This is a genomic window from Nocardia sp. NPDC051750 (genome assembly GCF_044453135.1).
Classification (GTDB): domain Bacteria; phylum Actinomycetota; class Actinomycetes; order Mycobacteriales; family Mycobacteriaceae; genus Nocardia.
This window is the reverse complement of record NZ_JBITCK010000001.1, coordinates 877681-935025: the sequence shown is the minus strand read 5'-3', so window position 1 is coordinate 935025 and position 57345 is coordinate 877681. Positions and strand designations below refer to the sequence as shown.

Below are 57345 nucleotides of genomic sequence, written 5' to 3'. Positions count from 1 at the left end.
ATGGCGGATCAGCGGCCCTCGTCCGGCCGACACTGCCCCGCTCCTTCACCACCGACGCCGCCGGCAAAACCTCGGTGGACACCAACTACTTCACCAGCGTGGAGCTCACGAGCACCGAACCGCAACAGGTGACCTACACGATCAACCCGAAGGCCGTGTGGTCCGACGGCAGCCCGATCACCTGGGAGGACATCGCCTCCCAGGCGAACGCGCTCAGCGGCCGCGACGAGCGATTCCTGGTGGGTAACACCATGGGTTTCGATCGAGTCGAGAAGGTGGAACGCGGCGTCGACGATCGCCAGGCGATCATCACCTTCAACAAGCATTTCGCGGACTGGGCCGGGCAGTTCGCGGGCAACAGCATGCTCTTGCCCAAGGAAGCAACGGCCACACCTGAGGCCTTCAACGAAGGCTGGCGCAACGGCGTGACCAAGACCGCCGGGCCCTTCGTTGTCCAGTCCGCCGACCGCGCGCAGAGCCGAGTAGTGCTGGGCCGCAATCCCAAATGGTGGGGCGATACCCCCAAACTCGACACCATCACCTTCAGTGAGCTGGCCGCCGAGGCCATGGTCCCAGCCCTGGCAAACAATGAGATCGACGCGGTCGGGCTGGGCACACGTGACGATATGGAAACCGCCCGCAAGACCGCCGGCGTCGCGATCCGCCGGGCGCCCAGCAATTACTGGAACCACCTGACCTTCAACGGCGCTCCCGGCTCACTGCTGGAGGATCCCGGCGTCCGGGTTGCGATCATCAAGGCGATCGACCGCAACGGTATCGCCAAAGCAATCCAGAACGGTCTCGTACCGGATCCGAAGCCGCTGAACAACCACATCTTCGTCCAGGGGCAGGAGGGCTACCAGGACAACAGCCTGCCGTTCGACCCCGAGGCCGCGGCCCGCGAACTGGACGCCCTCGGCTGGAAACTGAACGGCGATGTCCGCGAGAAGAACGGGCGACGGCTCGAGATCCGCGATGTGATGTACAACCAGCAGTCCTGGGTCCAGATCGCGCAGATCATCCAGCAGAACCTCGCCAAGATCGGGGTCAAGCTGAACATCGAGACCAAACCGGGCGCCGGATTCTTCACCGACGTGATCCAGCCCGGCGATTTCGATGCGGGCCAGTGGAGCTGGCAGGGTGACGCCTTCCCGCTCAGCAGTATTCCGCAGATCTGGGGCTACTACCCCGACGACCTGCAGGGCAACTACGGCCGGATCGGTTCGCCCGAACTGAACCAGCTCATCGAAGAGACCCTCTCGGAACTGGACCCGAAGAAGGCCATCGAGCTCGCCAACCAGGTCGACCAGGCTGTCTGGGCGGAAGGTCACTCGATTCCGCTGGTGCAGTCCGCCGGGAACGTGGGTGTGCGCGATAACCTCGCCAACTACGGCGCCGCCGGCCTGGCCTCCCTGGACTACACGAAAATCGGTTTCCTGAAGTGAGTTCCGGGATGGGCCGCCCCCTGGCCTATCCGCTGGTAGTGACGATCGGCGCCCTCGCGGTACTCACCGCGTGGGCGCCGTTCGCCGATCCGGACCAGCTCAGCGCACTGCTCGTGGTGGGGTTGGGGATCGTCGGCTACACCGGATACCGGCTCGCGGTGGCGCTCGGAGCGGTAAGGCTCGGTGTCGAGACCGCGCAGCCCGTACCGGTGCGGCGCATACGGCAGGAGTTCCAGCTTCAGAGCAGGTCCTGGCTCGAACTACGCGATGCCGGGCGAATTCGCTGGATACCGGTTTATTTCACGCCGTCGTTGGTCGGCTTCACCGGTGGTACAGCCGAGTTCGACGGTCACCGGATCGTGCTGCGCACATCGGATCCGGCCGGAACCGCGGCCGCGGACGAACCGGCTGCGAATACCGCCCGGACACCTGCCACCGGCCCGGAGGTGTACGCGCTGCCGGCGGGGCGGATGCGGGTACACGAGCCCCGCGGTCGGCTGATCGACAATCCCTCGCGTCCGGACGCGGCCACCGGAGAACGAGCACGAGCGGCGGCGAAATTCCCGCGCAGGCTGCTACTCGACGCGCAGTCAGTGGTCGCTGCCCCGTTCATCGGCCTGCTGTGGGTCTATGTCGTGGGCGGCGGGCTCACCGCATTCGCCGGCGCCTGCTGTGCGGCGGCCGCGGCCGCGATCTGGCTCTCCGCGATCCGCGGCTCCGACCCGAGCTGAGCTGAGCTGAGCTGAGCTGAGCTGAGTCTCGCAGCACCACACCCCGCGGGACAATCTCCGGCTGCCCACCGCTTCCCGCTGCCGGACAACACACTCCGCGTGTAGGAGCGGAACCGGATGAACCTCCGTTGCGTCGAATCCCCGACAACGTAGCTACCGTTCCAGGTGGGTTCCGGGGGGAATCATGATGACAGAATCGGCGACGGCCAACGATGCCGGCGATAGTGTCGGTCGAATCTTCACAGCGATCTGGGGCGGTCAACTCCTGTCGCTGGCCGGATCGAGCGCCGCCTCGTTCGCCTTGGCCCTGGCCGTGTACTCAGCAACCAAGAGCGCGCTGGCCCTGGCATTGCTCACCGCCGCGGCGACGATGGGCACCATCTATCTCACGCCCTTGGCAGGCGCGGTCTCGGACCGTTATCCCCGGCGCCGGGTGTTGCTCCTGGCCAACCTCGCATCCGCGGGTATCGCCGGACTCTTGGCGGTCGTCGCTCCCTGGGAGTCGGACTCGCCGGCTCGCTTGGCCGCGATCGTCGCCCTGGTAGTCGTGCTGGGTGCACTCAACGCCGTCCTGTGGGTGACCATGGCCGCGACGGTCCGCTTGCTGCGTCCGGAGGCAAACCTGACCCGCGTCAACGGCATGACAGCCCTGATCGAGAGCGTCCCGACTGTCGTCGGCCCGATCCTGGGTGTGGTCGTGTACACCTTGGGTTCACCGGCAACGGTCTTCGTCGCCGACGCGGCGACCTTCCTCGTGCAGGCGATCGTGCTCTCGTCGGTCCGGTGGCACGACGAGCCCACCGTCGGACGCCGCGCCTTTCGCCCCTTTGCCGGGGCTCGCGCGGGGCTGGTATTCATCCTGCGAGACCCGGAGTTCAGGTATCTGCAGCTGTCGCTCGCCGGAATCAACTTCTGCAACGGCGCGGGGGTAGCCGTTGCGGTCGCCTTCATACTTTCCGCGTCGACACCGGCGGCCGCGTCGTGGAACCTTGCCCTGTACGCCACGGGCGGCGTCATCGGGCTCGCGCTGGGGTCGCTCGCAGTAGTGGCCGTCGGCTCGCGTTGGGATCGACGATGGCTGATCTGCGCCGCAATACTCCTCGGAGCGCTGGCGGGCCGCTTCGGACCGGTCCTGGCCGCGGTGCCGCTGCTCTGGATGCTGTGCGCGATCCTGCGCAATACGACAGCGCAACTGATGAACGCACCGCTGACCGCGATCTGGCAGGAGCGGATACCCCGCGAATCCCAGGCAACGGTATTCGGTGCCCGTCGACTGTTCGGCCAGGGCCTCTATCCGATAGCCGTCCTGCTCGGGGGTTTCCTCGCCGATCACGTCTTCACCGCCGAGGCCGGGTTCGGCAACGGCGACACCATCGTTCTGCTACTCACCGGCGCCGGCGAAATCGCGCTGGCGATCGGGTTATTGACAACCCCCGCTCTCCGAAAGCTCGCTGTGGCGCCCGAGCACAGGAGATACAGGCGTCGACCCGGGAATTACGCATAGGGGCCCCGCACCGGGGTTCGATCGCGCCGGAGCAGCGCCGGAGGCCGGAATCGACGCGCTGACCCGGCCCGGGCTTGTGCCGGGTTTCCGGGTCAGTGCGGGATCGAGTCGATGATCGCGCGCGCACCCTGCCGCAAGAGATCCGAACCCACGAAGAAGCCCAGGGCCTGCGGGTCTTCCGGGACACCCCAGTGATGCGAATCCAGCCACTGCGTACCGTCGAGGTCGAATACCTTGCCCCGCAACGAGAGCCGCCCGGTGGGTTCGATCACGCAAACCCCGGCGATCGGCGAATTGCAGTGCCCCTGCAGGGCATGCAGCATCGCCCGCTCGGCGTCGGCGACCCGGCGGGTTTCGGCATGGTCGAGACGGCCCGCCAGTTCCCGGACCTCATCGTCACCGGCACGGCACGCCAGTGTGAGCACACCCGCGCCGATCGGCGGGCACATGACCTCGATCGGCAGTATCTCGGTGATGCGGTCCTCGTGGCCGATCCGGTACATCCCGGAGACGGCGGCGATCAGCACATCGCAGTAGCCGTCCTCCAGCCGCTGCAGCCGGGTGTTCATATTCCCGCGCAGCGGCTTCATCACCAGCCCTGGATAGTGCAGCCGCAACTGCGCGGCCCGGCGCACCGAACTGGTCCCGACCACCGTCCCGGCCGGCTGTTCCGCGAGGGGCCGGCCGTCCTTGGTGATGATCGCGTCACGCACGTCGTCGCGCTCCGGGAATCCGGCGAACGCGATACCTTCCGGAATCGGGATATCGCCCGGAATATCCTTCAGGCAGTGCACGGCCAGATCGGCCTCGTCGTGCAGCAGAGCGTCGTCGATCTCCTTGACGAAAGCCCCCTTGCCACCGAGTTGCGCCAGGTCCCCCATCCAGCGGTCACCGGCAGAGGTCACCTTCACCAGTTCGGTGTCCACACCGAACCCGGCCAAACCAGCGGCGACCTGCTCGGCTTGGGCTACTGCCATAGGACTGGCCCGGGTCGCGACCCGGATAATGCGCGAGGCCATGGCGCGACTCTACCGCCGCCGGAAACCACGCCATCTGCCCGTCCGCATTCAGCGCACCGCGATATGAACTGGATCACTTATCATCCGGCTCCAGCCCGCCGCGCGAAATGGCCGACATATCGCGGGCACGTGTCACCGGCAACAGATTCATCCTCACGCCCATACGGCTGAGCAAATCACGGGCCCAGGTAATAGTGCAGGAACGCTTTTCGGCCATCGGGCGTCGTCCAATCCCCGGGGCCGCTGTGAACTCGCCTCCAGCCCGCCCGCTCATACAGCGAAATCGCGGCAACCCCGCCGTCTTCCACATCGAGCACCGCGCGTCGGCCGCGCTGCTCGGCAATCTCCACCGCCGCATCGAGCAGACGGCGACCGACACCGTGCCGACGCCTGGACGGCACGACGAACAGGCGGGTTACCGAAATCGACGCGATGTTGCCGATAGCGGCGTAAACCGGCTCCGGAAGCGTGCTTTCACGGATACCGACCTGGCCGACCACAGCACGGTCAGCCTCGGCGATCCGCGCATCGACCAGCTTCGCGGGGGTCAACCAGCGAGCGGGATCCTCAGGCCAGACCGCCGGATAAGCATCGGCTTCGTACACTTCGTGAAGTGCCGCCACGCACGACGGTAGATCCTCGACGGTCCTGGGCCGGATAGTGATCACGGGAACTCGCACGAATCCGATCATCTCCGAGCCGCGACGCTACCCCGCTGGCTCGGTGACCTTCCGGGAACGAAGCTCATGTCCCTTCGAGGTCTTACAGCGACCTGATGTCAGGTCCCACTGCCAGCCGTGGAGGTTACAGGTCAGAGTGTTACCTTCCACCACACCGAATTTCGACAGGTCCGCCTTCAGGTGCGGGCAGCGGCGCTGGATCTCCCAGCCGGCTACCTCCACCGAGGCGCTGTCGTCGTGCGCTTCGGAGAACCAGCCGTCGGCGTAGGCGATGCGTTCGTCGGTGAGACATTTGAAGAACGTGTACAGGTACTCGTTGTAGCCGCCGATACGCCACGCCTGGAAACGGGTGGACAGGAAAATGGTGTTCACCCAGTCCGGTTCTTGATCGCGCAGGACCGTGCGGACGAGTTCGGGGGCGATCCGGAAGCCGTAGCGGTATTTGCCCTCGCCCTCACGGGGGGCACGGACCTGGCGGGCCGGGAAGTCCAGGACCACGGTCTCGTCGCCCATGACCAGGCCGACCGGGTAGCCGATCCCGTCGCAGATCAGATCGCTCTGCGCCATGATCGGTTCGAACAGGTCGCGCAGCGGTGCAAGCAGTGGTTCCCCTTCGGGCTGCGCCCAGGTCTTCTTCTCGGCGACCAGCACCGGCGCCAGCCGCTGGGCCATCTTCTCGACGTAGGCGGCCTTATCGCTCCAGATGGTGGCCGGGTCGTAGGGATGGTTGAGTTCCAGCTCGGTGCCGTGCACCTGGACCGTCGACCCGGGCACCATCAGCAACCCGCGATCGTGGCCGTGCTCACGCATCTGCTCCAGGAACACCATCTGGTCGGGGAAGATATTTCCCTCGTCGCCGCGATCGTCGTTGAGATAGCGCAGTTCGTCGTCGAGGAAAACCGGCGGACCGGCCGAGGGAACCACCCAGGTGGCCCCCACCTGCTCGATATAGCTGCGGGCCCGATCCATTCCGCGTTGCCGCTTCTGTTTCCCGAAATTCGATTTCGTCCGGGCCGGGATGTCGTACACCATCGGATACCAGATGGCGCCGGAGTACTGCAGCAGGTGAATATCGATCTTGCCGAACGCGTCGTGCAGCACATCCATATCGACCGGCCGCGCGTCGTTCATATTGAAACAGGTGGTTTCCCGGTCGGAGACGATGAGCCCGGAATCACCGATCGGGCCGTCCGCGGGCGCACGCAGCGCAACGATCATGATGTCCAGTTCGGCGGTGGGATCGCCGCCGCCGGCGCCCATGGCGCCGGTGACCGTGTGCTTGACCGAATCCTCGGTTTCGAAGAATTTGTGGAAGCCGAGTTTCTCCAGTTCACGGCGCAAGTCCGGGACCGGGTAGTCGGGCAGCAGGACGGTGGCATCCTTGTTGACGTACTCCCGCAGATGTGCAGCGTCGAAATGGTCGCGATGCAAATGGGAAACGTAGAGGAAATCGCAGTTCCCGAGTTCCTCCCAATCGAGCTGGGTGTTGTCCGGGAAGGGAAACCAGGAACCGAAGTACGCGGGGTTCACCCAGGGATCGCATAGGATCGTCCCGGCCGCGGTCCGGATATGGAATCCCGCATGTCCGACGCTGGTGATCTGCACGTGCTCGCTCCTCTTGACCGATTGCAGGCTTCCAGGGTAGTGGCTCAGGCCGAGATTTCACCGATGCAGTAGCCGTTGTCACCCTCCGCGAGCACGAATGTCCGATTCTGCGTGGTGCCGGACGCGTTCGTCACGGGCACCCCCACGGACATATATCCGGGGGTCAGCTGCTGGGAACTGATCTGCTGGTCGGTGAAATCGATGGTCCCGGTGAGCGTGCCGGGATTGCTCGCCAGCGGCGCGGGTACGGGCGTGCCGCTGCCCTGCGGATCCCAGGTGGCCGGATTCGCCGCGCAGACCAACGGATATTCGGCTTCCTGATCACCGGGGTGCAGCGGGCGGCCGACGAATCGGGCGAGGTAGCGGCGCACGATGTGGCGGGCGTCGGCGGCGTCGTAGGCCGGTTCGACAGTGGCGGGGAACACCCTGCCGCAGGCGTACCCGGAGGCCACCCGATCCCGATCAGCGGTGACAGTGGTCACTCCGTCGGTCCAGGTGAGGGTTCCGTCGGCCGCGGTCCCCGGCTGGGCCAGGGCGCTGAGCACCGCGGCGGGGTCGGCGTACATGGTCTGGGTGGTCAGCGGCGGGATGGTCCAGCACGCCTCCTGGAGAACCATCGGGTCACCGGCTCGCAGATCGGCGGCGAACCGTTGCAGCGCGGGCGCGGCCTCCGGGACACCGGGCACCTCGCCGACGGGCGGGGCGTCCGCGGGGATCGGCGGCAGCGCGGGCTCAGGGGGGTGTACGGCTGTGGCGATGTAGGTCGGGGCCACGGTGTTATCGGCCTCGGCGGGAGCGGAAGCCGGATCGTCGACCGGTATACCGGAAACCGAATCGCATCCGGTGGCGAGCAGCAGTCCGGCCGCCGCCAGCCCTACCGCCACAGCGCGGCCCCGGCCGCGGCGCGGGCGCCGCATGGTCACCCCACCGACCTCACATCCGTGATGCGGTGCGGTCGCGGCGCGACCGGTGCGGCGCGACGGTTCGGGGCGGGCACGTTCCACTTCGACGATCACCTTTCCTGCGGTACATACCGGTTCGAACGGGGGCTGCGCGGCCTGGTTCCGCGGGCCGGGCGCTGCCGGTCATCATGGCAGCGACTACGCTAGCGGACTTGTGGATCCCGTCTACCGGACTGTCATCGGGCTGGCCCGGACCGTCTTCTTCCTCGAGGGCCTGAAATTCACCGTCACCGGCGACGAGAACATTCCCGCCACCGGCGGCGCGGTTCTCGCGGTCAATCACACCGGGTACATGGACTTCACCTATGCGGGGCTGCCGGTGCGCACCCCCAAGCGCTACATCCGGTTCATGGCCAAGCACGAGGTTTTCGAGAGCAAGATCTCCGGTCCGATCATGCGGGCCCTCAAACATATTCCGGTCGACCGCACCGCCGGAGCCGACTCCTACAAGGCAGCGGTGGACTACCTGCGCCGCGGCGAACTCGTCGGCGTCTATCCGGAAGCCACCATCAGCCGCAGTTTCGAGATCAAGGAGCTGAAATCGGGCGCGGCCCGCATGGCCCTCGAGGCCGAGGTGCCGATCATCCCGATCGTGATCTGGGGCGCTCAGCGCGTGTGGACCAAGGGGCATCCGAAACGCCTCGGCCGCACCAATACCCCGATCTCCATCGCCGTCGGCGAACCGATCCGGCCCTACGAACCCGCGGCCGAACTCACCGCCGAACTGAAAGCGACCATGCAGCGGCTGCTGCACGGGCTGCAGGAGAACTACGTCCACGAACCCGGCGCCTACTGGGTTCCGGCGCGGCTGGGCGGCGGGGCCCCTACTCTGGAAGAAGCCGACGCGATGGATGCCGCCGAGGCCACGGAACGTGCCGCCCGCAAACGGGCCGCCCAGGACGGGGCCGGCGGGTAGGCGCCACCGCACGGTACGGGGCGCGGAGGTATCCGCGGGTAGTGAGCAGGAGTCGCGATGACGCGGGAGCCGGTTTTCGATATTCTCGCCGGGCTGGTCCACACGGTGTTCTTCGCCCAGGGTCTACGGGTGGATATTCGCGGCCAGGAACATATCCCGCGCACCGGAGGCGCCGTCCTCGCGGTGAACCACACGTCCTACCTGGATTTCATGGAAGTCGGGCTCGTGGGCCGGCGGTCGGGCCGCAATGTGCGGTACATGATGAAGGCCGAACTGGAGCACGGGATCGTCGGTCTCCTGATGAAGCACTGCAAGGCGATCGGCGTGGACCGGACCGCGGGCGCGCAATCGTTCGACCGAGCGGTGCAGGCGCTGCGCGACGGGGAACTGGTCGTGGTCTACCCGGAGGCGACCATCAGCCGCAGCTTCGAACTGAAGGAATTCAAATCGGGTGCGGCACGAATGGCGCTGGAATCGGACCGGCCCATTATTCCGCTGACCATCTGGGGTGCACAGCGGATCTGGACCAAGGGTGTCCCCCGGCAGCTCGGCCGCCACAATTTCCCGATCCATATCCGCATCGGTGAACTGCTGGTCGCCGAAGGCGCGGCCGACGAGATCACCACGAAGCTGCGCGCCCGGATGAGTGATCTGCTCACCGCCGCACAAGAGGGTTATCCGATGCCCGCCGGCGCGCCGTGGGTGCCGGCTCGATTGGGTGGCAGTGCCCCGACTCTCGAACAGGCCGCTGTGCTGGAAGCCGAGGAGTACGCCCGGCGCCGGACCCCGCGCCCATAGGGAACCACCCTGGCTTCTCAGTGCCGCACCCGAGGGATCAGGGGCCGGGCTGTCTGCGTGCTGCCGGTGAGATAACCCCGCGTTCGGGAGGATGCGCTCGGCCTGCCGACGACTCGTACGCACCGGCTCGTCACCGTGCCGCCGATTCGGTGTCAGCCGGATCCGGCGAGTGCCGGGCGCACGTCACAGACGTGTCGATTCCGCATTCCCGCCGCGGCCGGAGAATCGGTGCCTGTGGCGACCCGTCGCCCGCACCCGCGCCGAGCTCACCGGCGGGGTTTCCGTAGCGCCTGATCGCCGGGGCGCCGTCCGGCAACGATCCACATCCATCCACAACCGTAATTTCTGCACCTCGCCGGGCTCCGGTCTCCGTGCCGGCGGCTCGGCTCGCCGCCGATATTCACAATCTTCGTTCCGTTGCGGCCGCTCTGCCTCCCCTGTTGACAAAATACCCTAGGGGGGTACCGTAATGATCGAGGGTGGCGCGGACGCCACCGATCGATGGATGGAGCAATCGATGAATACGCCGACGAAGTTCGCCGGGTTCGGACTCGGGCTGGTCGCACTGTTCGGAATCGCGCTGGGTGCCGGTGCACTGGCCGGCTCACCGGAGAGTGAGCCCGAGACGCACGACACCGCTCCCGAGCCCGCTGCACAGTCCGGACCCGGCGGCCTGACCGACAGCGCCGGCGGATACACGCTGGTGCTGGAAGACCCCATCGCGGACAGCCGGCGCGACGCCACTCTGCGATTCCGGATCGAGAACGGTTCGGGACAGCCGGTCACGCGGTACACCGCGAACCACGAGAAAGACCTCCATCTGATCGTGGTCCGCCGCGATACCACCGCGTACCAGCACCTGCACCCGGCCCTCGGCACGGACGGCACCTGGAGCACACCGGTGAACCTCGACCGCGCCGGCGACTACCGCGTCTTCGCGGACTTCGTCACCGCCGACGGACAGCCATTCACCCTGGGCACCGAGCTGCGAGTCGCGGGCCGGTACGCACCCCAGCCGCTGCCGGCCCCCGCCACCACCGCGACCGTGGGCGAGTACACGGTCGAGTTGGGTGGAACCCTCACCGCAGGTCAGTCGGCCGACCTCACCCCGACCGTGTCCCGCGGCGGGACACCGGTCACCGATCTGCAGCCCTACCTGGGGGCGTACGGTCATCTCGTGGCCCTGCGTGCCGCCGACCTCGGCTATCTCCACGTACACCCGGCCGGCCATCCCGGCGACGGAACCACCCCGGCCGGCCCGGGCGTGACCTTCGCCGTCACAGCCCCCGGCGCCGGGGACTACCGGCTGTACTTCGAATTCCGGCACGCGGGAGCGGTGCACCGGGCGGAGTTCACCGTGCCGGTAGCGCCCGCCGGCGCCGGGGCGGACAGCCCGCAGCCGGCCCCTGCACCCACCGAACCCGGCCACGGCCACTGATACCGGGCCGAGGGAGCGAAACCATGACCACACAGACACCCCGCGAAGCCGTCCCCACCACGCCGACCGAGCAGATCGAACTGGCGATCGGCGGCATGACCTGCGCCTCCTGCGCCAACCGCATCGAGAAGAAACTCAACCGGCTCGACGGTGTGACCGCGACGGTCAACTACGCGACCGAGAAGGCCCGCGTCCACTATCCGGAGACCCTCACACCCGCGGATCTGGTCGCCGTGGTCGAACAGACCGGGTACACCGCCGCGGTACCGCAGCCGCCGGCCGAGCAGCAGGCCGCGCCCGAACCCACCGACCCCACCGACTCCCTGCGCACCCGGCTGCTGATCTCGCTGGTGCTGACCGTCCCGGTGATCGCCATGGCGATGATTCCGGCACTGCAGTTCACCAACTGGCAGTGGCTGTCGCTCACTCTCGCCGCACCGGTCGTGGTGTGGGGTGCCTGGCCGTTCCACCGGGCCGCCTGGACGAATCTGCGGCATGCCACGGCGACCATGGACACGCTGGTCTCGCTGGGCACCCTGGCCGCCTTCGGCTGGTCGCTGTACGCGCTGTTCTGGGGTACCGCGGGCGCGCCCGGTATGACGCATCCGTTCGAGTTCACCATCGCCCGCATGGACGGCACCGGCAGTATCTATCTGGAGGCAGCGGCCGGGGTCACCACCTTCATCCTGGCCGGCCGGTACTTCGAGGCCCGGTCCAAGCGGCGGGCCGGTGCCGCGCTGCGGGCCTTACTGGAGCTCGGCGCGAAAGAGGTCTCGGTGCTGCGCGGCACCGAGGGCAGCTGGACCGAACAGCGAATACCCGTAGAGCAACTGTCCGCTGGCGATCGTTTCGTGGTGCGGCCGGGCGAGAAGATCGCCACCGACGGGGTGATCGTGGACGGCTCCACCGCGGTGGATCTCTCCATGCTGACCGGCGAATCCGTACCAGTGGAGGTCGGCCCGGACGATACGGTCGCCGGTGCCACCGTGAACGTGGGCGGCCGGATCACCGTGCGCGCCACCCGGGTCGGCGCGGATACGCAACTCGCGCAGATGGCCCGGATGGTGGAGGACGCGCAGTCCGGGAAGGCGCAGGCGCAGCGGCTGGCCGACCGGATCTCGGGCGTTTTCGTGCCGATCGTGATCGCGCTCGCCGTGGCCACCCTCGGATTCTGGCTCGGCACCGGCGGATCGGTGGCGGCGGCGTTCACCGCAGCCGTGGCGGTGCTGATCATCGCCTGCCCCTGCGCACTGGGCCTGGCAACACCCACCGCGCTCATGGTCGGCACCGGACGCGGCGCCCAGCTCGGCATCCTGATCAAGGGTCCCGAGGTACTGGAATCGACGCGGCAGGTGGACACCGTGGTGCTCGACAAGACCGGCACCGTGACCACCGGAAAAATGGCACTGCTCGATGTGGTGGCCGCGGCCGGAGAGGACGTCGACGAGGTGCTCCGGCTGGCCGGTTCGCTCGAGGATTCCTCCGAACACCCGATCGCGAAAGCCATCGCCGAGGGCGCTCGCGACCGGACCGGCACCTTGCTACCGGTCGAGAGCTTCCGCAACAACGCCGGGCTGGGTGTGGAAGGTGTCGTCGACGGGCACGCGGTGATCGTCGGCCGCATCGGGCTTCTCGCCGACTACGCGCTCCATCCGGACACCGCCCTGCTCGAGGCCATGCGGGCGGCGGAAGCCGAGGGCAGGACGGCGGTGGCGGTCGGCTGGGACGGCGCGGCCCGCGGCGTGCTCGTCGTCGCCGACACGGTGAAACCCACCTCCGCCGAGGCTGTTTCCCGGCTCCGGGCCCTGGGCCTCACCCCGATCATGCTTACCGGTGACAACGCCACCGCCGCGGATGCCATTGCCCGGCAGGTCGGGATCGACGAGGTGATCGCCGAGGTGCTGCCGCAGGACAAGGTCGCGGTGATCGAACGGCTGCAGACAGAAGGCAGAACCGTCGCGATGGTCGGCGACGGGGTGAACGACGCGGCGGCCCTCGCCCGCGCCGATCTGGGCCTGGCCATCGGCACCGGCACCGATATCGCCATCGAGGCTGCCGATCTGACCCTGGTCCGGGGTGATCTGACCGCCGCCCCCGACGCCATCCGGCTGGCCCGCCGCACCCTCGGCACCATCAAGGGCAACCTGTTCTGGGCGTTCGGGTACAACGTGGCGATGATCCCGCTGGCGATGGCCGGGCTGCTCAACCCGATGCTGGCAGGAGCCGCGATGGCGTTCTCCTCGGTCTTCGTGGTCAGCAACAGCCTGCGCCTGCGCAAGTTCCGCCCCACCCACTGACCCGGAGACGGGCTGGAGGTACCCCCGCCGCACCTCCAGCCCGTCCGGGTTCCCAGGGTGACCCGGCGACTACGAGGTTCCGAACCTGCCGGCGCAGATGCTCGACATTGTGTGCGCAGACCATCGCCGCAAGCTTCGTTTCCAACGCAACACCCATGCCTGGGCCCGGGGCGACGCTGTGGCGGTTTTGCCGGGACCTTCGGCCCGGATCGCGGTCTCCTCACGAGTCAGCGTGGGCTTCGAGACGTCCGGCCGGTTTCGTCGCGATCACGACGGCCGCGAGTGTGAGGGCGCAGCCGAGCACCTTCACCGGCGACAGTTCCGGCCCGGCCGGCAGCGCCCAGTCGAGAAGCACCGATGTCGTGAGCTGCCCGGCCACCGTGCTGAGGCCCATCAGTAATACCCCGATCCAGCGCACCACCAGTACCCCGGCCGCGATGAACAGAACCCCGATCGCGCCGCCCAGGTAGAGCCAGGGCTCGCTCGGGAACGCGGCAGGTGGACCGACCCGGACCAGCACCAGCGCTTCGACGGCCAGCAGCCCCAGCAGGCCGGCACCGAAGTTGATCACTGTGGCGGCGAACGGGGTCCCGGACGTGCCGATCCGTCCGTTCCACGCCTGCTGCCAGGCCAGCCCGATCCCCGCCGCCACGGGCAGGAACAGCAGAACCGGCCCGGCGGCACCGGTGAGCCAGGCCGCCGTGACCGGCGCACCCGACTCCGATCCGGCGGATCCGGCCAGCAGCACGGCACCCACCGCGAGCGCTGCGCCACCGAGCCGGGCCAGGGTGACCGGAGTGCGGCCGTGCGGACCGATCCCCAGCCGGTCCACGACCAAGCTGCTCAGCAGCTGCCCGGATACCGCGCCGACGGTGAAGGCGGTGACGCCCACCGCGGCCACGGTCAGCGACTGACTCGCCACGAACAGCGCCCCGCAGAAACCGCCGAGCAACTGCCAGGGCCGCAATTCGCCCGCGGCCAGCGCCGCACGCACATCGCGCAGTCCTGCCCGCAGCCGGGAACTCAGCACGACCACGATCAGCAGCAGCAGGAACCCACTGCCGAAGCTCACCACCGCCGCGGCGATACCGTCCTCCAGCCGCGCACCCAGTTCCCCGTTGATCCGCCCCTGTACAGCGACTCCGGCCCCGATCAGCAGTCCCAGCCCGAGACCCCACCGCCGCAACACCATGTCCCGAACCCTACCGATGGCGGGTCATGCGGCCGGGCTGCCGACGACTGTCCAGCGGGCGGGTATTCGGCAGGCCCACGCTTTCTCCACCCCGATGATTCTCCCGCGCGTAGCGGCTCGGCCGCCTGTCGAAGGACGAACTCGAAAATCGATCACGCCGGCAGTGAATCGCGGCTCGATATCCCCGCGTGACGGGTCCGGGCCCGGCTGTTCGATTCCCGCCGACACCGTTTCCCCTTGCGCTTGCCGTTTGCTCCCGAGAGTCGATCAGGATCCCGGGTCGTGATCAGCAGTTGATCGACCATCGTTCGCCTTCGGTTCCTTGATACCGCCGCCGGTGCCGGGCGCACGCGGCCGGGGTGGTAACCAGGCCGGCGTCAAGAGGGCGATCACGGCGAGCGAGATACCCAGTAGGGCGAGAGTCGACGATATCGACAACCACGCCGTCATCAGGGCGACGAACCCGAAAACCGCCAGCGACACCACTTCCTCACCGAGCCCGGTCACCGAGAGCACGGTGGCCCGCGCCGGACCGGTGATGGCGTCCTGTAAACGGGCTTCGGCGATGATTCCGGCGTTGTAGACGATGCCGTAGGCAGCGGCGAGTGCCGCAAAGCCCAGGCCGGTGAAAACATAGACTGCGCCCGGCCAGCGCAGCGCCAGACCGGAGATCAGCGCCCCTGCACCGAACAGCACAGCCGCGGCCCCCACCGCCAGGGCCATCGTGCGGGCGCTCATGTCTTCCGTCCGGCCTGCCAGCAGCGAACCGAGCAGGGAACCGATGACCGTCACGGCCACCAGAACGGGCACCACCTCGGTCGCGGCCCCGGCCTCACCGGCGAGCAGCCCGAAATATTCGTCGAATGCGGTGATTCCGTACAGCAGCGCACCGAGCACGACCCCGTACCGGACCATGCGCACCCGTACCGCTTCGCTGACACCGGTACGCAGCATGCGCAGGTACCGCCGGATCGAGCCCGAGCCGCTCGTTGCGGGGTCGGCGGTCGCGGGGCGCGGGCGCGGCGTGAGCCCCGCCGGACCGGCCGCATCCAGGCCCGGTTCCGTGCCCTCGGAGTCCTCGAGTTCAGCGACCTCGGCCGCGGATGCCGACCTCGGCGCCGCGGGCAGGCTCCGGGCCAGGGCGGTGTGCAGGACCGCACATCCGACACTGGCCCAGCCGACCAAAGCAAAGCCGCCCAGCAGATACAGCGGGGTCGCGGCGAGTATCGCGATCACGGCGCTCAACTCACTCGCCGACCGGGTATAACCGATTATCCGTGCGTATGCACGAGATTCACTCCGGGCGGTGAGTTCGTCGTAAAGCAGGGCCTCGAAGGTCCCCGAGCGGAGCGCACTCGCCATACCCCACAGCACGAATCCGAGCGCGAATCCAAGGTAAGAGGGTACGACCGTCCACAACAGGAACCCCGTGGCCAGCAGGATGCCGTTGAGGATCAGCAGACCTCGCCGCGACACGGTATCGGCCCACGCACCCGAGGGGATCTCGAAGACGAAGGCAGTGGCCGACCAGAGTGCGAGCAGGAGCGATATCTGCGCCGGACCGAAACCGTGGTCGGCGAAGAGCAGCGCGTAGAGCGCGTAATACGGGACCAGATCGCCGGTCGCCGCGAACAGCGTCGCACGCAGTGTCAGCGCACGTAGCCCGGCCCTCGGCCCGGAGTTCACCTGTCGGCGTCAACAGTGGTAGATGACCATACGCATAGCGATCAGCATCCGCGCCGCGCGTGTCCTGGTCAAGACTTTTTCCGTGGCACCGGCTACGTGTTGTCCCCACGCCGCGGCGCCGATCGATTCCCCGCCCCGGCCGACCGACCCAGCGCACCTCGACCGCACGGCCCCGCCCCCGGGAGAACCGGCAACGCCCGACGGGGGCGGTGCACAGCCGTCAGAGCGGTATCCAGCCGTTCGCCGACTCGTTGGTCTCGCCCAGCGCACGCGTGCCGCCGACGCCGAGGCCCCGGTTCATATCGCTGATGAGATCCGCCACCGGATGCGAGTGGCTGTAGTGATAGCCCTGGGCCAGCGCGAAACCCAGCTCGGTCAGTACCGCGGCCTGATGTTCGGTTTCCACGCCTTCCGCGATGACCTGGAGATCCAGCGATTTGCTCAGAGCCGCGATCACCCCGAGCAGCGGCGGGGCCGGCGAATCGGACCGGATGGCGGCCACGAACGATTGGTCGACCTTGATGATGTCGCTGGGCAGGGTGGCCAACCGGCTGAGCGAGGAGTAGCCGGTACCGAAATCGTCGATCGCGATCCGGACACCGCGGTCGCGCAGCACGTGCAGGTTCGCGATGGCCGTATCCGATTCGGCGGCCAGTTCGGTTTCGGTCACTTCGAGCACCAGCTGCCCGGCGGGCCAGCCGGTGCTCTCCAGAATTCCGGCGACCTTGTCCGCATAGCCCGTTTCGGCCAATTCCAGCCCGCTGACGTTCACGTTCAGGGTGAGTTCCAGCGCGGCGAAGGTGTCCTGGAGCTGGGCGGCGTCGGCGCAGGCCCGGCGCAGGACCAGTTCGTCCAGGTCGGCGATGAGGTCGTATTCCTCGGCGACCCGGATCAGCCCCTCGGTGGTCACATCCGGTTGCGCGCTCGACGACCAGCGCAGCAGCGCCTCCACCCCGACCGCTTTCTCGCCGCCGTCACTGAGGCTGACGATCGGCTGATAGTGCACATCCAGGCTGCCGTTGTCGATGGCTTCGCGTAGTTCCACCGCCAGCGGGGTGCGGTGTCCCGATTCCAGGACCGTCCGGTTGCGACCTGCCTGCTTGGCCCGGTAGAGACCCACATCGGCACGGCTCACCAGCAGCGACGCCGATTCACCCGGCTGCCAGGAGGTCACCCCGGCCGAACATCCCGTGGTGACCGCGGCGCGGAGCTGTTCGGTGAGCAGGATGGCCGCCTGTTCGGTGCTTCCGGGCAGCAGCGCGGCGAAGACATCGCCGCCGTAGCGGGCCAGCCGCTGTCCGGGGCCGAGCAGTCCGGCCCAGGTATCGGCGACTTTCTGCAGTACCGCGTCACCGGCCCGGTGCCCGAGGTGATCGTTGACCTTCTGGAAGCGATCCAGGTCGACGAGGACCAGCGCCAGCGGTTGCCCGGAACGGGCGGCCTGCTCGATCCGGGCATTGAGCGCACGGTCGAAGCCGCGCCGGTTCAGCAGACCGGTCAGCGTATCGATATCGGCTTCCGACGCCATCCGGGTGAGAATCCCGACCACCACGCCGACCCCGAAGGTGATCCCCGCCGGGATCAGGCCGGACCACCACGGCAACCCGGCACGGCTCGGCAGCACCCACAGGCACAACGCCATACACAGCGCGATATGCGCGGCGGCCTGCGACCAGGCGAAGAACAGTGCGGCGTCGCAGGCGACGAACACGTAGAACGAGGCCAGTGTGATCGCCGCGACCGTATTGGGGAACGAATGCACGGCGATCGTCACCAGGATCGTCGCCACCACGACGTAACCATGATGCAGCCAGTGCGGCATGCGCGGACCCCAGCCGAGCAGGCTTATCCCCAGCAACAACGCAACCGCCGCGGCCGACCCGACCAGTTCGCGGTTGCCCTCGTCGCCCGGATACAGCACCTGGGTGGGCGCGATGGCGGTCACCAGAAGACCCAGCACACCGCCCATGACGTAGAACGCCCCGGTGGTCCGGGACATGACCATGGCCGTCGCCACACCTGACGCGGCTCGTACCCGCGTCCGGGTGTCGCCGCGAGACCCGCTTCCTCGCACGATGAACAGCCTAAACAACCGATTCGCCGCGCGCTGAACCAACCGGGGTATTCGGATACCCCGATCCGCCCCGCGCCGAACCTATCCGGCCGGCGGAACCAGCAGATCGGTGCCCACGAACGGCACCAGGGCGGCGGGCACCCGGACCGAGCCGTCGGCCTGCTGGTGGTTCTCCAGCAACGCGACCAGCCAGCGGGTGGTGGCGAGCGTCCCGTTCAATGTCGCCGCGATCTGTGGTTTCCCGTTCTCGTCGCGATAGCGGACCGATAGCCGGCGCGCCTGGAAAGTGGTGCAGTTCGAGGTCGAGGTGAGCTCGCGATAGGTCCCCTGGCTCGGCACCCAGGCCTCGCAGTCGAACTTGCGGGCGGCGGAGCTGCCCAGATCACCGGCCGCGACATCGATGATCCGATACGGCACGTCGAGGGCGGCGAGCATATCGCGCTCCCAGCCCAGCAGCCGCTGATGTTCGGCGTCGGCGTCCTCCGGACGGCAGTAGACGAACATCTCGACCTTGTCGAACTGGTGCACCCGGATGATGCCGCGGGTGTCCTTGCCGTAGCTGCCGGCTTCCCGCCGGAAACACGACGACCACCCCGCGTATCGTTTCGCTCCGGCACCGAGGTCCAGGATCTCGCCCGAGTGATATCCGGCCAGCGGTACCTCGGAGGTACCGACCAGATACAGATCGTCCTCCTCCAGGTGGTAGACCTCGGCCGAATGCTGCCCCAGGAATCCGGTTCCGGCCATGATCTCGGGACGGACCAGCACCGGCGGAATCATCATGGTGAAACCGTTGGCCACCGCGCGCTGCGCGGCAAGCTGCAGCAATCCCAGCTGCAGCAAGGCGCCGTAGCCGGTGAGGAAATAGAACCGTGAGCCGGATACTTTCGCGCCGCGCTCCATATCGATCAAGCCCAGCGATTCACCGAGTTCGAGGTGGTCACGCGGGGTGAAGTCGAACTCGGGCACGGCGCCGACGGTCTCCAGCAGCACGAAATCGTTCTCGCCGCCCGCCGGTGCACCGTCCTGGACGACATTCGAGATCGCCCGGTGCGCCTCCTGCAGTTCCGCCTCGGCGGTGTGCTGGGCGGTCTCGGCCTCCTTGACCTTGACCGACATCTCCTGCGCCTGCGCCAGCAGGGCCGGGCGCTCCTCCTTGCTCGCCTTGCCGACCTGTTTGCCCATGGTCTTGTGTTCGGCGCGCAGCCGGTCGGCGGTCGCGATCGCGGACCGGCGCGCGCTATCGGCGGTGAGCAGCGCGTCGACGAGTGCCGGGTCCTCGCCCCGGGCTCGCTGCGAGGCGCGGACCAGCTCGGGATCATCGCGCAGGAGTCGGAGGTCGATCATGGCTGACCAGCGTAATGGGCGTGGATTTCCCGGTTCAACCGAGTATCGCCCCGACCGGGCGCCGCGGCGGTATCCGCACTATTGCGCCATACCGATCGGCCGGGTTCGTGGCACGTTCGGGTGCCGCGCTGCCATGATGGACCGCGATGTCCTCCGAAAATGAGCCCGCAAACCGGCCAGGCCCCCGCGGCCGCCAATCGTTGCGCTCGCGTACTGCCCGCCCGGGCCGCGGTCGCAAGACCGATTCCGCGCGGATGCGGTCCGCCGGTCCGGCATCCGCCGACACCTCCGAGTACGAACCCGCGGCTCCGCCGGAGCGGGGTCGTCCGGGCCTCCCTGAACGCGGCCGGACAGCCGTTCGTTCCCCGCGCCGGGGGAATCGGGCCGGCGCGTCCGGTTCGCGCCCGCGCGGCAAGGGCAATCCCACCCGGATCCCGGCACCGCGGCTGCGCTGGAGCCTGCTCGCGGTGGCAGTCGGCGCGATTGTCGCGGCGCTGCTCACCCTCATGATCAGCGGATTCGACAACGACTCCAACCTACAGGCGCGCAGTCCGGGCGGCGCGGTGGCCAAGGCGGACAAAGTGTTCGCCTCGGTGGCCCCCGGCGATTGCCTGACCTGGACCAAACCGGACCACTCCGATCTGGTGGAACTCGATTGCGGCGAGGAGCATTTGTTCGAGGTCACCGACACCATCGATCTGAGCCAATACCCCGGCGCCGAGTTCGGGCCCGACGCGGTCTGGCCGGATTCGCTGCGGCTCACCGAGCTCCGCGAGGAGCACTGTGTGCCCGCGGCCCAGCGGTATCTGAACGGCAGGTTCGATCCACGCGGTAAATACGCGGTCGGGCTGATGTATCCGAGCAACGACGGCTGGACCAATTCCGGCGATCGGATGCTGCGCTGCGGTCTGCAGGTTCCCGGCCTCAGCGGTAACCCGCTGCCGAACACGGGCCGCGTCGCCGAGGGGGACCAGTCCAAGGTCTACGAGCCGGGTGTCTGCCTCGGAATCAGCCAGAACCTGCCCACCGATCCGATCGACTGCACGCAGGAGCACGCGGTCGAGATCGCCTCCGTCGTGGACCTGTCCGCCCGATTCCCCGGCGGTCCGCCGGCCAAGGATGACCAGGACCAGTTCCTCGAGGAGGAATGCGGCCGGACCACCAACGACTACCTCGGTGGCCCGCATGTGCTGCGCGACAAGACACTGACGGTGTTCTTCGACTTCATCGATGCGCGCAGTTGGCTGGCCGGTAGCCGGAAATTGAACTGCATGATCGGAAAAGGCGCAGACCAAGAGGGTTTCGCGCCGCTGGTCGGACCGGCCCGGGGCAAGCTCCTGGTCAACGGCCAGGAACCGGTGCCACCGCCCAATTCCGGCCGGTCCACCCCGGAACCGCTGCCCGGCGCGGCACCGCTGCCCCCGCAGCCGGAACCGCGGGCCGCGCCGCGTTGACCGGAGCGTCCCGATGCCGGTCGTGATGTCCGAGGCTCGTTTCGAAGAGCTGGTCGGCGATGCGCTCGATCTGATCCCGCCGGAGCTGTCCCGCGCCATCGACAATGTGGTCGTGCTGATCGAACCGCGCAATTCCGACGATCCGCACCTGCTGGGGCTGTACCACGGAATCGCGCTCACCGAGCGCGACAGTCATTACGGCGGTTCACTTCCCGATACCGTCACGATCTACCGGGAAGCCCTGCTGGCGGTCTGCGACGACGAGGATCAAGTGGTCGAGGAGGTCAGGATCACCGTGATCCACGAAATCGCACACTATTTCGGGATTGACGAAGACCGGCTTCATCAGTTGGGATGGGGTTAAGCTAAGCCTGGTCCACGCAACGTGCCGGCAGGGGATGCACAAGCACGGTGCCGGACCGCACCGGAAGAAGTTCTGGATTCGATGGAACCGTTCGCGGGGGTATCGCGTCCAATGTACTCGTAGGGGGAATTCTCGTGGTTCCGCCCAAGAGCCGCCACAAGAAGGAGTCGAGGACATGATCGGTAATGTCGGCGTAACACCTGAGCTCATCCTTGCCGCCGCGGTCGAACTGGACCTGCTTGCCGACCGTTTGGCCGGAGTCGCCGCGCTCACGGTACCGGCCACCTACGTGGCGCCGTCCGGCGCCGACGAAGCCTCCATCCACGGTGCGATGCATATGAACAAAGGCGCCGCCACGCACCAGACCTCGCTCGCGCAGGCCGTACTGGAGCTCCATCACACCGCCGCGATCCTGCGCACCCAGCTCGCCCAGTACCTCGTCCAGGACGCGGCCTCGGCCGGCGTACTGACCCTCACCGGCGCGCCTTTCGGCTCGATCGTCGCCTAGCGCACGCAATGACCGGAAGCGCGCCGCGAGACGGCGCAGACCGCGAGCGCGCGTGGCGCGACCGCCGAAACCTCATCGATAGTTCACACGGGGAGAAACAAGCATGACCGCAGGTATCACCGGGGTGTTCTGGTTGCCCAGACTCGCCGAGGGGAATTCGATCGCACTGAACGCCGGATCGCACGCCATTCCGATGTCCGCGGCGGCGACCGCATGGGGCGCCATGACCGGCGCCTGGGTGGATGCCACCGCCACAGTGGTCCGGGTGATGGGCGAGCTCGGCGTCGGTATGCAGAGCGTGAACGGTCTCGGTGCGCTGGCCCGGCTCGTCGGGTTCACCGGATGGGCCCAGCAGCAGGGCGCCATGACCGCGGCGCTGGGGACCAAGGCCGCTTCCCAGGCCACCGCCTACACCGTCGCCTCGATCGCCATGCCGAGCCTGCCCGAGATCGCGGCCGTGAACGCGGCCCGCGTGGCGGCCCATACCACCGGCGGCGTGCTGAACGGCAGCTCCGAGATCGCGGAAGCGGCCAAGGCGGCGCTGGATCTGCGCGCCGCGCTCACCATGGAAACCTACGAGGCCGCCATCACGGCCCTCGTACTTACTCCGGGTGAATTCCTCAACCCGCCGCCGATCGCCAACGGTGCCGGTACCGCCGATCCGGGTCCGGCCGAGGATGCCATGAAGGAAGCCAACGGCGACCCACTGAAAATGCTGGCCGCCGCCGGTGCCGCGGTGGCACAGAACCCGGGTATCGCGAGCGCCGTGACACAGGCGGCGAATGTCGCCGGCGGGGTGGCCAGCACCGGTGTCACCACCGTCGGCAACCTGGGCGCCAGCGCCCTCGCGTCGGCCACCGCAGCACCCGCTCCGGCGTCGGTACCGATGGTTCCCGGCATGGTGACCGGAGCGGTGGCCGCGTCCACCGCCGCCGCCACCACCCGGGCCGGCGGTATGCCCAGCGGTTCGACACTCGGCCTGAACAACGGTGGTCTCAAGGTGCCGGAGGGCTGGGGCGCACCGGCCGCCGGCGCGGCGGCGCCCGCTACCGAATCCGTTGCGGTGACCCGCGGTGAGGCCGCACCGGTTCGCCCTGCGGCTACCGGCCCCGGGAGCCCGCTGATGGGTAATGCGCGCGCGAACGGTGAGGACGATCAGGACCACGACGCGGCCGACTACCTGCGCGGTGATCACTTCACCGACGGTCGCTACATCGCGGACGGCGTGATCGGCGCCGAACCCCCACGGTCGGACAAGTGACGGTGCTGGGTGCGGGGCGCGGGCCGTCGATGCTCGCGGCGGTGACCTTATCGCTCGACGAAATGCAGTATCTCCTGGAGAAACTGGAGATCGACGAGGTCCCCGTCGTACTCGACGCGAGGGGGCGTTACGACAACCAGGTCGACCACGACAAGGCGATGGACGCCGCCGAGCAGTTGCTCGTCGACCGTGATCTGCTGGACGGCGGGCGTATCCATCCGGACCTCGCCGACCGGCTGCGTGGGCTGTACCGGCCGCACTGGGTGGTGGCGCTACGGCTCATCGTCGGCGGTCAGGTGAATCGGATGTGCTTGTCGAAGGGCGATGATCTGGTGACCGTCGCCCTTCGCGGGCCGGAGTCCTTCGTCATCGACGAGGCGACCGAGGATCTCCCGGGCCCGGTCATCGCGGCACTCGGTTCGGCCCAGGCCTTGGAGCTGACCGGTATGAACGCGCCGACCGAGCATCTGGTGCCGATCTTCGACGACATCGGGGATCCGGCGGCCACGGCCGCCCGGCTGGCAAAGGTCGGCAATCCCGCGCGGGATGCTCAGGCCATCGCTTCGGCCATGGCGCACTGCGAGTCCCACGCGGAAATCGTCGGTGTCGTCTATGGGGACGCCAGTCGCGATGTCGCCGACAACCATATCGCCGTGTACAACACCCGGGCGGGCCGCTTCATCGCCACGGCCAGCCTGGCGGACGACGGGACGAAATGGACCTCGTTCAGCAGCGGCACCGATGCCCGGTTGCGTATTGCGCTGCAGGACCTGATCAATTCGCTACCCGAACGGTCGGAGTTCCCGAGGAACCCGGCCCTGGCCTGATCCGGTACCGCCGGCGATCATCCCATGGGATCGTCGGCGCCGGATTCGGCCTTACCACCGAACGGTGGCGTGAACCGGCCCCAGCGGACGCACTCCCAGCCGCCGCCGGGCAGCGCGACCAGTTCGATCGTCTCGGTGTTGTCCAGGTGGTTGTTGGTGGTGAACGGTGGTGCCACCCCGGCCAGTTCGCGACCCACCAAACGCATTGCGGCGCCGTGGGTCACCAGCAGTACGTCGCCGGCGCCGTCCAGGTACTCGGCCCGCAGGTCGGCGATCGCAGGCAGGAACCGGTCCAGGACATCACGCCCCGATTCCCCGCCCGGGACCCGTTCGGTCAGCAGACCCTCGTGCCAGAGCCGGTAGACCGCCTGGAACTGGTCGTGCGCCGCCGCGCTGCTCAATCCGTCCAAGTCGCCCAGCTGCACCTCGTGCACGCCGTCGTGCGCGGTCGCGCGCACTCCGGTGGCGGCCTCGATATAGCCGGCCGTCTGACGAGCCCGCAACGCGTGCGAATGGAACAGGGCCCGCGGCGGAGTGGCCAGGCTCTCCCCGAAGGATTTCGCCTGTGCGGCGCCCCGTTCGGTCAGCGGCAGACCGGGCAGTTTGGTGTCGAGGATCTTGGCGACATTGCCCTCGGTTTCACCGTGCCGGACCAGTATGAGTTTTGCAGTCATAGGTCGGTCACCCCCTTGCGTAGCTGAGTCAGCCAGATCGCCGCGTCCTCATCCGACGGCGGCGGGGTGCCGGTCGTCGAGGTGGCGGGCCAGGAGCCGAGGAAACGAATATGCGCTGTCCGGTGCAGCGCCTTCAATGCCTCCGCCACCGCGGCATCTTCGATATGGCCGACACAGTCGAGATAGAAACGATAGGTGCCCATCCCGGTTCGGGTGGGCCGGGACTCGATACGGGTCAGATCGATTCCGCGGGTCGAGAATTCGGCGAACGCACGCATGAGCGAACCGGGCAGGTTCGGCAGTTCCTCGATCACGATCGAGGTGCGGTCGGCCCCGGTGGGCGCGGGCGCCACCCGGGGCACGGTGACCAGCACGAACCGGGTGACAGCCCGGTCATGATCGGCGACTCCGCCGGCCAGGACCGACAGGCCGAGCCGCTCCCCCGCCAGGGTGGTCGACACCGCGGCGTCCGCGAGCCCGTCGCGGACGTCCTCCGCGGCCGCGGAATTGGAATTCGAGGTGTGGATCGAGATATCGGGCCAGGTGTCGGCTACCCAGTTCCGGACCTGCGCGAGCGCCACCGGGTAGGCGGCCAGGCTGCGCACAGTCGCCATGGCGGTACCCGGCCGCGCCAGGATGGTGAAGGTCACTTCCAATTCGGTTTCGGCGATGATCTGCAACCGCCGCCCGATGGCCAGCGAATCCAGGGTGGCCGAGATCGAGCCTTCCACCGAACTCTCGATCGGCACCACCGCCGCCGACACCTCACCGGCCCGTACCAGGTCCAGGGCGGCGGCCTGACTGGGGGCGGCGACCCGCTCGACCGGTCCGTCGAAGGACCCCGAACTCTCGAACTCGGCGAGGGCCATCTCGGTGAAGGTTCCGGACGGACCGAAATAGGCGATACGCGGCACGTCCACGAGCCTACTGGTGCGGGCCGTTGCCGCGCCGCCGGTATCGATGACCCGATCCCGGGCCCGCGGGACTCTCCGCGGGTGCCGCCGCCGCACCTGTCCCCACCGGACCATGGGCAGCTCGGGAGGTCAGCCGTCGACGTTGCCGCGGTCCAGTGCCGTACGCAGCGCGCGCTCCAAGTCCGTCGGCGCATCGGACTCGATACCGAGCAGCATCTCCCGGACAGCGTCGACGGCTCCGCTGGAAAGGCCGGTCAGAAACGCGATGTCCGGGTTGCTCAGCGCCCGGCGGATATCTTCACCGCACAGTGCCGCGGCAGTGGCCGCGAGGATGGACAAGGCACGCGGAACGCTATCGGCGCGGGCCGCGAAACCACCCGGGCTGTGGGCGGCTTCGGCCAGGAAATCGGCGAGAGGATCGTCAGGCAAGGTCAGGTCCACCACATGCTGTCCGGCGAATCGTCCCGTCGGGACTACCAGGCCGTCGACCAGCCCGCGTTCGACCACCCGTTTCGGGACGGTCAGTGCGACCAGTACCGGTTCAGACTCACCCGCGACCATCCCTCGATCGTAAGCACGGCCGAATTCGTGGGGTTCAGGCGCCCGGCCTGCCGGTGATCGGATTCTGCGCGGCGTGGACCTGCGCCGGAACCGATCCTCTTGCGCTGCACCGGAGATTAACTTAGCTTAGGTTAACCTAAATTACTGACCGTGAAGTCGGGTACGCCCGCACTGGAGGTACCGATGGCGCCGACCGCCCCCGCCCCGTCCACCGCCGAACGTGTCCGCAGCGCTTGCGCACACGCCGAAGAGGCCGTACTCGCGCTACCGGGCGCCGACCCGACCCCGGTGACCGTGCACTATCTGCGCCAATGCGGCGACGTCGTGATCGCGGTGCCGAACGAGAGCGCCGCGGTGAACGCGGCCCAGGAGCAGATCGCGGGAGCGCCCGCCGTCCTCGAACTCACCGATCACGCACCACTGCCGCTCCGCGAACCGGTCCGGGCCCTGGTGTGGCTGCGCGGCTGGGTCCGCGCGGTACCGGCCCGTGCCCAGCGCACCCTGGTCACCGCCGTCGCCGAGGACCATCCGCACCCCGGCCTGCTCGATATCGGCCACACCACCACCCTGCTGCGGCTGGTGTTGAACTCGGCGGTGGTGGCGGATTCCGCCGGTGCGGAGTCGGTCTGTGTCGACGACCTCCGGCTCGCCGCCCCCGACCCCTTCTGCACCATGGAATCGGCCTGGCTGCAGCACCTGGACGCCGATCACGCCGATGTAGTGGCGCAACTGGCCAGGCATCTACCGGCCGAACTGCGGCACGGACGGATCCATCCGCTGGCCATCGACCGCTACGGGCTCACCCTGCGCATCGAGGGAATCGACGGCGATCACGATTTCCGCCTACCGTTCGCCACCCCCGCCGAAGACGTCGAGGCGCTGGGCCGCGCAGTCCGCACCCTCGCGGGCTGCCCTTTCTTGAACGGACTGCGCTCGATCTAGCGCGACCAGCATCCGATCCAACGCGCCCGGCGGTGTCGGCAGCCCCGGCGCGGCCCTTCGAGGTCTCGAGAGCCCGATCGGACCATGCCCAGCGGCGGCGCCGAGCTTACGAGGCCTGAAGCTTCAAGCCGCGCCCACTGGCCGGAACCTCGTAAGCGCCGGCCCGCCGAAACGCAGCGCGAGTCTTCGCGGACTCACCTCCATCCCCTCGCGAGCAAGCCCACCTTGCGACTCCCGAGAACCGGGGCACCAATATGTTCACGGTATGAGCGAAAGCGGTTGGTCGGTTGGCGACCGGATGCGGGAGCAGCGGGCGATCCGGCTCGAGATCCTCGTCGTCCTGGGCGTCACCTTCGGTCTCAGCGGTCTCAATGCCGCCCTGTCGCTGCTGGAGAGTGCGCTGGCGCCGGGCGGGGTGGGCGAGCAGACCGTGGCGTTGAACACCTCCCGTACCAGCCAGTCGCTCCTCGACCTGCTGTTCCAGGTACTCAGCGTGACCCGGCTGGTGGCGTGGGCCGGGCTCGCGTTGTATCTGCTGTGGCGCAGTGGGATCGCACCGCGGGCCATCGGGCTGGCTCGTATCCGGTTCCGGCCCGATGTACTGCACGGGCTGATACTGGCCGCGGTGATCGGGCTGCCGGGTCTGGGCCTCTACCTCATCGCGCAGGGCCTGGGAATCAACGTGACCATCGTGCCCGACGCGCTGGCGGACCACTGGTGGCGGATGCCTGCCCTCGTGCTTTCCGCCTGCGCCAATTCCGGGGCCGAGGAGATCGTGGTGGTGGCGTATCTGCTGACCCGGCTACGAGCTCTGGGGTGGTCGGATAATTCGGCGCTGGCGGCTTCGGCACTCCTGCGCGGCAGCTATCACCTCTATCAGGGTCTCGGCGGTGGCGTCGGCAACATTGTGATGGGTGTGATCTTCGGGCGGTACTGGCAGCGCACGGGACGGCTGTGGCCGCTGGTGCTCGCGCATGCGGTGATCGATATCGTGGCGTATATCGGATACGGGCTGCTGCGCGGTCGGGTGTCGTGGCTGCCCTGATCGGCCACGTCCAGCCCGATCGACACCACTACCTGCGGCGGAGCGGCACGGAAACCCGCGCTAACAAATACGGCGCCGATCGGTAAGTACAGTCTGATGATGATGAACGGCGACGACCCAAGGATCCGCCGGGTGCCGCCGCACAACGGGACACCCGGACGAGGAGCCCCGCGCAGGCCCGTACCGCCCCCACCGCCCGGTGGCCGGCCACCCGCCGAATCACCGCAGGTGATCCGCCGCGGCGGCGGGCCCCCGCCCGGCGCCCGGCCCACCGGACGTTACGAGCCGCCGCTCGCGTGGTCGCAGACCCCCGAGGGCCGGCGCACTCCCCCGACCCGGCAGCCGGGTCCCGGACGCGGGCCCAAACCGGCTCCCCCCACCCACGCGCCCACCCAGCGGCCGGTGCCGTATCGGGAATCCGAGTACGCGCCCCCTCAGCGCCCCGCACCGGACCGTGGTGGGCGGCGCCGGCCGCCGCCCTCCCACGGAGATCGGCCATCCGGCGGCGCGGCACCACGGCCGCGGCGCCGCAGGAAACGACATGTAGGCCGATGGTTTCTCGTATTTCTCATCGTGCTGGTGACTGCTCTGGTGTACGCGGTGGTGACGCTCGACGGTTCACTCACCCGGGTCGACGCGCTCGGCGACTACGAGGACCGGGTCGGCAATACCGCGGGCACCAATTGGCTGCTGGTGGGGTCCGACAGCCGGGCCGGACTCTCCGACGAACAGGCACAGGGCCTGGCGACCGGGGGCGAGGTCGGGGATGCCCGCACCGACACCATCATCCTGGTGCATATCCCGCCGTCGGGCCGGACCACGTTGATCAGCCTGCCGCGCGATTCCTACGTCAGCATCCCCGGCTATGGCCAGGACAAGCTCAATGCCGCGTTCGCGTTCGGCGGTCCGCAGCTGCTGACGCAGACCGTGGAGATCGCCACGGGACTGCGGATCGACCATTACGGGGAGATCGGTTTCGCCGGGTTCGCGGGCGTGGTGGACGGCCTCGGCGGTATCGACGTGTGTGTGCCGCAGCCCATCAACGATCCGCTGGCCGGTATCGACCTGCCCGCCGGCTGCCAGGAACTGAGCGGCCCGCAGGCACTGGGTTTCGTCCGCAGCCGGGCCACCGCGCTCGCCGACATCGACCGGATGAACAACCAGCGGCTGTTCTTGTCGGCGCTGCTGGAAAAGGCGACCAGCCCGGCCACCCTGGCCAACCCGTTCGCGTTGTGGTCGATGGCCAGCAACACCGCAGGCTCGCTGACCGTGGATTCCGGCGACCATATCTGGGATCTCGCCCGGCTGGGCTGGGCGCTACGCGGCGACACCCTGGCCACGAGCGTCCCGGTGGGCGGGTTCGAAGATACGGACAGCGGCAATGTGCTGCTGTGGGCCAAACCGGACGCCGCCCGTTTCTTCGAGGCCCTCGCCAACGGTGACCCCGTTCCCACGGATCTCGCCGGCCAGTAGACCACTACCACCCTCATGCCTGGCCTCGCTCATGCTGTATCCATTCCGCATGAGCGGGGCCGGCGATGGTCCACATACTGACCGAGGAGGCCGCAGCGCCGGCGGAGGTATCGCACCCCCGCCTCCGGGCCTGACCCGCCGCTGATGCGTGCCGGGTGTTCCCGCCCCGCGGCCGGCGCGCGATAATCGATGGCATGCACGACAGCGACCTGGCCCAGCCGTTCATCGCCCTGCTGCGGGCGCAGGTCCAGCACGGCCTCACCGCTTCCCAGCAGTATCTGGCTGCCGCAGTGTATTTCGATATCCAACGGTTACCGCAGCTGGGCGCCCACTGCTATCTCCGGTCCGAACAACACCGAGGGCACGCGTTGCGCATAGTCCAGTACCTGATCGACCGGGATCTGGAAGTTACCATCGGTGGGCTCGGCGAAGTGCGCCAGACATTCGAATCACCTCGTGCCGCAGTCGCTTTCCTGCTCGCCCGGGAGCAGACCCTGACCGATCAGGTGACCGAACTGGCCAAGGTCGCCCGGGAATGGGCGGATTTCCTCGGCGAGCAATTCATTAGCTGGCTGCTCGAGTGCCAGCAACACGATGTGGCGGGTATGTCGACACTGCTGGCTGTGATGGATCGCTCAGCCGGGAATTTGTTCGACGTCGAGGAGTTCGTGGCGCGCGAGCTGCGTACGGTCGTGCCGCAAAACAACAGCTCCGTGCCCAAAATGGCCGGTGAGGGCCGAAATAAATAAGGCAATACTATCCTCAATCGGATAAGGCAATACTAGCCTCATTAAGGCTGCACTTGGATGACATAGACCCTTTCCGGCGTTAATGTCAAGGCATGTCCAATCATCCGGAGAGCCCGCGCAGCAAATTCCATGGCCTGCTGCACGATCAAATTCGGCACGAGTTCAATGCCGAGCACCAGTACATCGCCATCGCCGTGTGGTACGACAATGCCGACCTGCCCCAGCTGGCCAAACGCTTCTACGCCCAGGGGCGCGAAGAACGCAATCACGCGATGATGATCGTCCAGTATTTCCTGGATCGGGATATCAGTGTCGATATTTCCGGCGTCGACGCGGCAAAGTCGCATTTCGAGAATGCCCGGGAGCCGATCGCACTGGCCCTCGATCAGGAGAAGACCGTTACCGACCAGATCGTTCAGCTGGCGAGCACCGCTCGCGAAGAGGGCGACTATCTGGGCGAGCAGTTCATGCAGTGGTTCCTGAAGGAGCAGGTGGAGGAAGTCGCGAAGATGACCACCCTGCTGACCGTCGCGGATCGCGCCGGTTCGAATCTGTTCGACCTCGAGGAGTTCATCGCCCGCGAGATGAGCGATGACGCGACCTACGCACCGGGTGCGCCGTCCGTTGCCGGCGGCCACATCTGATCGGTGACATCCCGGCCCCGGCGCCGAGAATCCGCCATCTGAGGCGAACTCGGCCGGGGTTTTGTGGACTGTTTCCCGGGTGATGAGTGGGAGCATCGGCCGTCCCGGCCTACTGCGCCGAGGTCGGGCGGCCGATGCTCCGTGCACGTCAGCCGGCGCCGGGTCGTTGTGTCGGCTGACGTGGTGTCGCCGGGGGGTTCCAGAAACGGCGACCTCTGAAACCTAGCCGAGATCGGCATCGGAAAGAAGAGTTTTTCGGAAATTTCTCCTTTTTATTCAGCGAAGAGTCACCTGGCGCGACCGCAGTCCGTCCCGCGACCGTCGCTGTTCCGAGGTCAGCGGGCTGTCCACCGCCAGCGCCTCGGCCAAACGGTCACCGAACTCCGCGGCCGGGGTACGCCATTCGGTCACATGCCGTTCCGGGTCGAGATCGAAAACAGGCACCAGCAGGCCGTGTGTGCGGAACGAACCCGCGAACCGCGAACCCTCACCGAGATGCAGACCGCCGGCGGCGTGTAGCCGGGCCAGCGCCAGCATCAGATCGTCCTCGGATTCCGGCCGCACCCAGCGCAAATGGGCCTTCTCGCCCGCATCCACCCACCAGGGGGCGCCGATCGCCTCGGGACCCAGATCCAGCCGGTCCGACGGCATGATCGCCTCTTTGGCCTGCTCGATGGTTGCGGCGACTTGGGGGTCGGGCTCGACTCCCGCCGGCACCCACCAATCGAAATCCTGATGCACCACGAGTTCCAGCGGCGCATCGGCCACGATCACATCCGACAGTGCGGGCCCACCCGGCGCGGCGTGGGCCACGGCGAGCGAATCGCCGGGTTCGGCGGATTGCGACCACAGCACCGACGCCGCGATATCGGCGGCCGGGTCCGCGGTCGGCGCCTGCACCTGCACGCCCACGTATCCGGTCGGAGTGTCACCGGCGCGGACCAGGGCAGCCACCGCGCCCGGCAGGACCGTCGCGAGGACCACCGTGCGCTCCGCGGCGATTTCGGGCGTCAACGTCAGTTCGGCGGTCGCCGAGGGCACGAATTCCCGGAGGGCGACGAGATCGCATTCGGCGGCCAGGCCCTGAAAAGGCCTGGCGACGGTCTGTTCGGCCTCCTGCAACGCCGCCCGCCGCTCGGCCAGACGCTGGGCCCGGTTGCCGCCGGGTTTCGGACTATTGCGTTTGCTCTTACCCACGGCTGGTCAAATTACACGGCATACCGGCCGATCGGCCGCAGGCTACCGGTATCCATTGCGGCGCAGCTCGCTCACGCGGGTCAGCGGTTGGCCAGAACGGCTTTCGCCCGCCCCGGATGGTTCGTCGCCACCCAGCTCACGCCGAGATCTGCGCACAACGCGATATCGTCGGGTTCGTCGACCGTCCAGCAGTAGGTGGCCCGGCCCGCCGCGGCGGCTTTGTCCACCAGATCCGGGTGATCGCGCAGGGTTTTCACCGACGGTCCGACCGCGGTCGCGCCCACGGTCGTCGCCGCACTACCACCCAGATAGCGGGAGGATTCACCGAGCAGCACCGTCGGGAGCAGCGGCGCCGCGCGGCGGATTCGCCATACCGCGGTGGCCGCGAACGACATCACCACCGCGCGGGAATGCGCCGCGGACGCTGGTGTGGCGATGCCGAAGCGCTGTAGTTCGGCCAGCACCTTGTTCTCCACCAGCGAGCCGTAGCGGACCGGGTGCTTGGTTTCGATGAACAATTTCGTCGGGCGGCTGCGCCAGTCCAGCACCAGACCGATCAGTTCGCTGAGGGTCAGCACTCCGGCCGGCGATCCGTCACCGAAGTCGAGCTCCTTCAACTCCGCCAGCGTCAGTTCGCTGACCAGCCCGGAACCACTCGAGGTGCGGTCCACTGTGCGATCGTGCACGCAGACCAGATGGCCGTCCCGAGTGAGCCGGACATCGCATTCCACCCCGTCGGCACCTTCTTCCAGCGCCAGTTCATAGGCTGCCAGGGTGTGTTCGGGACGAGCCCCCGACGCGCCTCGATGCGCGACCACGAACGGCGCGCGCGGGCCCTGGACCGACGGGTCGCTGTGCTCGCTCACTGGGCGACAACCTCCTGTGCTGCTCGGCGGGCGCCGTCGCGGGAATCTGCTGCTGCAGCATCCGGCGCCGTGCTCACCGTAGCGGCCGGACCCGGGTGTACCGGTTCGATCAGCGGTTTCGCCGGATCGACGGCCACGACCCAGCGATGGGCCAGCCGGTGCCGGCCGCGCAGATCGCGTCCCTCCACGGTGCGCACAACCCAGAGGGTCAGCACCGCAACAGCGGCCGCCGCGATATCGGCGATCGCGGTGAGCAGCACGCCGTCCGCCTTGGCCTGCAGTGAATCAGCGGTCCGCCAGAACAGTGCGGCCATGCTCAGCAGACCGCCGAGTACCCAGACCACCCACCAGATCCGGACCGCCCGCAGCGGTCGCGGATCACCGTGCCCGGGCACCACCTCCGACAGGAACACACCGGGCCAGACCAGGTTCACCACCGGAATCAGGCAGCCGAGCGCCAGCAGGCGCGGCGAACGCGGGTCCTGGCGACCGTCGGCGGCGAAGGCCGCGCGGCGCACCTCGATCAGCCAGCCGAGCGCCGCCGCCGCGGAAACCAGAGCCATGATCAGCGCGAACAGCGCGGCGGTGTTCACCAGCGCGTCGGAGAACCACAGCAGGGGAGGTTCGATCAGCCGGGTGCGGTTGCGCAGCAATAACAAGTATCGGCCGAGTTCGGCCAGGGCGGCGATGCCGAAGAGCACCGCGGTCGCCAGCAGGGCGGTGTACACCCAGCGCGTGAGGGCGCTCAGCGGACGTGGCCGGTCGCGATCGCCGGCGGCAGTGACCGGGCGATCCTGGAGGCCCCAGCGCGGTATCTCGGTGTAGCGGGGGGTCGCGAGGGGCGCGCGCCCGGTGCCCGCGGTACGCGCGGAGCGATCGAGCCGGCCGGGCCGGCGGGCAACCCAGCGATAATTACGATGCTGCGGCGGAGCGTCGATGGGCCCCGGGGACAGCAGGACACCCCGGCAACGCGGACACCAGTGCATCGGCGGGCCTTGCACCGCCCAGCGTGTACCGCAGCGGGCACAAGGCTGCACCACCGTACTCACCGCGCACCTCGCTCTTCGTCAGTAGATCTTCGCGGGCTCGGCAACCTCACCGGTCAGCGGACGGCCGAGCTGTTGCCATGCCACCATCCCGCCTACCACATTGACCGCTTCGTAGCCCATGTTCGCGAGATACTTGACGGCTTCCAGCGAGCGCCCGCCCTGGCGGCAGATGACGTACAGCTGGGCGTCGGGGTCCAGTTCGCCGTAGCGCGCAGGGACATCGGACAGCGGAATATGCACGGCACCGGGCGCATGGCCGAGCTGCCACTCGTCGTCCTCGCGCACATCGAGCAGGACGGCGGCGGCCGCCTGCCCGGGCGGCTGGTCGAATTCGGCCGGTACGGCCTCGACCGGTACCGACGGGACTCCGAAGCTCGTCACGTCCTTGATCCTGCCATAACCGCCGATGCCGCCGCCGGGTCCGGGCCGAGCCGGCGGCCGGACGGTCGGCCGGCGCGAGCGAACGGTGCCCGGCGGTGCCGGACGAGCCGACACGCCGGGCGATGCCGGAGATTCGCCGAATCGGGTTCCACTCGATATCCGGTGACCGCGAGTACCGGACAATTTTCCGGACTAATGAGTTATACGCATAATCCACAACAAGATCCGATGGGATCAGCTATCATTCAGCGCACCATTATCCCGGGAGCCCCGCATGAACGGTTTGACCTGCGGTAACGGTGGACCCGAACGGCCGATCCGGTACTCCCCTCCAAAAATCCCGGAGCGGCCGTCCGGCCACCGAACCGGGCCGCGCCCCGTCGCAACCCGATAACCACTTGGACGCCACCCGCCGCGAATCGGTTCCACCGGAACCAGAAAACCGCAAAATCCCCAGATCCCCGTGGTGCCATCGGTAATCTGGCGCCATGACATCGACCAGGGGGTTACTCGACGGATTGGACAAAGCCGGCCTCGACAAGGCGCTGTCGGAGGCCGGGTGCCTCGGGTTGACAGTGGATTCCGAGGCAAAACGGCTGGAGTTGGACCTCGAGGTGCTGAGTCTGCCGGAGCAAATAACCGGCATATCGGCCCAGGACGCCGCTGCGGGCACGCATGCGGAGCGGGTGCAGCTCATCTTTCATGGAGTCACACGAATTGCCGCATCGTTGCGGATGCATCGATGGGATGATCTGGAGCCGCGGATCCTGCCGCTCGAACTATCGGGACTCAGCGCCGCGGTAGCCAGTTTCGGCGGTAGCCGGCTGCACGGCTGGGAGTTCGTCGACCTCGACGACAGTTGCTGGACGCTGTGGAGCGAACTACTCAGCTTCGACACCACCATCGATACGCGGATCGCCCGGCACGTCCTGGAGTTCTCCCAGGAGGAGGGAATCGACCCGCGCGAGCTCGATATCCGGGTGTGGTTCGATTCCGTCACCGCGCGGCGTGCGGACGGGAATCCGATTCCGTTGCCCGACCTGGTGTCCGGGTCGCAGCGCTGGTGGGCAGCCCACGACAAGGGCGATCCCCGAGCTTCCCATCCGGGGATCGCGCCTCCTCTCTGAACACCCGCGGTGGATCTGTCTCCAGATCCACCGGATTTTTTTCCGTGCCCGTATATCAATGGATCGGAATGCCCAGGCCGGGCTCGGTGTGCTCCCGGCTGGAAGGTAACGGGGCCGGAACAAAAATGGTCGAGTCCGGGCCGATGTGGAATGGTGGGGTGTCGGGGCGAGTTGGACCGATCGGGTGTACGAATGGTCGGGAGCATCCCGTACAGGACGCACTCGACCCGACAAGGAAGGGACATCGTGGCTGAGTACACGCTGCCAGATCTGGATTACGACTACGGCGCCCTGGAGCCGCATATCTCCGGGCAGATCAACGAGATTCACCACTCGAAACACCACGCGACCTACGTGGCCGGTGTGAACACCGCGCTGGAGAAGCTCGAAGCCGCACGCGAAGCCGGTGATCACGGCGCCATCTTCTTGAACGAGAAGAACCTCGCTTTCCACCTCGGCGGTCACGTCAACCACTCCATCTGGTGGAAGAACCTCTCCCCCAACGGCGGCGACAAGCCGACCGGTGAGCTGGCCGCCGCCATCGACGACCAGTTCGGCTCGTTCGACAAGTTCCGCGCGCAGTTCACCGCCGCGGCGAACGGCCTGCAGGGCTCGGGCTGGGCGGTGCTCGGCTACGACACCCTCGGCCAGAAGCTGCTGACCTTCCAGCTCTACGACCAGCAGGCCAATGTCCCGCTGGGCATCATCCCGCTGCTGCAGGTCGATATGTGGGAGCACGCCTTCTACCTGCAGTACAAGAACGTCAAGGCCGACTATGTGAAGGCCTTCTGGAACGTGGTCAACTGGGCCGACGTCCAGGAGCGTTTCGCCCGGGCCACCAGCCAGGCCAAGGGCCTGGTCTTCGGCTGATCGCCGGCCTTCGGGCGGCGCTCGCACCGAGCCCGCGGACCAGAGGTCCGCGGGTTTTTCGGTATCCCGGGTACCCGAGCTGGCACTCTCTGGTACTTGTGTGCCAGACAACTTCTGCGCGATCCTCATCTTTCAGACAATTCGCGGCATGAGCGAGTCTCATGCCCGATGGATAGGGACGGGCAACGCCGCCCCCGGGATCCGCACGGGAGGCATCATGCGTGGGAACAGTCCGATCGGCGTCACGCCGTTCCACGCAGGCGGGACCCTGCGCGGCTTCGTGATCTCCGGCCGCTGGCCGGATACGACCAAGGAATGGTCGCAGTTGCTGGTGCTCGCGGTCCGCGTGGCATCGATGCCCGGCCTTCTCACCACGTCGACGATTTTCGGGGTACGCGAGGAACTGCCCGAAGATCCGGAGCCGGATACGGTGGGCCTGGTGATCTCGGAGGGGCCGGTGCTCGGCGAGGAGGGCGTGCAGCCCGGCCGCTTCGCCGAACACATCCCACCGGCCCTGTTCATGCTGCATCCCCCGGCGGAAACCAACCCCTCACTACCGGAGTGCACGGGCGCGGCGTCCGGATGCGTACTCCTGCCGGGTCTGCCGCACCTCGGGTTGGAGCACCGGGCGGCCTGGGCCGAGGCGGAGGCAGACGGGACGGTCACTTCCCTGGTCAGCAGGGTCGGGTTGGATCCGATCAGCGATCCCGATACCGCCGTACTCGCCATGTTGCTGGCCGCCTGAGCGGGGGCGTCGAGCCAGGCCGGAAGACCGGGCTCACATCGAATGTCGCAATCACCCGCCCGCACACCGGACGCGGCCGACCCGCTGGTTACTTCAGTTTCGACATGATCTCTGCGAGCGTGTTCATGACGGCCTGCTGGCCCGATTCGAGCCGCTCCTGCCCGGCACGCAGATCCTGGACGTCGGCACGCAGCTCCGTCTGTCCGGTCTCGAGTCGGGCCTGTCCGGCTTCGAGGCGTGTCTGCCCGGCCTGAAGATCCTGGATATCAGCATGCAGACTGCCGAGCTCCCCCATGACCGCGCTGTGATTGCTGTTGGTCCGGGCTCGCAGAATCCGGACCGATTCCGGTTCCTGCTCTCGCTCGTTGATCAACTGCACGACCTGGGCTTCCAGGACAGCCAAGCGGTTCTCGATCGACATCTGACGTGATCCTCTCGTTGCTCGGTAGTGTACCGATCAACCGGGCCCATCAGGCTTTCGTCCGGTCTCACGGCTCACGGTTCTCCGGTAATCCGGCCGTTCAGCGGCCGGAAGCACTTCGCACTACTCACAAGGAGATTTCGGCCTCGCCCAGGCGCAACCGTCGAGGGCCCTGCTTCCGTTCAGGGCTCGCGATCTGTTTGCTGGAGTGATGCCACAAAACCGTTCCGGCCGACCGGACAACGGTTATCAGGGCCCCCTAACTATGCCGCTACCTTAGCCAAACTTATTGTCAGAAGCCACTTTTCGCGATGGCTTGATTGCGACACCGGCCCGAGTGCGATAGAGTTGCCGACAGCGAAGGGGAGTAGCCCCCAATCACGCGGTCGACATACTGACCTCACCGCTTCGGCGGTGGGTCCGGTCGCGTGAACCGGTATCCACCGGTGGGCGAGACCTTCGGCCGGACAGCAATCTCGTTGTCGGCCGGAGGTGAACCCGTTTCCGGCCGGCGAACCGGAGGATCGGGAGCCCCTCGGATGATCGCCACCATCGGACTCGCCATCGGCATCGTTTTCCTTGCCGAACTGGGCGACAAGTCCCAGCTCATGGCGTTGACCTTTGCCCTGCGTTATCGCTGGTGGGTGGTTCTCGGCGGTATCACCGTGGCCACCGCCACCGTCCACGTCCTCTCGGTCGCGATCGGACATTTCCTGGGTTCCGCGCTGCCCACGACGGCCATCGCCTGGATCGCGGCGGTCACCTTCCTCGCCGTCGGCGTGTGGACGCTACGCGAACTCGCCGGCGATGACGACGAGGAAGAACCGGCAGCGTCCAGGTTGGCCACCGCGGCGCCTTTCTTCGTTGTTCTCTCGGCCTTCCTGCTGGCCGAGCTCGGCGATCGCACCATGTTCGCCACCGCCGCGCTGGCCACCGACAACAACTGGGCGGCGGTCTGGCTGGGATCCACCATCGGCATGGTGGCAGCGGATGCCCTGGCCATCGCCGCGGGCATCCTGCTGGGCAAGCATCTACCGGAACGAGCCATCGGATTCGGGTCGGGACTGTTGTTCTTGTTCATCGGCGCACTGACCGCGGTGAACACCGCAGCACCGTCGATGGGCTTGGTACCGGCCATCGGTATCGCACTACTGGCCCCTGCCGGGGCGGCCGGGGCGATGTGGTGGCTGCGCACCCGCCGAATGGCCCGAGAAATCGCCGTGACCTCGATAGATGAGGACGAGATCGAGGGTCGGCGAGTCGGCGGGCAGTACTAGCATCAGATGGTCGGGCGGCGCAAGGGGACCGTCCACGGCTCCTCCCCCACCCACGGGTTAGGGTGCAATTGACGTTAGGCCAACTGGCTTGTCACGAACGAGAGGACCATCGTGGAGATTTCGGGTTCCGCCGCCATCGTCACCGGGGGCGCGTCCGGTCTGGGCGCCGCCACCGCCAAGCGTTTCGCCGATCTGGGCGCCACCGTCTTCGGGCTCGACGTACCGCAGTCGATCGAGCGCGCCGGCGACAATGTCCCCGACGGGGTCACCCTGCTCGCCGCCGATGTCACCAGCCACGAAGAGGTCGGCGCCGCCGTCGCGAAGGTGGTCGAATCGGGGACCCCGCTGCGTATCGTGGTCAACTGTGCCGGTGTCGGCTGGGCCGGTCGCATCCTGTCCAAGAACGGCCCGCACGACCTGGAACTGTTCCGCACGGTGATCACTGTGAACCTGCTGGGCACCTTCAACGTGATGCGCCTTGCCGCCGACGCCATCGCCAAGACCGACGCCGTCGACGAAGCCGGCCAGCGTGGTGTCGTCATCAACACCGCCTCGGTCGCCGCGTTCGAGGGCCAGATCGGGCAGATCGCGTACTCGGCGTCCAAGGGCGGCGTGCACGGTATGACCGTTCCGGCCGCACGCGATCTGGCGCAGTTCGGCATCCGTGTGAACACCATCGCCCCCGGCATCATCGACACCCCGATGCTCGCCGGTGTCACCGAGGAATACCGCCAGGGCCTCGAGGCCGGTGTCCCGTTCCCGTCCCGGCTGGGCCGGCCGGACGAGTACGCGCAGCTCTCGCAGTACATCGTCGAGCACGACTACCTGAACGGCGAGACCATCCGCATGGACGGCGCCCTGCGTATGGCACCGCGGTAACTCCGGCTCGCAATACGACTGCAACGCCCGCCGCCCGGTAACGGACGGCGGGCCTTCGTGTACAACAATGGGTGTGCAGCTATCCGCTGCTCCCGGATCTTCGTCCGCCAGGCGTCACAGACCGCGCGGAGGGTCAGCCGGCTACACCCCGAGCCGGAGCGGAACCGACTGCGGCACAGCCGCCTCCGGTAGTGGGCACCTCGCCGGACCCTTCAGTTTCTCGTCGGCCGAATCCGCGGTCCTGTATACGTGTTCGGATAGGTCGGAGGTCTTGCCCGGGGCGGCACCATCCCGACCGGAAAGCGGGCGGCGAGCGTTCGCCTTCCAGGTGCGCCTACTACAGGAGGCCGGTTCGATCGGCGAAGGGGCCGGCAGCCGCCACGCGTGCCCGCCAGGCATCGCAGATCCGGCGGATTGCCCACTTCTCATCGTTGCCGTCGATACGGCATCCGTCGCGCGTGGCGTCCCACCGGTCGTAACCGTCCTCGTCGTAACCGTCCTCGTCGTAGCCCCACGTGTCAAAGCCGTCGCGATCATAGCCGTCACGGTCATAACCCCACCGGTCGAAACCTTCTTTGTCGTAACCGCGGTTATCGCGACCGAATCGGTCATAACCTTCGCGGTCATACCCCCACCGGTCGTAGCCGGCGGAGTCATAGTCATCGGAGACGGGGGCGAGGTGCGTCGTGATCGGACCGATCCCTGGTTCCGCCGAAGCCGGTGCCACTGCCAGGGCGGGGGCAGCGAACAGCGCGCCGAGCAGCGCGATCCGAAGCGAGGTGTAGCGCAATCCACGGCGCGCCACAGTGGTAGTCGACATGATCGAGCTCCTATCCGGAACACGATTCGCGTGTCCCGGATAATCCATCGCCCGCACCCCTTGACGAATTACAAACCGCAGGTCGAAGTCCTCACGAAAACCTGTGCGCCCAAAAGGTTTCGGATGATGTGCCGGTGAGCCCATGCTGCGCCCCGGCCGAACAGAACCGTTGCCGGTGTGCCCGACCTCCGGTATGCGATGGCCGCAGCAGCAAAAATCGGGAAAGCCGCGTACTTCTTCGGCCACCTCATCCCATGGGTGCCCCCGGGGAATTCGGGAGGAGGCCGCGGGCACGCCGCGGCCTCCTTCCGGTCAGAGCGTACGCGTCAGCCGGTCGGCAAGGATCTGCGCGAATTTGGCCGGATCCTTCAGTTCCCCGCCTTCGGCCAGCACAGCCGTGCCGTACAGGAGTTCGGCGGTCTCGATGAGCTCGGGGACCTTCCCCTCATCGGCGTCGTCCTTGCGGGCGTCGTAGGCATCGCGCAGCCCGGTCACCAGCGGATGGGTGGGGTTGAGTTCCAAAATCCGCTTGAACTGCGGCAGTTCCTGACCCGACGCCCGATACATCCGTTCCAGCATCGGGGTCATATCGAAGACATCACCCACCAGGCAGACCGGCGAGCTGGTCAGCCGGGAGCTGAGCCGGACCTCTTTGACGCTGTCCTCCAGCGTTTTACCCAGCCAGGTCAGCACCTCGGCGAAATCCTTGTCCTGCTGTTCGCGCAGGGCCTCGGATTCCTTCTTCTCCTCCTCGGTCTCCAGATCGACCTCGCCCTTGGCGATCGACTGGAACGGTTTACCGTCGAATTCCGTGACCGAGCCGACCCACATCTCGTCGACCGGGTCGGTGAGGATCAGCACCTCGCGGCCCTTGGCGCGGAAGGCCTCCAGATGCGGCGACCGCTCGACCTGATCCCGGGATTCCCCGGTCATGTAGTAGATGCCGTCCTGGCCCTCGGGCATCCGCTCCACGTACTCCGCGAGCGTGGTCGCCTCGGTGTCGGAGTGGGTGGAGGCGAAGGAGGACACCTCCAACAGGGTCTTCTGGTTGTCGAAGTCGGAGAGCAGGCCCTCCTTCAGGACCCGGCCGAATTCCTGCCAGAACGTACGGTATTTCGCCTGGTCCTCGGCACTCTGCAGATCCTTGACCGTGCTCAGGATCTTTTTGACCAGCCGCTTGCGGATCATCTGGATCTGCCGGTCCTGCTGCAGGATCTCCCGGGAAACGTTCAGCGACAGATCCTGGGCGTCCACCACGCCCTTGACGAAGCGCAGGTACTCCGGCATCAACTCTTCGCAGTTGTCCATGATGAACACGCGCTTCACATAGAGCTGTACGCCGCGCTTGTGCTCGCGGGTGAACAGGTCGAACGGCGCCTGCGAGGGCAGGAACAGCAGCGCCTGATATTCGAATGTGCCCTCGGCCTTGAGCGCGATGGTCTCCAGCGGTTCGTCCCACGCGTGGCTGACGTGCTTGTAGAACTCGTGGTACTCCTCCTCGGACACCTCGCCCTTGGGGCGGGTCCAGAGGGCCTTCATGGAGTTGAGGGTCTGCTCCTCGAGGACGGTTTTCTCCTGCTTCTCCTCGCCCTCACCCTCGGTCACCGTGCGCTCGACCTGCATCCGGATCGGCCAGGCGATGAAATCGGAGTACTTCTTCACGATCTCGCGGAGCTTGTGCTCCTGCGTGTAGTCGAAGAGATGGTCCTCGGCGTCGGCCGGTTTCAGGTGCAGGGTGACCGCGCTGCCCTGCGGGGCCTCGTCGAGGGTTTCGATGGTGTAGGTCCCCGACCCGGCCGCCGACTCCCAGCGCGTGGCTGTGGTCTCCCCCGCCCGGCGGGTGGTCAGCACGACCTTGTCGGCCACCATGAACGTCGAGTAGAAACCGATTCCGAACTGGCCGATCAGCTCCTCGGCGGCGGCGTCGGATTTCGCCTCGTTCAGTTTGCGGCGCAATTCGGCGGTTCCGGATTTGGCGAGGGTTCCGATCAGATCGACCACCTCGGCGCGCGACATACCGACGCCGTTGTCCCGGACGGTGAGGATCCGCTGATCCTTGTCGACCTCCAGCTCGATATGGAGATCATCGGTATCGACGTGCAGATCCTTGTCCTGGTAGGACTCCAGCCGCAGTTTGTCCAGCGCGTCGGAAGCGTTCGAGATCAGCTCCCGCAGGAACGTGTCTTTGTTGGAGTAGACCGAGTGGATCATCAGCTCGAGCAGCTGATGGGTCTCGGCCTGGAACTCGAGTTGTTCGACGTGCTCTGTCACGCCAGACATCGTAATCACGTCTGCGCCGGGCTCGGCGTTCCGGGAGCCTGTGCGAAATCACCGAGCGTGGGAACTTCCCGTTCCGCACAGTGTTCGACCGGGTCGCGCGGATTCATCCATTCGCGGAGCACCGCGGTCGCGCGCACATCGTCCTCGTTGTACTCGAACAACCGGGTGCGCTGGGTGAGATCCGGCGCACCGTCGTAACCGACCGCGCGCCGGTACCAGCTCATCGACGCCTCGCCGCCGGCCTCCGGATCACGCCAGGCGAACCCGGCGACGGGCGCGATCTTCTTCAGTCCTTTACCGCTCGGGCAGATGAACTGATCGGTGACGGCCTGGAACATATCCACCCACTGCACCGAATCGACGAACTTCGTGATCTGCGCCTCGGTAGGGATTCCCGGGCGCCCGGCGAACCGGCGAGCCGATTCGTACAGCCATTTGTCCTCGGCGGAACGTGAATAGCAGTAGGCGGCGAAGGTTTTACCGGCGGCCACTGCTTGGTCACGGACCCCCATCAACCAGGTCCAGAATTCGACGAAGGACCGGCCTTCGTCCTCGGTGGGCAGCGGATCCCAGGTGACAAACGGCCGGTACACCCCGTCGAGCAAGGTGCCCCAGAGATAGGCGCCTTCCTCCTGGTAGCTCTCCAGATCGACATCCACTTCGACATCCGCCCGGCGCACCCACACCCGCTCGAACCGGCGCACCAGCGGCGCGTCCACCAGCCACGCCCGCGCGGTGACCACCGCCTCCTCGAACGGCCCGTGCTGCCAGTCCTCGGGTTCCGGCCCCATCCAGGAGGCCAGTTCGTCGATCGTCCGCACACCGTGCCCGCGCAGCACGTCGGCCCGGGAACCCGGCGCCACCACACTCACATCGCGGTGCTCGTTCAACCAGCCCTGACAACCGCCCGCGGTGCCGCGCGTCCACCAGGGGCACTGGCGGCATTCGGGCACTTTCGACGGCACGGTCGCGACCTCACCGCGGACCACCGCGATCCGATCCGCGTAGCGGGTGTCGTAATCGGTGAGCACCGCGGTCAGGTCGTGGACCAGTATCCGGTCGAAATGGAAGCCGATCACGCCACCGGCCGGGGTGGCGGGCGCGAGACCGTTGCGCTGCAGCATCCGATACACATGGGCGAGGCGCTGCTGGTCCCGCGGTTGCTGGCGCAGCTTGCGGGCCCGGTCGGGTTCGGGATGCCAGTGCAGCAGATCCGAGGTCAGCGGATGAAATTCGGCCGGTTCGGGTTTACGCGGATCGGTGACCTTGTGGTTGACCACGATGACCGGGATATAGCCACCGGATTCGTCGCGCAGCAGGATTTCGGCGCCGCCGCGGCGGCCGGTATCGGGTTCCTGCGGGAGCAGCCCGCCCCAGATGCGGGCGGCCCCCGCCGCGCACGCCCGCAGCGTGGCCGCCGCGCGGGCGCGGGCGGACTGGGCCGGGTCGATGATCACCCAGCTGTCCGGATCCGCGGCGACGAGAGTGTCCCGGACCCGGTCCCGATGGGCCTGCGCGGCGGCGCGGCGCTGCTGTACGCCGGTGTCCTCGCGCACGTCGGCCAGTTGTTCCGGATAGGTGGCATCGAGCCCGAGCCGATGTCGGCAACCGATCAGCCCCCGCGCGTCCAGGAAGACCGGCCGGTCGCCCTCGGCGGCCGGGACCCGGCCGGTGAGCACGGGGAATTCACGCCGATCGGAATCGGCGCCGGCGCCGGCTTCGGCGGGATCTTCGCGGTCGATACTGCCCGGTTGCACGCAAGCAGTATGGTCCCTGCCCCCGACAGTCCACCGAATCGAGCACCCGATCAGGGTTCGAGAGCCCGCCGCGTGCGGAGTCTCTCGCCGGTTGGGCCGGGAAACCGATAAGGTGTCCGCGAACCGTGTGACACGGGTGGACGGTGCGGTTCTCCGCGTCGTATCGCCGCAGCGAACCAGCATTACGGAGGGCCTTCGATGGGGTTGTTCACCAAGCGCAAGCGGCGGCCGAGTCGGCGGGCCGAGGCCAAGGCTCTCAAGCACAAGGCCGCGATCGAGGCCAAACTCGGCGCCAAGAACGAGCGCAAACGGCACCGCACCGAAGCTCGCTCCCAGCGCAAGGTCGCCAAGGCACAGGTCGCCGCCCTGCAGGCCGAGGAGAAAGCCGCCCTGAAAACGGCCGCTCGCGCCGAGCGGGACCCGTTCAGTCCGGGAGAGGTGAAGAAGTACCTCGGGGTGGCACGGGTGCTGGTTCCGGTGCTCGCCCCGCTGGCCTACCGCGGCGCGACCTACGTGCGCGGCCAACTGGACGCGCGCCGGGCGAAACAGCTCGGGGTCGGGGTGAATCAGCTCGGCGAGTACGCCGGGCACGGTGGCCGGCTCCAAGCCCGGATCACCCATACCGAGGCCGCCCTCGACAAGATCACCAACGGGAACGCGGGCAAGGACAAGGACGCCCAGCAGTTCGTCGCGAGCGCCCGCAGCCGGCTCGACGCGCTCACCTCGGCCGTCCGCACCGCCGATCAGATGCCCGCGGCGCGGCGGCGCTCGGTGCACGCGTCGATCGCCACCGAACTGTCCAAGATCGAGGCGGACGTCCTGGCCCGCCTCGGCGTCGCCTGATCACGGCGAAGAACACGATCGTCCCGGGCCGGGTATACGTCGCCCGGGCCCGTCGGCGACTATGGACGGCGACCGGCGAACCCCGCCGCACCGAGATCCAGGAAAGCGCCCGATGCCCACGAACCTGTGTCCAGGCCCCGCTCAGCTGCGGGGCCTCGTGGTGGGCCTGGTAACCGGAGCGCTGGCGGTCGCGGCGCACGGAGCGGCAGGCGGCGGCTATCCCTCGTCGACCGGTGTCGCGCTGTTGCTGCTGGTCACCCTGGTCACCGGGTGGGCGTCCGGTTCCGTGGCCGCCGGAATACGCGGCAGGTTCGCGCACCGGGCCGCCACCCCCGGACTCGGGATTCTGCTGCCCCTCGCGACAGGTCAGTTCGCCGGGCACTGGGCCCTGACCGGTCTCACCGGCCACCACACCGGCGCGGATACCGCGATCGGCGAGTCGATCGCCGGACCGCTGCCGACCGCGATGCTCGCCGCCCATCTGCTGGCGGTGCTGCTCTGCACCCTGCTGATCGCCGCGGCCGAGCGGCTCTATCGGGAAGCGTCGGCGGTGCTGCGGGTACTGCTCGCAGCCGCGCGCCCGGTGCCGCGAGTACCCCGGGTCCTTGCCGCCACGAATGTCTCAACCCTGCGATACCGCCCTCCGAACGGGGCATCCGGTCCACGTGCGCCGCCGGCACGCGTGGCCACCGACGTACCCAATTCCTTCGGAGAGAAAGTATTCGCCCCATGTCCTACGGGTTTTCCCCGACCCTGCGCCGCGGCCTGACCGCCGTAACCGCCGCGGGATTCGTCCTCGCCGGCGCCGGTACGGCAGCCGCGCATGTCTCCGTTTCCGCTCCCAGCGCGACCCCCGGACGTTCGGCTGTCGCGACCTTCAGCGTGCCGACCGAATCCGAGACCGCCGGCACCACCGCCGTGCGGATCACCGTGCCGGAGATGGCGACGGCACGCACCGAACCGGTCCCCGGCTGGACCGCAAAAATCGACCGCGACGACCAGGATCGGGTTGTCGCGGTCACCTGGACCGCGAATCCCGGTGCTCCCGGTATCCGGCCCGGTGAATTCCAGCGTTTCGTGGTGTCGCTGGGACCGTTGCCCGAATCGGAGTCGATCAGCTTCCCGGCCGAACAGACCTACAGCGACGGAACGGTCGTGCGCTGGAACGAAACCGGCGACCACGATTCGGTCGAACATCCCGCGCCCGTCCTCGCTCTCACCCCGGCCGGTTCCGAGGATTCCGGCCATGAGCACGGCGACCGGTCCGCGGCGGCCCCGGCCGAGAGCGACAGCACCGATACCACCGCCCGCTGGCTCGGTGGTATCGGCCTGGCGCTGGCCGCACTGGCCCTGGGCGCCGGCGTCGGCGCTGTGGTCAGGGGTCGGCGGTGAGCCGCCGGGCGACCGGATCGGTTCGACTGTTCGCGCTGGTCACCGCCCTGATTTGGCTGATCATCGGACCGATCGCCGGGACCGCGAGCGCGCATTCCACCGTTGTGGGCAGCGAACCGGCCGACGGGGCCACCCTCGACGCCGGACCGGCGCGCGCCACCATCACCTTCAACGAACCGCTGCAGCCGAATTTCCCGGCGATGACCGTGGTGGGTCCGGACGGAAACCTGTGGTCCAAGGGCGAGCCGGTCGTCGAGGGCCGCGACCTCAGTGTCGAGGTCGGCGATCTCGGCCCGGCCGGGGTGTACCGGGTCGCTTATCGAGTCACCTCGGCGGACGGCCATGTCGTCGACGGCGAACGGACCTTCACGCTGAGCACCGCCGGCCAGGGCACACCCGGACCGGCGGCGAACGCGCAGAGTTCCAGCGACGGTTCGGGCGGCGGTGTACCGGTGTGGGTCTACATCGCCGGGGCGGTCATCCTGTTCGGTGCCGGGCTGGCGTTCGCGTTGTTCGGGGCGAATCTGGGAAAGGGTAAGAGCCGGCCGTGAGAAGTGGTCTCCCGGGCGGGCTCGATCGGCGAGTCGCGCTCGGGCTCGCTGTTCCGGCGGGCCTGCTCGGGGTACTGCTGGCCTGGACGCTGAGCGATATTCCGGCGGCCGCTGCCGTGCGGGTCGGCGCGGATCTCGCCGGTGCGGCAGTGCTCGGCCTCGCCACGCTGCCGCGGTTGAACGAACGGCTGGACGTGCCGTGGCGGATGATGGCGGTACTGGCCGGGTTGTGGTGCTGCCTCGAGTTCGCGGTACTGGTTTTCGCCGCGGGCGAGGTGGTCGGCTCGGGTGTGGCCGCGCTGAGCCCGGCGGATTTCGGCACCTATCTGGTGCGTATCAGCGCCGGTCAGATCGGGGTGGCCATCCTGTGCGGTACGGCGGTCGTCGCGGGCTATGCCGCCCTCGCCTTCCGGCGTCCGCTGCAGCGCACCCCCGACCTGGTACTGGTGTTCGCCGCGGTCACCGTGACCCTGCGGCCGATCACCGGGCATATGTCGCAGCAGCCGCTCGGTTCGGTACTGGCCGGGGTGCACGCGCTGGCCGCGGCGATCTGGCTGGGTCTGCTGCTGGCCCTGGCCCTGGTGGTGCGCGGCCGCCGGGATTGGGCCGCCACCCTGCCCCGGTACTCCGCAATCGCGGTGCCGATGGTCGCCGCCGTGGCGGTGACCGGGGTGATCAACGGCCTGGTCCGGGTCGGTGGGATCACCCCATTTTTCACCACCGGTTACGGCCGGATCATGGTCGCCAAATCGATCCTGCTGATCGTGCTGCTCGCGCTCGGCTGGTGGTGGCGCAGGAGCTGGGTCGCGGCGGCGGCCGCGCACCGGATGAGCGCCGAGGCCTCGCTGCGGCGTGCGGTGGTGGAGGTCTCGGTGATGGCGCTGGTTTTCGGGCTGGCGGCATCGCTGGCTATCACGGGATAACCTGTGGTCATGCGTGACCGGTCCGGAACCCCAGGCTTCTTCCAGCGGATCGGATACATCTGCGGCCGCGCCCTGCCCGCCGAATACTCGGACTGGGTGCTGAACGACCTCACCGGCCCCGGCGCCACCCGGCGCTACCTGGTTCGCATGCTGGTGCCGATCGTGCTGGTCCTGCTGCTTTTCCTGCTGGTACCGGGGCCGATATGGGTGGGCGCGTCGATGATGGCGCTGTTGTTGTTGCCGCTGATCTATTTCACGGTGGCGCTGACCTACGTGTTCCGGCGCAACCGGCTGGTCAAGCACGGTCTGGACCCCGCCTTGGCCGATGCCGATGTCCGGCGCCGCGAAGAGGTCGAGCGCACGGCCTATGAACAGCGCCACGGACGGGCCTGAGCAGCGTCCGAATCCGAATCAACCCTGGTGACGGCGATCACACCGGCATAGCCTGGAGCTATGAAAACGCCGACTTTCAAGCAACGGATCGCCTACGATGTGGGCCGCGAGCTACCGGCGGATCTGCACGAATGGGTTGTCGACGATCTCTGTGGCCACCGGGCCATGGAGCGTTACCTGGTTCGCTTCGTCGGGCCGGTGATTCCGTTCTTCATCCTGATCCTGCTGTACCCGGGACCGATGACCCTCAAGCTCGGAATTATCGTCATGATGATCGTGCCGCTGATCATTTTCACGATCTCGCTGGCCTGGGTGTGGCGGCGCTACCGCTTGGTGCAGCACGGCCTCGACCCAGATCTGGCGGACCGGCAGAAATTCACGCAGCACGACCGCGAGCTCTACAACCTGCGCTATCGCCCCAGCGCATGAGCGAGTCGGGCCCGGAGGCGGCAGCGCAGCGTCACCACGCAGGGCCCTCGCTCATGCCCGATAGGCACAGCATGAACGAGTCAGGCCCGGAGGCGGCAGCGCAGCGTCACCACGCAGGGCCCTCGCTCATGCCCGATAGGCACAGCATGAACGAGTCAGGCCCGGAGGCCGTAGTGCGATACCTTCGCCTGCGCTCCGGTCTCCGCTGTCAGGATGTTGACCGGCCGCCGGTCTCGCTCATGCGCCGTGGACACTGAAGCCCGGACCGGGGATATCGCCGACACCACCGGGGGTCGGTGCCGACTGCGACGAACCTACCGGCACAATCGGAAAGGTGACCGAATCAGAGCAGCAGGTGGCCACCGCGGATCTCGCCGATGAGATCGGCCCCGATATCCGCAGTTGCGATACCCAGTTCATCCAGTTCGGCGGGCGCCCGGTCTTCTCCGGCCGGATCGTCACGATCCGCTGCTTCCAGGACAACCTGCTGGTCAAACAGACGCTGAGCGAACCCGGTGCCGGACAGGTGCTGGTGGTCGACGGCGGCGCGAGCGTACATACCGCCCTGGTGGGCGATATCATCGCCGGCCGCGGCGTCGACAACGGCTGGGCCGGTGTGGTGGTCAACGGTGCCGTCCGGGACTCGGCGATTCTGCGCACGCTGGAGATCGGACTGAAGGCGCTCGGCACCAACCCGCGCAAGAGCACCCAGCAGGGCGCCGGCGAGAAAGACGTCCCGGTGGAGTTCGGCGGGGTCACCTTCCGGCCCGGCGAGATGCTGTACAGCGATCACGACGGCATCGTGGTCCGCGCCGAGGACTGATCGAGTTCCGGCCTCTTCGCGGATCGGCGGCAGCGCCCCGGCCGCAGGACTATCCGGCGCTCACCCGGGCCTGATGCCCGGCCAGCGCTACGACATCACCCACTTGTAGCTGCCGCCCACGGCGCAACTCGACCTCGTCGTTCACCCGCACCAGCCCGGCGGCTATGACGGTTTTGGCCTCCGACCCCGATTCGATCAGATTGGCCAGTTTCAGGAACTGTCCGAGCCGAATGGCGGCATCGTCGACGGGCACATCGATTGGATCCGGCATAACCTCATGCTTACTCCCCCGGTCAGCAAGCCCTCCGACCACCCCGGGCGAATCCGGCGCCACGGCGCTGGATAATGCGACATACCCGACATTTCACCGGAATTCGCGCGCCACGCCCGGGACCGGGTTTCCCAATTCGGCCAACCGTCCCCGCGCACAGGGCAATACGTGCGGATCTCGGCCGATATACGCCTAACACGCCGGTAGACAGCCCGGATTCGGCGATTCCGGGCGGCAGACTGGAACAGTGATATCCACGCAGGAACCGCGAGACCTCGAACAACCCGGCCGATCCGGAACACCCGGACGGTTCCCGGCGATACCGCGCATCCTCGCGCTGGTATCCGGAGTTCTCGCCACCGCCTGCCTGATCTGGAGTTTTTCGCCCGCACTGGCCGCCGCGCTGCGCGGTCCCCGCGACTACCTCGACCAGTACTACCTGCACGCACCGGCTACGAACCTGCTGTGGGCGGCCATGGCCGGGTTGCTCGCTCTGAGCCTGTCCCGGCGCAAACGGCTGGCCTGGTGGGCCGCGCTCATCTATCTGGCGAGCTGGTTACCGGTGAACCTGGTCGATATCGTGCGCGAACACGATCGCCATGCCGCTGTCGCCTTGGTCGTACACGTCAGTGCCGTTGTCGCCCTCGTCGCCGGCCGGACGCAATTCGGGGCCCGGACGCTGCCGTGCTCACCGCGCCCCGCGGCTACCGTCGGTGCCGCTGGTCTGGCCGCCGCGGGTTTGGCCGGTTGGTGTGTGGTGCAGCTGTTTCCCGGTTCGCTTTCCTCGGGTGGCGCCCGCGCACTGTTCGTTGTTTCCCAGCTCACGGCGACTTTGACAGTGCAGGGGGACCTCGCCGGTTCCGCGCCGTTCGGCACCGCGTTCCTGGTCGGCCTGTTCGGCGCGCTGGTTTTCGCGGCGACCATCGGCGTGCTGCTGCGCACCCAGCGAACCGAGCACGCGCTCACCGAAACCGACGAGACGGCGCTGCGCGGGCTGCTGAACGGTCCGGACCCGGCCGGATCGATCGACTATTTCACGACCCGCCGCGACCGCAGTGTCGTTTTCACCCCCAACGGCCGCGCGGCCATCGGCTTCCGGGTGGAACTCGGGATCTGCCTGGCGCTGGGTGATCCGATCGGCGCCCGCGACTGCTGGCCGCAGGCGGTGGAAGCCTGGCAGCGCCACGCGGATCGGTTCGGCTGGCCGGTCGCCGTGATCGGCGCGAGCGAAACCGGGGTGCCGGTATATCGACGAGCGGGCCTCACCGCTGAGCCGGCCGGCGCGGAGGCCCTCCTCGATACGCGAACCTTTTCGCTGGCCACCCCGGAACTTCGACCCGTCCGCGATGCTGTCGCCCGGCTGCGCAAACAGGGTGTGACCGTGCGGATCCGGCGCCACCGCGAGATCGGGACCGCCGAATTCGCGCGGCTCGCGGTCGCCGCCGAGCAGTGGCGTCATACCGAGACCGAGCGTGGCTATCCACTCCCCCTCGGCCGGCTCGGCGACCGGCGCGACGAGGACTGCCTGCTCGTCGAGGCGATCGACGCCGACGGCCACACAGTCGGATTGCTCTCGCTGGTGCCGTGGGGCCGTACCGGGGTCACCCTGGAGCTCCTACGCCGCGAACCGGATTCGGCCGAGGACATCACCGACCTGCTCATCGCGGAATTCGCGCTCCGGGCCGAACAGCACGGCATCGAACAGGTCTCGTTGAACTTCACCGTCTTCCGCTCGGTGTTCGAAGCCGCCGGACACCGGAGCGAGCCGCGATCGGTGCGCAGAATCCGTTCGGTCGCCACCACGATGACACCCCTCCTACGCGGCGCACGCACCCTGCCGCTGTCGTTCTCGCAGTGGTGGCAACTGGATCGGCTGTACCGCTGCGGTATGCGGTATCAGCCGCGGTGGATGCCCCGATTCGTCCTGGCGTCGGACCCACGAGACCTCCCGCGGATCGCCGTGGCGAGCGCGCGCGCCGAAGGTCTCTTGCCCAGGTTGCCCGGCGGCACCGGCGCGTTCACCTATACCGGGCGCTATCGTGCCGCCCCGGCGAACGCCGCGGTCGTACGGCCGGAGATCACCGTCCCGGCACCGGTGACCGACCCGGCACCCGAGCACGACCGCCGGCCGGAGCAGATGCGGGTCCGGATCGACAAACTGGAACGTCTCACCGCCGCGAATATCGACCCGTATCCCCGGCCCTTCCCGCCGACTCATACCGTGGCCGCGGCCCGCCGGGTCCCGCGCGGCACCACCGTCCGCGTCTCCGGCCGGCTGCTGCGGCTGCGTGATTGCGGCGGTGTGCTGTTCGCGGTGGTCCGCGACTGGACCAGCGATATCCAGCTCCTGCTCGACCGCGATCGTCTCGGCGCCCAGCGCTGCGCCGAATTCGCCGAACTCGTCGATCTGGGTGACCTGATCTCGGTCAGCGGGCAACTGGGTTACAGCCGCCGCGGTGAACTGTCGCTGCTGGTGGCGGATTGGCGGATGCTGGGCAAATGCCTGCGTCCGCTCCCCGGTAAATGGCACGGGCTCACCGACCCCGATACGCGGATGCGGCGCGGATATCTGGACCTGATGATCGACCGGGATGCCCGCGAACTGCTGGTCCGCCGCAGCGCTGTCCTGCGCTCCCTCCGAGATGCCCTGCACGACGGCGGTTTCCTGGAGGTCAGCTCACCGGTTCTGCAGCCCGGCTCCGGAACGGGCACGGCACGCAGTATGCGCACGCAGATCGACGCCGACAATGCCGATCTGCACCTGCGGGTCGCGCCGGAGGCGGCGTTGAAGCGGCTGTGTGTCGGCGGTGTGGAGAAGGTTTTCGAACTCGGGCCCAGTTTCCGCAATACCCGCGCGGGTGCACGGCACCTGCCGGAGTTCACCCTCCTGGAAGCCTATGAGGCACACAGCGATCACCAGCGGATGATGACCCTGTGCCGGCAACTGGTACAGCAGGCGGCACTGGCCGCGAACGATTCGATGATCGCGATGCGGCCACGCCCCGGCGGTTCACTCGAGGCGGTGGACCTGTCCGGCGAATGGCGGGTGCGTTCGATCTACGAAGCACTCGGCCAGGAAGCCGGTACCGAGATCACTCCGGAAACCGACCTGCCGGACCTGCGCGAACTGTGCGAAAAAGCCGATATCACTTGTCAGCCCGGCTGGGACCACGGCCGGACCGTATACGCCCTCTACCAGCGGTTGGTAGCCGAAACCACCTCCGAGCCCACCTTCTACACGGATTTTCCCACCGCGGTTTCCCCGCTCGCCCGCCCGCATCGACGCCGTACCGGACTGGCCGAACGCTGGGATCTGGTTGCGGGCGGAATCGAATTGGGCAGCGGTCGTAGCGAACTGACCGACCCGGTGGAACTGCGCCGCCGGTTCACCGCGCACGCACGCCTGGCCGCCGATGGCGGCCCGGCCGGTACCGGGCTCGACGAGGAGTTCCTCTGCGCATTGGAGCACGCCATGCCGCCGACCGGCAGCCTCAGCCTGGGCGTGGAGCGGGTCCTGATGCTGCTGACCGGGCGCCCCATTCGGGAAACCCAGAGCTTTCCGCTGGTCCGGCATCGTTGAGGTAGTGCCTCCGTGAGAGGGAGGGCTGGAGGTTTCGTGGTCACGCTACGGGGAAGTACCGTGTAGTGTCCCGGCCCCAGGAGGAGGGGCCTTACTTTCGGAATACGGGGATTGATTGTGAGTTATCTGGACCTGCTCAGCCATGCGAGCCAGGTGGACTATTCGGCCTGGGCCGACACCGATGTGCTGGCGTCGGCGACCGATCTGGCGGCCCGCAAGAAGAGCAAGGGCAAAGGCGGCGGTGGCGGCTGGATCGTCGGACTGATCTGCGTGCTGGTCATCGTGGCCATCGTCGTCGCGGTCATTGTGCTGAATAAGAAGAAGAGCAACGACAACGCGCAGGGCCAGTTCCCGCCGCCCGGCCAGCCACCGCAGGGCGGCTACCCACCGCAGAGCGGGTTCCCCCAGCAGGGCGGCTACCCGCAGCAAGGTGGCTACCCGCAGCAGGGCGGTTATCCCCAGCAGGGTGGTTATCCGCAGCAGGGTTATCCCCAGCAAGGCGGCTACCCACAACAGGGCGGCTACCCCTCGGACCCGAATAGCCCGAACCCGCCACAGGGCGGTCAGCCACCGTACCCGCCGGTCGGCCACTGACCCGCCGGAAACATTTCCGGGAGACGGCCCGGTTCGCCGAACGGCGAACCGGGCCGTCGACTGTTTGCCGACCCGGCAGTTCGGCGCATCGCCTCGGTTGGTCGGCCACGACGTCGATACGGCAGAGTGGACCCGTGCAGTTGATACTTGTTCGCCATGCCCAGCCGCAGCGGGTCGACAATGCAGGCGAAGCCGCCGATCCCGGCCTGGCACCGATCGGCGTGGAACAGGCCGAACGGGTGCCCGCAGCACTGGACCGTCATCGGATCGTCCGGGTGCTCAGCAGTCCGCAGCGCCGGGCCCGGGAGACCGCGGCGCCGACGGCGGCGAAACTCGGCCTGGATATCGAGATCGTGGACGGACTGGCCGAATACGACCGGGAGCTACCGTCCTATATTCCGATCGAGGACGCGAAGGTCGAATTCCGTGACGCCTACGACCGGATCAAGGAAGGTCACCTGCCGCTGCAGATCGACGCCGAGGCCTTCCGGCACCGGGTACGCGATGCGATAACGGAGATCGCCTCCACCACGGCCGCCGCCGATACCGTGGTGGTCTTCGCGCACGGCGGCGTCATCAACATCACCCTGCAGGACATACTGGGCCTGGCCCGGCCGTTGACCTTCCCGATCGACTACTGCTCGATCACCCGTGTCCTGTTCTCGCGCACCGGGCGCCGCACCGCGGCGACGGTGAACGAGAACGGCCACGTCTGGGAACTGCTGCCGCGCAATATCGCGAACAGCTGATCAGGCCATATCCGCAATCCAGTTGTGCATCCAGGTCAGCGCGGTCTGGCCGTTGCCCACCCGGTAGCTGCCGTAGGCGTGGTGTGATTCGGAACGGTAGAACGCTTCGAGGTCCTTGAACCGCTGCTCGTTGGCGCCTTCGGAGAGCTGTGCCTGCAGCGTGGGCATGCCGCCGTATTTCATCACATCGTTGACGATCGCGGCGGCCTCGAGCTGGTAGCGCCAGATGTTGGCGGGGTTGGCGTCGGAGCTCTGCGCCAGGAAGCCCGCGAAGCGGGTGACGAAATCGTCCTGTGCGGTCGCACAGTAGAGATCGTGGGGAATGCATACGGTGCGGGTGCGATCACTGAGCCAGCCGAATCCGCCGATCCGCGGCCCGGCGGCGCCGGCGCCCGGCGCATGCGGGCCGACCTGGACATCGGCGGCGGCCCGGCGCGGATCGGAGATCAGCCCCACGCCGGACATCCGTTCCGGTCGGATGGGGCCGAGGCCGGTACCGATCTCGGCCGCGAGATCACCGGCGGCATGCGCACCCTGGCTGTAGCCGACCAGGGCGACGTTGGTATTTGCGCACCGTGCGGTCATATCGGTGATCAAGCCGCGAGCGTTGTCGACGGCCTCGTTCTTGGACCGCCCGTAGACATCCCCCTCCCAAGGGAATGCGGTGGCCGCGTAGCTGACGTAATCGACCTTCGCGGAGCGCGGCAGCCCATCGGTGACATCGGCCAGCATGCCCGGCCCCGGGGACTTTTCGTGCCCGGTTTCCCATGTCCCCGGAATCGCCACCACATAGAGGCTCGGGCAACCGGGCGCGGCCGTTGCCGTCGCTCCCGCGGCCACCAGCCCCGACGCGACAGCCGCACACGCGCCCAGCGCTGCGGCAACCCTCTTGAACTGCATACTGCTCCAGTCACCCTGGCCCCTGGTGGGGCGCTCCCGATTCCGCCGTCGCAAGGTGCCGAACCGGCCGACGGCCGCCGATGCGTAACAGGTGAACAACAATCAAGAGTCACAAGTACACGATCGGGTCACGATCAGGCGCCGGAACACACCAGGGATAACAATAGAGCCACAGCACATCCACCGCCAGCCGAACCGCACCTAGATCACAAACGAAGCCGAATACGGCGTGCCCGGACAAAGACGACGGCGCGGTACCTCCGAATCGGAGATACCGCGCCGTGGGGTAGTTCGGTGTCTAACTCAGCGCTGCGCGACCGCGGTCGGCGGGATGGGCGCCGGGAGAGCGGTTTCGCCCTCCAGGTACTTGTCCACCGCGGAGGCCGCCGCGCGGCCCTCGGCGATGGCCCACACGATCAGCGACTGGCCGCGACCCATATCACCGGCAACGAAAACGCCGGGAATGTTGGTGGCCCAGTTCTTGTCGCGCTGGACATTGCCACGCTGGTCGTAGCCGACCCCGAGATCGGTGAGCAGACCGGGCTTGTCCGGGCCGACGAAGCCCATGGCCAGTAGCACCAGATCGGCCTCGAGCGTGAAATCGGTGCCCTCGACCTTCTCGAACCGGCCGTTGGCCATCTTGACCTCGTGCGCGTCGAGACCGGTCACCTTGCCGTCCGCGCCGACGAACCGTTCGGTGTTCACCGAGAACACCCGTTCGCCACCCTCTTCGTGCGCCGAGGAGACCCGGTACATGAGCGGGTAGGTCGGCCACGGGGTGGAGCCGGCACGTTCGGCCGGCGGCCGCGGCATGATCTCGAACTGGTGCACGCTGGCTGCACCCTGCCGGTGCGAGGTGCCCAGGCAGTCGGCGCCGGTGTCACCGCCGCCGATGATGACGACCTTCTTGCCGTGCGCGTGGATCGGCGGCAGTCCCTGTTCGTCGGTCACCGCGTCCCCGTGCTGGACCCGGTTGGCCCAGGGCAGGAACTCCATCGCCTGATGGATACCGTCCAGCTCGCGTCCCGGAATGGGCAGATCGCGGGCCTGGGTGGCGCCACCGGCCAGGACCACCGCGTCGAACCGCTCCCGCAGCTCGTCGGCGGTGATATCGACAC

At 67.6% G+C, this 57345-nt stretch carries 55 protein-coding genes (2 of these 55 cut by a window edge); 33 read left to right on the top strand and 22 right to left on the bottom strand.

The annotated features are described in order from the left end of the window. The 3 genes from ACIA75_RS04030 to ACIA75_RS04020 form a co-directional block, all read left to right on the top strand. Nucleotides 1–1445: the 3' portion of an ABC transporter family substrate-binding protein gene (locus ACIA75_RS04030; protein ID WP_397099668.1), read on the top strand. Its footprint begins 229 nt before the window's first position; 1445 of the gene's 1674 nt are visible here — the last part of the coding sequence; the start codon falls outside the window, past its left edge; it ends in the stop codon at nucleotides 1443–1445. A gap of 8 nt (nucleotides 1446–1453) precedes the next feature. Next, complete coding sequence (locus ACIA75_RS04025) at nucleotides 1454–2176, top strand: hypothetical protein (protein WP_397099666.1); 723 nt, start codon at nucleotides 1454–1456, stop codon at nucleotides 2174–2176. Nucleotides 2177–2363: 187 nt separating this feature from the next. Beyond that, nucleotides 2364–3680, top strand: coding sequence for an MFS transporter (locus ACIA75_RS04020; RefSeq protein WP_397099664.1), 1317 nt, complete (start codon nucleotides 2364–2366; stop codon nucleotides 3678–3680). A gap of 92 nt (nucleotides 3681–3772) precedes the next feature. Here the strand turns inward: ACIA75_RS04020 and hemC are convergent, their stop codons facing one another. The 4 genes from hemC to ACIA75_RS04000 form a co-directional block, all read right to left on the bottom strand. Further along, complete coding sequence (hemC, locus tag ACIA75_RS04015; RefSeq protein ID WP_397099661.1) at nucleotides 3773–4699, bottom strand: hydroxymethylbilane synthase; 927 nt, start codon at nucleotides 4697–4699, stop codon at nucleotides 3773–3775. A gap of 176 nt (nucleotides 4700–4875) precedes the next feature. Then, complete coding sequence (locus ACIA75_RS04010; RefSeq protein ID WP_397099659.1) at nucleotides 4876–5391, bottom strand: GNAT family N-acetyltransferase; 516 nt, start codon at nucleotides 5389–5391, stop codon at nucleotides 4876–4878. A gap of 15 nt (nucleotides 5392–5406) precedes the next feature. Continuing rightward, entirely contained in the window at nucleotides 5407–6984 is a 1578-nt protein-coding gene (locus tag ACIA75_RS04005; RefSeq protein ID WP_397099656.1) for a Rieske 2Fe-2S domain-containing protein, read from the bottom strand. Between the two features lie 44 nt (nucleotides 6985–7028). After that, complete coding sequence (locus ACIA75_RS04000; RefSeq protein WP_397099654.1) at nucleotides 7029–8000, bottom strand: hypothetical protein; 972 nt, start codon at nucleotides 7998–8000, stop codon at nucleotides 7029–7031. Between the two features lie 100 nt (nucleotides 8001–8100). On the opposite strand from ACIA75_RS04000, the gene ACIA75_RS03995 reads away from it, so the two are divergent. The 4 genes from ACIA75_RS03995 to ACIA75_RS03980 all read left to right on the top strand — a co-directional run bounded on the left by ACIA75_RS03995 (nucleotide 8101) and on the right by ACIA75_RS03980 (nucleotide 13395). Further along, nucleotides 8101–8862, top strand: coding sequence for a lysophospholipid acyltransferase family protein (locus tag ACIA75_RS03995; RefSeq protein WP_397099652.1), 762 nt, complete (start codon nucleotides 8101–8103; stop codon nucleotides 8860–8862). 57 nt (nucleotides 8863–8919) lie between these two features. Next, a complete protein-coding gene (locus tag ACIA75_RS03990) occupies nucleotides 8920–9660 on the top strand; it encodes a lysophospholipid acyltransferase family protein (RefSeq protein WP_397099650.1) in 741 nt (246 codons plus the stop codon). Between the two features lie 517 nt (nucleotides 9661–10177). After that, nucleotides 10178–11098 carry a hypothetical protein gene (locus ACIA75_RS03985; RefSeq protein ID WP_397099648.1) on the top strand — a complete coding sequence of 307 codons (921 nt, stop codon included), beginning with the start codon at nucleotides 10178–10180 and terminating at the stop codon, nucleotides 11096–11098. 23 nt (nucleotides 11099–11121) lie between these two features. Continuing rightward, nucleotides 11122–13395, top strand: a complete 2274-nt coding sequence (locus ACIA75_RS03980) for a heavy metal translocating P-type ATPase (protein ID WP_397099646.1) — start codon at nucleotides 11122–11124, stop codon at nucleotides 13393–13395. A 220-nt stretch (nucleotides 13396–13615) separates the two neighbouring features. Here the strand turns inward: ACIA75_RS03980 and ACIA75_RS03975 are convergent, their stop codons facing one another. The 4 genes from ACIA75_RS03975 to serS form a co-directional block, all read right to left on the bottom strand. Continuing rightward, nucleotides 13616–14587 carry a DMT family transporter gene (locus tag ACIA75_RS03975; RefSeq protein ID WP_397099644.1) on the bottom strand — a complete coding sequence of 324 codons (972 nt, stop codon included), beginning with the start codon at nucleotides 14585–14587 and terminating at the stop codon, nucleotides 13616–13618. A 267-nt stretch (nucleotides 14588–14854) separates the two neighbouring features. Beyond that, nucleotides 14855–16273, bottom strand: a complete 1419-nt coding sequence (locus ACIA75_RS03970) for an MFS transporter (protein WP_397099642.1) — start codon at nucleotides 16271–16273, stop codon at nucleotides 14855–14857. 220 nt (nucleotides 16274–16493) lie between these two features. Continuing rightward, nucleotides 16494–18278, bottom strand: coding sequence for a putative bifunctional diguanylate cyclase/phosphodiesterase (locus ACIA75_RS03965; RefSeq protein ID WP_397099640.1), 1785 nt, complete (start codon nucleotides 18276–18278; stop codon nucleotides 16494–16496). A gap of 150 nt (nucleotides 18279–18428) precedes the next feature. Continuing rightward, nucleotides 18429–19694, bottom strand: coding sequence for a serine--tRNA ligase (serS, locus tag ACIA75_RS03960; protein WP_397099638.1), 1266 nt, complete (start codon nucleotides 19692–19694; stop codon nucleotides 18429–18431). A 467-nt stretch (nucleotides 19695–20161) separates the two neighbouring features. Here serS and ACIA75_RS03955 point away from each other — a divergent pair, with 467 nt between their 5' ends. The 5 genes from ACIA75_RS03955 to ACIA75_RS03935 all read left to right on the top strand — a co-directional run bounded on the left by ACIA75_RS03955 (nucleotide 20162) and on the right by ACIA75_RS03935 (nucleotide 24108). Beyond that, on the top strand, nucleotides 20162–21148 hold the full coding sequence (locus tag ACIA75_RS03955; RefSeq protein WP_397099636.1) for a septum formation family protein: 987 nt from the start codon (nucleotides 20162–20164) through the stop codon (nucleotides 21146–21148). Between the two features lie 13 nt (nucleotides 21149–21161). Further along, nucleotides 21162–21512 carry a metallopeptidase family protein gene (locus ACIA75_RS03950; protein ID WP_397099634.1) on the top strand — a complete coding sequence of 117 codons (351 nt, stop codon included), beginning with the start codon at nucleotides 21162–21164 and terminating at the stop codon, nucleotides 21510–21512. Between the two features lie 175 nt (nucleotides 21513–21687). Continuing rightward, entirely contained in the window at nucleotides 21688–22020 is a 333-nt protein-coding gene (locus ACIA75_RS03945; RefSeq protein ID WP_397099632.1) for a PE family protein, read from the top strand. 103 nt (nucleotides 22021–22123) lie between these two features. After that, nucleotides 22124–23281: a PPE domain-containing protein gene (locus ACIA75_RS03940; RefSeq protein WP_397099630.1), complete on the top strand. Its 1158-nt coding sequence runs from the start codon at nucleotides 22124–22126 to the stop codon at nucleotides 23279–23281. After that, nucleotides 23278–24108 (top strand): ESX secretion-associated protein EspG, encoded by an 831-nt coding sequence (locus ACIA75_RS03935; protein WP_397099628.1) that lies wholly within the window; start codon nucleotides 23278–23280, stop codon nucleotides 24106–24108. The genes ACIA75_RS03940 and ACIA75_RS03935 overlap by 4 nt, the downstream gene beginning before the upstream one ends. Before the next feature lie 17 nt (nucleotides 24109–24125). On the opposite strand, the gene ACIA75_RS03930 is transcribed toward ACIA75_RS03935, so the two are convergent. The 3 genes from ACIA75_RS03930 to ACIA75_RS03920 form a co-directional block, all read right to left on the bottom strand. Then, nucleotides 24126–24782 carry a histidine phosphatase family protein gene (locus ACIA75_RS03930; RefSeq protein ID WP_397099626.1) on the bottom strand — a complete coding sequence of 219 codons (657 nt, stop codon included), beginning with the start codon at nucleotides 24780–24782 and terminating at the stop codon, nucleotides 24126–24128. Beyond that, nucleotides 24779–25696: a prephenate dehydratase gene (pheA, locus tag ACIA75_RS03925; protein ID WP_397099624.1), complete on the bottom strand. Its 918-nt coding sequence runs from the start codon at nucleotides 25694–25696 to the stop codon at nucleotides 24779–24781. The genes ACIA75_RS03930 and pheA overlap by 4 nt, the downstream gene beginning before the upstream one ends. A gap of 129 nt (nucleotides 25697–25825) precedes the next feature. Further along, nucleotides 25826–26257 (bottom strand): hypothetical protein, encoded by a 432-nt coding sequence (locus ACIA75_RS03920; protein ID WP_397099622.1) that lies wholly within the window; start codon nucleotides 26255–26257, stop codon nucleotides 25826–25828. 183 nt (nucleotides 26258–26440) lie between these two features. On the opposite strand from ACIA75_RS03920, the gene ACIA75_RS03915 reads away from it, so the two are divergent. From ACIA75_RS03915 to ACIA75_RS03895, 5 genes are all read left to right on the top strand, one after another. Next, the gene (locus ACIA75_RS03915; protein WP_397100903.1) at nucleotides 26441–27199 is read left to right on the top strand and encodes a DUF2470 domain-containing protein; all 759 of its coding nucleotides are present in this window, start codon (nucleotides 26441–26443) and stop codon (nucleotides 27197–27199) included. A 265-nt stretch (nucleotides 27200–27464) separates the two neighbouring features. Beyond that, nucleotides 27465–28244 carry a CPBP family intramembrane glutamic endopeptidase gene (locus ACIA75_RS03910; protein WP_397099620.1) on the top strand — a complete coding sequence of 260 codons (780 nt, stop codon included), beginning with the start codon at nucleotides 27465–27467 and terminating at the stop codon, nucleotides 28242–28244. Nucleotides 28245–28346: 102 nt separating this feature from the next. Then, nucleotides 28347–29717, top strand: coding sequence for an LCP family protein (locus tag ACIA75_RS03905; protein ID WP_397100901.1), 1371 nt, complete (start codon nucleotides 28347–28349; stop codon nucleotides 29715–29717). Between the two features lie 194 nt (nucleotides 29718–29911). Continuing rightward, nucleotides 29912–30466, top strand: coding sequence for a ferritin (locus ACIA75_RS03900; RefSeq protein WP_397099617.1), 555 nt, complete (start codon nucleotides 29912–29914; stop codon nucleotides 30464–30466). 92 nt (nucleotides 30467–30558) lie between these two features. Continuing rightward, nucleotides 30559–31110: a ferritin gene (locus ACIA75_RS03895; protein WP_397099615.1), complete on the top strand. Its 552-nt coding sequence runs from the start codon at nucleotides 30559–30561 to the stop codon at nucleotides 31108–31110. 276 nt (nucleotides 31111–31386) lie between these two features. On the opposite strand, the gene ACIA75_RS03890 is transcribed toward ACIA75_RS03895, so the two are convergent. The 4 genes from ACIA75_RS03890 to ACIA75_RS03875 all read right to left on the bottom strand — a co-directional run bounded on the left by ACIA75_RS03890 (nucleotide 31387) and on the right by ACIA75_RS03875 (nucleotide 34603). Continuing rightward, nucleotides 31387–32307, bottom strand: a complete 921-nt coding sequence (locus ACIA75_RS03890) for a DUF5926 family protein (protein ID WP_397099613.1) — start codon at nucleotides 32305–32307, stop codon at nucleotides 31387–31389. 80 nt (nucleotides 32308–32387) lie between these two features. Continuing rightward, nucleotides 32388–33173: a glycerophosphodiester phosphodiesterase gene (locus ACIA75_RS03885; RefSeq protein WP_397099611.1), complete on the bottom strand. Its 786-nt coding sequence runs from the start codon at nucleotides 33171–33173 to the stop codon at nucleotides 32388–32390. Then, on the bottom strand, nucleotides 33170–34222 hold the full coding sequence (locus tag ACIA75_RS03880) for a DUF4328 domain-containing protein (protein WP_397099609.1): 1053 nt from the start codon (nucleotides 34220–34222) through the stop codon (nucleotides 33170–33172). Before ACIA75_RS03880 ends, ACIA75_RS03885 begins: the two co-directional genes overlap by 4 nt. Before the next feature lie 18 nt (nucleotides 34223–34240). Then, nucleotides 34241–34603, bottom strand: a complete 363-nt coding sequence (locus ACIA75_RS03875; protein ID WP_397099607.1) for a rhodanese-like domain-containing protein — start codon at nucleotides 34601–34603, stop codon at nucleotides 34241–34243. Nucleotides 34604–35091: 488 nt separating this feature from the next. Between ACIA75_RS03875 and ACIA75_RS03870 the strand changes: the two genes are divergently transcribed. From ACIA75_RS03870 to ACIA75_RS03860, 3 genes are all read left to right on the top strand, one after another. Beyond that, nucleotides 35092–35730 (top strand): hypothetical protein, encoded by a 639-nt coding sequence (locus ACIA75_RS03870; RefSeq protein ID WP_397099605.1) that lies wholly within the window; start codon nucleotides 35092–35094, stop codon nucleotides 35728–35730. A 246-nt stretch (nucleotides 35731–35976) separates the two neighbouring features. Further along, nucleotides 35977–36600, top strand: coding sequence for a superoxide dismutase (locus tag ACIA75_RS03865; RefSeq protein WP_397099603.1), 624 nt, complete (start codon nucleotides 35977–35979; stop codon nucleotides 36598–36600). Between the two features lie 217 nt (nucleotides 36601–36817). Beyond that, nucleotides 36818–37345 carry a peptidase gene (locus tag ACIA75_RS03860; RefSeq protein WP_397099601.1) on the top strand — a complete coding sequence of 176 codons (528 nt, stop codon included), beginning with the start codon at nucleotides 36818–36820 and terminating at the stop codon, nucleotides 37343–37345. A gap of 88 nt (nucleotides 37346–37433) precedes the next feature. On the opposite strand, the gene ACIA75_RS03855 is transcribed toward ACIA75_RS03860, so the two are convergent. Next, nucleotides 37434–37766, bottom strand: a complete 333-nt coding sequence (locus ACIA75_RS03855) for a hypothetical protein (RefSeq protein ID WP_397099599.1) — start codon at nucleotides 37764–37766, stop codon at nucleotides 37434–37436. 539 nt (nucleotides 37767–38305) lie between these two features. Between ACIA75_RS03855 and ACIA75_RS03850 the strand changes: the two genes are divergently transcribed. Beyond that, nucleotides 38306–39043 (top strand): TMEM165/GDT1 family protein, encoded by a 738-nt coding sequence (locus ACIA75_RS03850; protein ID WP_397099597.1) that lies wholly within the window; start codon nucleotides 38306–38308, stop codon nucleotides 39041–39043. 111 nt (nucleotides 39044–39154) lie between these two features. Continuing rightward, nucleotides 39155–39922 carry an SDR family NAD(P)-dependent oxidoreductase gene (locus tag ACIA75_RS03845; RefSeq protein ID WP_397099595.1) on the top strand — a complete coding sequence of 256 codons (768 nt, stop codon included), beginning with the start codon at nucleotides 39155–39157 and terminating at the stop codon, nucleotides 39920–39922. Between the two features lie 337 nt (nucleotides 39923–40259). Here ACIA75_RS03845 and ACIA75_RS03840 read toward each other — a convergent pair whose 3' ends face one another. The 3 genes from ACIA75_RS03840 to ACIA75_RS03830 all read right to left on the bottom strand — a co-directional run bounded on the left by ACIA75_RS03840 (nucleotide 40260) and on the right by ACIA75_RS03830 (nucleotide 44701). Then, a complete protein-coding gene (locus ACIA75_RS03840) occupies nucleotides 40260–40988 on the bottom strand; it encodes a hypothetical protein (protein WP_397099593.1) in 729 nt (242 codons plus the stop codon). A gap of 66 nt (nucleotides 40989–41054) precedes the next feature. Beyond that, the gene (gene htpG, locus ACIA75_RS03835) at nucleotides 41055–43013 is read right to left on the bottom strand and encodes a molecular chaperone HtpG (protein ID WP_397099591.1); all 1959 of its coding nucleotides are present in this window, start codon (nucleotides 43011–43013) and stop codon (nucleotides 41055–41057) included. Between the two features lie 14 nt (nucleotides 43014–43027). After that, nucleotides 43028–44701, bottom strand: a complete 1674-nt coding sequence (locus ACIA75_RS03830) for a TM0106 family RecB-like putative nuclease (RefSeq protein ID WP_397100899.1) — start codon at nucleotides 44699–44701, stop codon at nucleotides 43028–43030. A 276-nt stretch (nucleotides 44702–44977) separates the two neighbouring features. Here ACIA75_RS03830 and ACIA75_RS03825 point away from each other — a divergent pair, with 276 nt between their 5' ends. From ACIA75_RS03825 to rraA, 8 genes are all read left to right on the top strand, one after another. After that, the gene (locus tag ACIA75_RS03825; protein ID WP_397099589.1) at nucleotides 44978–45622 is read left to right on the top strand and encodes a DUF6474 family protein; all 645 of its coding nucleotides are present in this window, start codon (nucleotides 44978–44980) and stop codon (nucleotides 45620–45622) included. Between the two features lie 112 nt (nucleotides 45623–45734). Then, entirely contained in the window at nucleotides 45735–46391 is a 657-nt protein-coding gene (locus ACIA75_RS03820; protein ID WP_397099587.1) for a hypothetical protein, read from the top strand. Continuing rightward, entirely contained in the window at nucleotides 46352–47014 is a 663-nt protein-coding gene (locus tag ACIA75_RS03815; RefSeq protein WP_397099585.1) for a YcnI family protein, read from the top strand. The genes ACIA75_RS03820 and ACIA75_RS03815 overlap by 40 nt, the downstream gene beginning before the upstream one ends. Beyond that, nucleotides 47011–47565 (top strand): copper resistance protein CopC, encoded by a 555-nt coding sequence (locus tag ACIA75_RS03810; RefSeq protein ID WP_397099583.1) that lies wholly within the window; start codon nucleotides 47011–47013, stop codon nucleotides 47563–47565. Before ACIA75_RS03815 ends, ACIA75_RS03810 begins: the two co-directional genes overlap by 4 nt. Further along, complete coding sequence (locus ACIA75_RS03805; protein ID WP_397099581.1) at nucleotides 47562–48488, top strand: CopD family protein; 927 nt, start codon at nucleotides 47562–47564, stop codon at nucleotides 48486–48488. Before ACIA75_RS03810 ends, ACIA75_RS03805 begins: the two co-directional genes overlap by 4 nt. A gap of 9 nt (nucleotides 48489–48497) precedes the next feature. Further along, the gene (locus tag ACIA75_RS03800; protein ID WP_397099579.1) at nucleotides 48498–48881 is read left to right on the top strand and encodes a DUF5313 family protein; all 384 of its coding nucleotides are present in this window, start codon (nucleotides 48498–48500) and stop codon (nucleotides 48879–48881) included. A gap of 60 nt (nucleotides 48882–48941) precedes the next feature. Further along, nucleotides 48942–49310, top strand: coding sequence for a DUF5313 family protein (locus ACIA75_RS03795; protein ID WP_397099577.1), 369 nt, complete (start codon nucleotides 48942–48944; stop codon nucleotides 49308–49310). 334 nt (nucleotides 49311–49644) lie between these two features. Beyond that, nucleotides 49645–50133 (top strand): ribonuclease E activity regulator RraA, encoded by a 489-nt coding sequence (gene rraA, locus ACIA75_RS03790; protein ID WP_397099575.1) that lies wholly within the window; start codon nucleotides 49645–49647, stop codon nucleotides 50131–50133. 49 nt (nucleotides 50134–50182) lie between these two features. Here rraA and ACIA75_RS03785 read toward each other — a convergent pair whose 3' ends face one another. Next, nucleotides 50183–50404, bottom strand: coding sequence for an RNA-binding S4 domain-containing protein (locus tag ACIA75_RS03785; protein ID WP_397099573.1), 222 nt, complete (start codon nucleotides 50402–50404; stop codon nucleotides 50183–50185). 247 nt (nucleotides 50405–50651) lie between these two features. On the opposite strand from ACIA75_RS03785, the gene lysX reads away from it, so the two are divergent. The 3 genes from lysX to ACIA75_RS03770 all read left to right on the top strand — a co-directional run bounded on the left by lysX (nucleotide 50652) and on the right by ACIA75_RS03770 (nucleotide 55327). Continuing rightward, nucleotides 50652–53984 (top strand): bifunctional lysylphosphatidylglycerol synthetase/lysine--tRNA ligase LysX, encoded by a 3333-nt coding sequence (lysX, locus tag ACIA75_RS03780; protein WP_397099571.1) that lies wholly within the window; start codon nucleotides 50652–50654, stop codon nucleotides 53982–53984. A gap of 117 nt (nucleotides 53985–54101) precedes the next feature. Continuing rightward, nucleotides 54102–54578, top strand: coding sequence for a hypothetical protein (locus tag ACIA75_RS03775; protein ID WP_397099569.1), 477 nt, complete (start codon nucleotides 54102–54104; stop codon nucleotides 54576–54578). A gap of 134 nt (nucleotides 54579–54712) precedes the next feature. Next, nucleotides 54713–55327 carry a histidine phosphatase family protein gene (locus ACIA75_RS03770; RefSeq protein ID WP_397099567.1) on the top strand — a complete coding sequence of 205 codons (615 nt, stop codon included), beginning with the start codon at nucleotides 54713–54715 and terminating at the stop codon, nucleotides 55325–55327. Here the strand turns inward: ACIA75_RS03770 and ACIA75_RS03765 are convergent, their stop codons facing one another. Continuing rightward, nucleotides 55328–56227, bottom strand: a complete 900-nt coding sequence (locus tag ACIA75_RS03765) for a cutinase family protein (protein ID WP_397099565.1) — start codon at nucleotides 56225–56227, stop codon at nucleotides 55328–55330. Nucleotides 56228–56530: 303 nt separating this feature from the next. Further along, nucleotides 56531–57345 carry the 3' portion of a glutamate synthase subunit beta gene (locus ACIA75_RS03760; protein ID WP_397100897.1) on the bottom strand. 655 nt of this gene lie beyond the right edge of the window, so only the last 815 of its 1470 coding nucleotides appear in the window; the start codon falls outside the window, past its right edge; the stop codon is at nucleotides 56531–56533.

What these genes read in the sequence shown, in the direction of transcription:
- ACIA75_RS03855 (WP_397099599.1), bottom strand. Translation starts at nt 37,766, where the DNA reads ATGTCGATCGAGAACCGCTTGGCTGTCCTGGAAGCCCAGGTCGTGCAG.
- ACIA75_RS04010 (WP_397099659.1), bottom strand. Translation starts at nt 5,391, where the DNA reads ATGATCGGATTCGTGCGAGTTCCCGTGATCACTATCCGGCCCAGGACC.
- hemC (WP_397099661.1), bottom strand. Translation starts at nt 4,699, where the DNA reads ATGGCCTCGCGCATTATCCGGGTCGCGACCCGGGCCAGTCCTATGGCA.
- ACIA75_RS03975 (WP_397099644.1), bottom strand. Translation starts at nt 14,587, where the DNA reads ATGGTGTTGCGGCGGTGGGGTCTCGGGCTGGGACTGCTGATCGGGGCC.
- ACIA75_RS03900 (WP_397099617.1), top strand. Translation starts at nt 29,912, where the DNA reads ATGCACGACAGCGACCTGGCCCAGCCGTTCATCGCCCTGCTGCGGGCG.
- serS (WP_397099638.1), bottom strand. Translation starts at nt 19,694, where the DNA reads ATGATCGACCTCCGACTCCTGCGCGATGATCCCGAGCTGGTCCGCGCC.
- ACIA75_RS03895 (WP_397099615.1), top strand. Translation starts at nt 30,559, where the DNA reads ATGTCCAATCATCCGGAGAGCCCGCGCAGCAAATTCCATGGCCTGCTG.
- ACIA75_RS03800 (WP_397099579.1), top strand. Translation starts at nt 48,498, where the DNA reads ATGCGTGACCGGTCCGGAACCCCAGGCTTCTTCCAGCGGATCGGATAC.
- ACIA75_RS04025 (WP_397099666.1), top strand. Translation starts at nt 1,454, where the DNA reads ATGGGCCGCCCCCTGGCCTATCCGCTGGTAGTGACGATCGGCGCCCTC.
- ACIA75_RS03950 (WP_397099634.1), top strand. Translation starts at nt 21,162, where the DNA reads ATGCCGGTCGTGATGTCCGAGGCTCGTTTCGAAGAGCTGGTCGGCGAT.
- ACIA75_RS03905 (WP_397100901.1), top strand. Translation starts at nt 28,347, where the DNA reads ATGAACGGCGACGACCCAAGGATCCGCCGGGTGCCGCCGCACAACGGG.
- ACIA75_RS03850 (WP_397099597.1), top strand. Translation starts at nt 38,306, where the DNA reads ATGATCGCCACCATCGGACTCGCCATCGGCATCGTTTTCCTTGCCGAA.
- ACIA75_RS03820 (WP_397099587.1), top strand. Translation starts at nt 45,735, where the DNA reads ATGCCCACGAACCTGTGTCCAGGCCCCGCTCAGCTGCGGGGCCTCGTG.
- ACIA75_RS03930 (WP_397099626.1), bottom strand. Translation starts at nt 24,782, where the DNA reads ATGACTGCAAAACTCATACTGGTCCGGCACGGTGAAACCGAGGGCAAT.
- ACIA75_RS04020 (WP_397099664.1), top strand. Translation starts at nt 2,364, where the DNA reads ATGACAGAATCGGCGACGGCCAACGATGCCGGCGATAGTGTCGGTCGA.
- ACIA75_RS03825 (WP_397099589.1), top strand. Translation starts at nt 44,978, where the DNA reads ATGGGGTTGTTCACCAAGCGCAAGCGGCGGCCGAGTCGGCGGGCCGAG.
- ACIA75_RS03985 (WP_397099648.1), top strand. Translation starts at nt 10,178, where the DNA reads ATGAATACGCCGACGAAGTTCGCCGGGTTCGGACTCGGGCTGGTCGCA.
- ACIA75_RS03980 (WP_397099646.1), top strand. Translation starts at nt 11,122, where the DNA reads ATGACCACACAGACACCCCGCGAAGCCGTCCCCACCACGCCGACCGAG.
- ACIA75_RS03965 (WP_397099640.1), bottom strand. Translation starts at nt 18,278, where the DNA reads ATGGTCATGTCCCGGACCACCGGGGCGTTCTACGTCATGGGCGGTGTG.
- ACIA75_RS03765 (WP_397099565.1), bottom strand. Translation starts at nt 56,227, where the DNA reads ATGCAGTTCAAGAGGGTTGCCGCAGCGCTGGGCGCGTGTGCGGCTGTC.
- ACIA75_RS03860 (WP_397099601.1), top strand. Translation starts at nt 36,818, where the DNA reads ATGCGTGGGAACAGTCCGATCGGCGTCACGCCGTTCCACGCAGGCGGG.
- ACIA75_RS03990 (WP_397099650.1), top strand. Translation starts at nt 8,920, where the DNA reads ATGACGCGGGAGCCGGTTTTCGATATTCTCGCCGGGCTGGTCCACACG.
- ACIA75_RS03945 (WP_397099632.1), top strand. Translation starts at nt 21,688, where the DNA reads ATGATCGGTAATGTCGGCGTAACACCTGAGCTCATCCTTGCCGCCGCG.
- ACIA75_RS03815 (WP_397099585.1), top strand. Translation starts at nt 46,352, where the DNA reads ATGTCCTACGGGTTTTCCCCGACCCTGCGCCGCGGCCTGACCGCCGTA.
- ACIA75_RS03795 (WP_397099577.1), top strand. Translation starts at nt 48,942, where the DNA reads ATGAAAACGCCGACTTTCAAGCAACGGATCGCCTACGATGTGGGCCGC.
- ACIA75_RS03915 (WP_397100903.1), top strand. Translation starts at nt 26,441, where the DNA reads ATGGCGCCGACCGCCCCCGCCCCGTCCACCGCCGAACGTGTCCGCAGC.
- ACIA75_RS03870 (WP_397099605.1), top strand. Translation starts at nt 35,092, where the DNA reads ATGACATCGACCAGGGGGTTACTCGACGGATTGGACAAAGCCGGCCTC.
- ACIA75_RS03920 (WP_397099622.1), bottom strand. Translation starts at nt 26,257, where the DNA reads ATGGTCGCGGGTGAGTCTGAACCGGTACTGGTCGCACTGACCGTCCCG.
- ACIA75_RS03940 (WP_397099630.1), top strand. Translation starts at nt 22,124, where the DNA reads ATGACCGCAGGTATCACCGGGGTGTTCTGGTTGCCCAGACTCGCCGAG.
- ACIA75_RS03785 (WP_397099573.1), bottom strand. Translation starts at nt 50,404, where the DNA reads ATGCCGGATCCAATCGATGTGCCCGTCGACGATGCCGCCATTCGGCTC.
- ACIA75_RS03910 (WP_397099620.1), top strand. Translation starts at nt 27,465, where the DNA reads ATGAGCGAAAGCGGTTGGTCGGTTGGCGACCGGATGCGGGAGCAGCGG.